The sequence below is a fragment of the Winogradskyella undariae genome (assembly GCF_013285155.1).
GTDB classification, from domain to species: Bacteria; Bacteroidota; Bacteroidia; order Flavobacteriales; family Flavobacteriaceae; genus Winogradskyella; species Winogradskyella undariae.
On record NZ_JABTEL010000004.1, the window covers coordinates 346,028 to 403,698 of the forward strand.

The following is a 57,671-nucleotide window of genomic DNA, read 5'->3' on the forward strand; positions in this document are numbered from 1 at the left end:
TTAGCATCATTTGCCATTTCAATAGCTGGTAAAATTGCACCTAAGATGTTTCCTAAATGTGGTGTTCCTGTACTTTGTACTCCTGTTAAAATTCTTGCCATAACATAACCTGCGGGTGCAGATGTTTCATTAAATTAAACTTAAATTAAAAATAATAAGCAAAGGTAAATTTTTTAGCACAACTATAAGAAGTGATTTAATTTAATTAACTAGTTTTGGTGCCATGGCAATTATAAAATATCCGTTTTGGCTTTTGTATCGTGTTTGGTTCTATATTTTAGTAGCTATTCCGATTATTGTATTATTTCCTTTACTTATCATTTCGATATTAAGAGAGCAGTGGTATCCTTATTTTTTTAGGCTAGCACGTATTTGGTCTAAGTTTATTTTAATAGGAATGGGGTTTGGGTATAGCATTAAAAAAGCAGAAGTTCCTGACCGAAATAAGAGTTACATGTTTGTAGCCAACCATACTTCTATGGCAGATATTATGATGATGTTTGTGGCTGTAAAAAATCCTTTTGTATTTGTAGGTAAGCAAGAATTATCTAAAATTCCACTATTTGGATTCTTTTATAAACGAACCTGTATTTTGGTAGATAGAGGAAGTGCTAAAAGTAGACAAGCTGTTTTTTTAAGAGCGCAAAGACGTTTAAAGCAAGGTTTGAGTATTTGTATTTTTCCTGAAGGTGGTGTACCTGATGAAGATATTTTGTTAGATGAATTTAAAGATGGTGCTTTTAGATTAGCAATTAATCATCAAATCCCTATTGTGCCAATTACATTTTATGATAATAAGAAGCGTTTTTCTTATACTTTTTTTAGTGGAAGCCCAGGTAGAATGCGCGCTAAGATTCATAAGTTTTTACCAACTGAAGGATTAACAATAGCAGACACAAAACCATTAAATAAAGAAGCTAGAACTTTAATTTTAGACGAGTTAACTACTAATTTAATTAAAAAAACGAACTAAGAACTGTATTTTTAATACTCTAAAATTTGTAGTTTAGCCTAGTGTAAACCCCAATAAAGAAAGGTCTAAAATCATCTGATGTATTGTTAAACGTGTTTAATTGATACTTGAAAGTAGGTTCAAGATTTATATACCATTGTTTAGAAAGGCTGTAATCCATTCCTAAACCAAAATTGGCGCTAAAACTTGTTTCATTAATATTATTGGCTTCACCGATTTGTTCTGAGACGCCATTGATATCCGCATAGATTTCATTTTCACTTAAAAAGAAAGTGCTAAAGCCTCCAATGATATTAATCCCAAATTTGCGATCTAATAATTTATATTCCAATTCTAAAGGCACTTCTATAAAACCAAAACGTTGATCTATTTCGCTTTTGCTTACATTTTTCAATAATTCAGGAGCAGAAGACCTATTCATCATTTCAGAGCTCATTAGCGATACGTTTTGTGTGTTTTCGCTAAAAGTAATATTACTAAATGAGCCATTTAATCCTCTAGCGGCTGTTTCTGCACCGGTAAAAGCAAAAACATCTGTAGTGGTTTGGTTTAGATTAACACGGTTAATACCTGTTCTAATTTTTATTTTATTAGAAATAGCATAACTTCCTGTAATACCGTAACTCATATTAATATCAGAGTTTTTGGCGTTTTTATTGAATTGATTATCTATTGAAGAACCTTCGCTTAGTGAATTAAAATAAACAGGTGCTACATTTGGAGAAATGCTCCATCTGTTTTGTGTCTCTTCTTTGTCCTCTTCAATTATTGTTTCATTATTTTCTGCAATCGCATTTTCAATTGTAGCCTTTTCGGTCTCTTCAATTAATAAATTTTCAGATTCAGTAAGTTCTGTTTTAGCTTCTTTTTTAGCTAATGTTTCAGTATTTACTTTTTTAGATAAAGTATTTTCTACAACCGCTGTTTTATTGTTTTTTATAGTCTTGTTAATTATAGATTTTCTTTCTGTTTCAGAAGTTATTTGAGTGTCTTCTATAGTTGTATCTGATGATTTTGTTTTGCTAGCAACTTCAGAGTTCTGATTTGAATTATTAACTATTCTTGATTCTTTAAGCTTTTGAGAAGCTTTATTTATCCCTTTATCTATGTTGTTAGCAATGGCATCATTTTTTTGTTTTGATTGCTTAGCTGTTGTTATTTTGTTAGAAGAATAAGCTTCTTCAATAGTTTCGTTGTTTAAATCTTTTGAATTAGAATTTTGTTCTGAATTAAAATCAGAGTCAGCAACTTGATTGTTTTCTTTTTTTGTTGTCTTAGGTGAATTTAAAATCTTATTTGCAGCATCTTCAGTCTTATTTAAAGATTCAGTGTTTGTATTCTTATCAATATTTACATAAGGTAATTCTTGAGGCTTATTTTCTTCAGAATTAAAAACAGAAACTCCAACAGTAAATAATAAAGCAATAGTAGCAGCTATACCGCCAAGTTGCCACCAAAGCGCAACAACTCTACGTTTTTTCTTTTTGTTAGGAAGACTTTCGTTGATACGATCCCAAATAGCATCGTTAGGCTTAACTTCGAAATCCTTGAATTTTTCCTGAAAAAGTCTATCTATGTTTTTCTTGTCTTCCATTATTTAAACACTCTGCGAGTTTTGAGTCGCGTTATAAGCTTCAATTTTTGTTTTTAATATCATTTTTGCACGTGATAAATTAGATTTAGACGTTCCTACTGAAATTTCAATCAATTCACTAATCTCTACATGCGAATAACCATCCAGTACATATAAGTTAAAAACCAATCGGTATCTGTTAGGTAATTCTTGAATAATTTTGAGTAAAAAATCAATATTAACATCCGTATCGTTGAGGTCTACAGAAACGTCTTCAATGTTTTCTTCATTAATGATATCGTAAACACCAACATCTTTTCTGTAACGTTGCAAAGCCGTGTTAATAGCAATACGTTTTAACCAACCTTCAAAAGAACCTTTGTTATTATACTGCTCTATTTTATGAAATACTGTTATAAAGGTATCGTGCAGATTGTCTTCGGCCTCGGCATAGTTTTTTGAGTACTTAAGACAAAGCGAAAATAATTTACTTGCAAATTGCTTGTATAATTGGCTTTGAGCTTGAGCATCGTTGTTCTTACAATTTTTTATGAGTTGTTCTAAACTCAAATTGTTTGGGGATTAATTAATAATTAGTTTTTTTATTGAACTTTAAGCTTCTGGTCTTTCGTCTATAATAGGTACTTCTACTAAGAGAAACTGGTCAACACCTTCTTCATCTTTTCCTTGGTAAAATTTAAAAAGATATGTTTCATTACTTGTAACATAAAAGTTAAGGCTTACGGTTTCAGATTCTGGTGTTTCATCACAATTATCTTCTTGGTAAACATTGTTTTCTATCGCAACGATTCTTTCATTACCATCAATTGCATAATAAAAATCACGGAAGAAATAGCAAGAGTTAGGTTTTGTATAGGTCATGAAAATTTCATAAGTTTCCCCGTAAACAAAATATTCAGGAATATCTACACTTTCTATAGGCATAAAATTTACGTAAAATAAATCTGAATTATCATCGTCAATGCTACATGAGGTTAATGTTGTAATAAAAACAAGAATTAGTAAAGCGTATTTTTTCATATTAAAACATAGTCAATTATTATAGTAGATGTAAAAATGACAAAATGGTTGCGTTTTAAACCAAAAAAAATCCTGAAAGATTAATTTCAGGATTTTTAATTTCAATTATTTTGCTTCGTTTATCAGAGCTCTAACCTTCTCTTCTAGTTCGTCCATCAAATCCGGATTATCTTTAATGATCATTTTAACAGCATCACGTCCTTGTCCTAATTTGGTATCACCATAACTAAACCATGATCCACTTTTCTTAACAATTTCGTGCTCTACAGCAAGGTCTAAAACTTCTCCTACTTTAGAGATGCCTTGTCCATACATAATATCAAATTCAGCGAGTCTAAATGGTGGAGCAACTTTGTTTTTAACGACTTTAACACGGGTTTTATTACCCATTACATTACTATCGCTATCTTTAATTTGTGTAGATCTTCTAATATCCAAACGTACAGAAGCGTAGAATTTTAAAGCGTTACCACCTGTTGTAGTTTCTGGGTTACCGAACATTACTCCAATTTTTTCACGTAATTGGTTAATGAAAATCACAGTACAGTTTGTTTTACTAATAGAAGCTGTTAATTTTCTAAGTGCTTGAGACATTAAACGTGCATGTAAGCCCATTTTAGAATCTCCCATTTCACCTTCAATTTCACTCTTTGGTGTTAAGGCAGCAACAGAATCGACAACAACAATATCAATAGCACCCGATCTAATTAAGTTATCAGCAATTTCTAATGCTTGCTCACCGTTATCTGGTTGAGAGATGATTAAATTATCAATATCTATTCCTAATTTTTCAGCATAAGTTCTATCAAAAGCATGCTCCGCATCAATAAACGCAGCAATACCTCCTGCTTTTTGTGCTTCTGCAATAGCATGAAGTGTTAAGGTTGTTTTACCTGAAGATTCTGGTCCATATATTTCTATAACACGACCTCTAGGATAACCGCCAACGCCTAATGCAATATCTAATCCTAATGAGCCAGAAGAGATAGCTTCAACATCTACCACAGCTTGATCGCTCATTTTCATTACTGTTCCTTTTCCGTAAGCTTTATCTAACTTGTCTAAAGTTAACTTTAAAGCTTTTAATTTTGCGTCTTTTTCACTACTCATATCTTCTTTTTTCTTAGAATTCTTCATTAAATTATTATTCAAAAATAACACTTATTTTAATTAAAACATTTCTCGTTTTCAAATTACTACAAATGAAAGTGATGATTTTTAGTTTTTAAAATTGATTGGTCTCATTCGATGTTTATAAGGTATAAAAAAACCAGAACAAATAAATGCTCTGGCTTAATATATTAAATCGGTATTTCTATTTTAGAATAATCCAATATATGATGCATCAGTTGTTCCTGTTTGTAACGTTGCTCCAGTTGTAAAACCATCTGCACTTGTAGAACTAGGATCAAAAATGTAAACTTTACCTTCACCACCTAAAGATGCTAAAGCCATGTATAATTTACCATCAATTAGGCTTGCCCACTGGTATTGACGTAGCCATAAATCTAATGGTACATTCATTGTAGTTGCTGTTTTGTTATATATATCAATACGTACAACATCCCAGTTAGAGCTAGCACTATCTCCTAAGTCTGTATTTAAAACAGGTACATAGCCAATTCCGTTACCTACATAAAACCAACCTGTGTTTGCTTCTGCATTATGACCTAAAAGTGATTTAATATCAAACTTACCATAAGCTTCATCGTAAGTACCGTTGCTTATTTTCATCATTGATACATCTCCAGAAGTTACTAATTGGTAAGTGTCTCCATTTTCATCCTTATGAGCAACAGGTGTTCTATAGCCGTTAGTAGAACCTTGTGCTAATGTAGAAGTGATTGTTGTTTCATTCTCTAAAGAAGGATAATCTACAACCAAAGTTTCAACGTTATCATAAACCATAGTGCCATTTTCACCAGTTAATGCATCGTAAAAACGTTTAGCAACACCATAATATAATTTTCCGTTGGTAATAACGGGAGCATCAATTCTAAACGTATGGATACCTTCCCCAGATTCATCTAGGTTATAAGGAAACTCAAATGAAGTATTCTCTAAAACACTCATTGTGCTTAAATCTACACGCGCTAAAGTAACAGTAGCAGTGGTTTTTATATAAGGAGAAGTTTCGTCTGTTGGATCTTCATAGATATTTTCAGTCGTTACGTTATGTAACATGGCGTAGTTGTCGTCAATTTTTGTCCAACGTGGGTACGCAGTTCCCATTACGGCTTGGACATCTGTTGTTAAAAGTAAATTATAGGTTTGTCCACTGATGTAATCATATTTAGCGATGTCTCCACCACCATAATTTAAGTTGTATACCGTTTCTCCATCATCAGAAGTGTATAATCTTGCTGTACGTGTCGATGGAATTTCTTGACCGTAACCACTAAATGTAAATGTTTTATCAGGGTTATTAAGGTCTTCAACTGTTACTCCTTGTGTATAAGTTTCAGATTCCCCCGTTGGGCTAGACCCAATTACCAAGTGGTATGGTCTATAAGCAGAATCATTTGTCGATGTTGTTGAAGGTGAGTCATCTTCACTACACGAAAAAGTTGATAAAACTAATGCCGATATACAGGCGATACTTAAAATTGATCTAAAATTGAAATTCATAATATTTGAAATTATTATTTATAAAATTGAAAAAGTTAGTTTCCCGTAAAATCCTCTACCAGGCTTTTGAAGGGCGTAATTATCGAATAATTGTTTGTTTAATATGTTTTTTACATCAAAACTTAAAGAGACTTTGTTTTTAGGAAATGTATAAGCAAAACCAGCATCAAAAGAAACTTGGCCGGGAATTACAATTTTTCCAGAACCACCAAGAACACTACTACCTCTAAAAAATTCATGTACATACAATACATTAGTATAAGTCGATAACGTAGATCCTTTTTGAATAAAATTCTTGGTATTGAATTTTAAATTGTAATTCATTGTAAAGTAAGGCGTATTGGCAAGTCGCTCGTAACTTGGTGTTATAGGGTTTCCATTAACATCATAGGTTACATTGTAATCTCTGGCATTAAAAAATGATGTGTTAGCACTAAAGAAAAGTGCTTCGTTGTAATTATAATTTAAGGTAAAGTCGAATCCTTCAGTATAGATTTTTCCAATATTTGAGTTCTCAAAAAATTCTTCATTACTTCCTGTTGGAAATGACATAATTAAATCTTCGGTGTCTCTAATAAATATATTTGAAGTAATTCCGAAAGTGTGTTTCTTTAGTTGAATATTATCATAGGTGAAACCTAAATTATAATTGTTACTATGTTCTGGTTTTAAATTTACAGAGGCATTTAAATTTGAAGCTACATTACCAAAAACTTCGTCAGATTCAGGTAAGCGAATGGCTTTTTCTGCTGAACCAAATACCGTAATTTTAGGTGTGATTGAATAAGAAATAGAGCCTCCAAATCCAAAGTCATTAGAAGTGATATTGTTTTCGTCAATTATAATAGTCGATCCTGAGGTGTTAGAACTTCTTGTTCGTAACTTCGAAGTTCTATCCATGTAATAAGATTTTCCAAAAACGGAAGTTCTTAGTTTTTCATCAAAGGCTTTGTTTTCTAATGAAACCGTTAAGATGGATTTTAAATATTTACGTTCTTCTTTCAATGCATTTTCAGCAGCAGGAAGCATTGGGTCGTCAGAATCTCTAGTAAATGTATTTAGTAAGTGATTTAATTGAATAGTATTATTCTCGTTGATATGATAGGCTAGATTAGTACGAGTGTTTACCGTTTCATCTATGTCTTTTTGAAGTGTTGGGTCTCCTGCTTCAGCGCCGCTAGACCAAACATCTGGGTCATTAAAATAACTTGTTGGGTAACCTAACCAACTGTATTGTGTAGCAATGGTATCTATAGTTTTTCTGTTTAGGCGTGAGTAAGACACAAATGCACTTACATCTAAATTTTTCGCAATATTTTCTTTTGCAAAATCTAAGCTGTACATATTGGTGCTTTGCTCTGTGTGCCTATTTCCATAAACAATCTCCATGGTTGCACCAGTTTGTATTTGTTGATCCATATTAGAAAGTAAAACTCCAGCCAAAAGTTTATCTGCCCATTCAACATTTGTAAATCCAAATTCAGCTTTTCCTCCTTGCGACCTATATCTGTCATGAAAACGTTTGGCGTGTATATAAACATCCGGTGTTCCTGCAGACAGTGCTACGGCAACTTGATTCCCCCAAACTTCATAATCGTTATCGGCATAGTTAACAAAAGCAGAACCTCTAGCGGTAAACCCATTTTTGTTATTTCTGTAACCTCCATTAACGTCCGTTCTGTAAGTTCCAAACGATCCCGTAGAAATAGATGCTTTTAATTCATTTTTAGTAATATCATTTAATACAACATTTATAGCGCCACCCATAGCATCATCTGATAAATGTGGTGGTACAACGCCTTTGTAAACTTCAATACGTTTAATTAAAGAGGGAGGGATACTATTTAATGAAAATGAGGGTCCAAAATTTCGAATAGGTACACCGTCAATGAAAATTTTAACCGAATTACCAGTCATTCCATTTAAATTATAATGGGCATGAGATCCTAAACCACCAGATTGACGAACCCTAACCCCTGCAGATTGATCTAGCATTTCATTAACCTGTATAGATTGTATTGCAGCTTCTTTAGTTTCAATAACATTTACAGCAAAACCTTTTTCTTCAATTTTTTGCTGTACGGTTTTAGATTTTACAAATACTTCATCAAGTGCTGAAATCTCTAGAATAACATTAACTTCTTTGTTTTTTGAATCTAATTTTACAGAAACTATTTTAGGAAGATCGTTTAGTGAATAAAATGTAATGGTGTAATCTCCGTAAGGGATGTCTTTAAAATTGAATGAACCATTTACGTTAGAATTTGTTTCTTTTTCTACCTGATCACCTTTTAGGGCTATAAATATAGCTACTGCTGGTTCGTTAGAATTGTATTTCACTTTTCCGTAAAAATTCCCATTTTGACTAAAAGCTGTAAGGCTAGAAATCAGGACTAAGTAAAAAGAAAATATTTTGATTCTAAACACGTATAAATTTTTCACAAAAATATCCTTATTTATATTTATTCCAAATAAAAATAGCCTTTTTTTTAAAATATCTTTTAGTTGCAAATATCTTATGATTGCTAGGTTTTTACTTTTAAATTCCTGTTTTATTTTACTGTTGTTTTTTATTAATAAGGTTATAGGTCTTCAATTGTATTTGGTGTAGAAAATGAAAATCAATTTCTATACGCAACCCTTCAGTGATTTTTACATCTACTAAGTGAAAAAGGAAAATAATTGCTATGATTAAATTTAAAGAGTCGATTGGTTTTCGGCTTTTTAAATTTTTAAGTAATGTATTTGGTGTTTCAGTTGCTGTTAAATCCTCTGTGACTGTTAAACCGATGTAGATTAATTTTTAAGTTAGTAAGTTAATCAAGCACTATGAGATATTCTTAGTGCTTTTTTTGTGCTTCAGTATTTCGTTTTCGTTAAAAATGATACCTTTGCGGCTAATTATTCTTTAACCTTAAAAATTAGTATAGCATGCAACTGTACAATAACTTAAGTGCTAAAGAAAGAGCTGAACTTATTGAACAAGCGGGAAAAGAACGCTTAACAATCTCTTTCTACAAGTACGCCAAAATTAATAATACCGAAATTTTTAGAAATCACTTATTTCTTGCTTGGGATCAATTAGAGGTCTTGGGTAGAATCTATGTGGCTACAGAAGGTATTAATGCCCAACTTTCTGTACCTGCAGAAAATTTTGAAGCTTTCAAAAATCATTTAGATACCATTACATTTTTAGAAAACGTAAGATTAAATATCGCTGTAGAGCACGATAATTTTGCCTTTTTAAAGTTGAAAGTCAAAGTCCGTAAAAAAATAGTCGCAGATGGTTTAAACGATACGTCTTTCGATGTTACCAACAAGGGGGTTCACGTCAATGCTGAGAAGTTTAATGAACTTATTGAAGATCCAAACACTGTTTTGGTAGATATGCGTAATCATTATGAAAGCGAAATAGGTCATTTTAAAAATGCAGTAACTCCAGATGTCGATACTTTTAGAGAATCTTTAGATTTAATTGAAGAAGATTTAAGAGAGCACAAAGAAGACAAGAAGTTAGTAATGTATTGTACAGGCGGAATTAGATGCGAAAAAGCCAGTGCATACTACAAACATAAAGGCTTTAAAAATGTATTTCAGCTTGAAGGTGGAATCATTAATTACGTAAGACAAATTGAAGCACAGGGTTTAGAAAATAAATTCTTAGGTAAGAATTTCGTTTTCGATGAACGCAGATCAGAGCGTATTAGCGACGATGTCATTGCTCATTGTCATCAATGTGGTGAGCCAGCAGATTTACATACCAATTGCGCTAATGAAGCTTGTCATTTATTATTTATTCAGTGCGATTCTTGTAAAGAAAAAATGGAAAACTGTTGTTCTACAAACTGTATGGAAATAAACAGATTACCATTCGAAGAACAAAAAGCATTACGAAAAGGGCAAGGAAATAGTAACGATATTTTCAAAAAAGGCCGTGCCGATCACTTACCGTATAAAAAAGATTTAAGAAATATTTTTGAAACCTTAAAAACAGATAAAATATAAGTTGTTATGCAGAAAATAGAATTAATGGCACCTGCCGGTAATTTTGAATCCATGCAGGCAGCTTTAGATAATGGCGCAAATTCAATATATTTTGGAGTAGAGCAACTTAATATGAGAGCGAGAGCTTCAGTTAATTTTACTCTAGATGATTTACAAGAAATTGTAAAACGTTGTGAAGCCAAAAATGTTAGAACCTACCTTACTTTAAATACTATAATTTACGATCACGATTTATCGATTGTAAAAACCTTGATTAAAAAAGCAAAAGAAGCTAATATAACTGCTGTTATTGCTATGGATCAAGCAGTGATTGCTGTGGCAAGAGAGCACGGTATGGAAGTACATATTTCTACTCAAATTAATATCACTAATATTGAAACCGTAAAATTCTACGCGCTTTTTGCTGATACAATGGTGTTGAGTAGAGAGCTGAGTTTGCGTCAAGTAAAACATATTACAGAGCAAATTGAAAAGGAGCAAATAAAAGGACCTTCAGGACGATTAATAGAAATTGAAATTTTTGGTCACGGTGCACTTTGTATGGCTGTTTCTGGGAAGTGTTATATGAGTTTACATTCTAGTAATTCTTCAGCAAATAGAGGAGCTTGTAAACAAAATTGCAGAAAAAAATATACGGTTATTGATCAGGAAACTGGTTTTGAAATGGAACTAGATAATGAGTACATTATGTCGCCTAAAGATTTGTGTACTATTGATTTTTTAGATGAAATTGCAGATGCTGGAGTAAAGGTTTTAAAAATTGAAGGACGAGGTAGAGCACCAGAATACGTAGCGAATGTTATTAAGTGTTATCGTGATGCTATTGATAGCGTTAAAAATGATACCTATAATAAGGAAAAGGTGATTTTGTGGATGCAAGATCTGGAAAAAGTCTATAATCGTGGTTTTTGGAGTGGTTATTATTTAGGTCAAAAATTAGGAGAATGGAGTAAAGGATCAGGAAGTCATGCTACACAAAAGAAAGTGTATATTGGTAAAGGTGTTCATTTTTATCCTAAAGCTAAAGTTGGAGAATTTAAAATCGAAGCTTATGATCTGTCTATTGGTGATAAGATCTTAATTACAGGTCCTACAACAGGAGCAAAAGAGTTTCAGTTAAAAGATATGTTAGTTAATGATAAAAAATTAAATAAAGGAACCAAAGGAGACTCGATTACGATACCACTTGAATTCAGAATTAGACCTTCAGATAAATTGTACAAAATTGTTGAAAATAAAGTTGAAGCTTAATGGTCGTTATAACTTTACAACGCAATAAATGTATTGGCTGTAATTACTGTGTGGAAATGGCACCAAATCAGTTTCAGATGTCTAAAAAAGACGGAAAAACAGTTTTGCTAAACACAAAAGAAAAGAAAGGTTTTTATACTCTAAAATCAAATGATTATGAGATTTTAGAGGCTTGTGAAAATGCATCAAAAGCGTGTCCTGTAAATATCATTTCTGTTAAGATTAAATGATAGTAAACACGCTGTTTTAAAAGGTTTCTAAGTTATCGTGAAGTTGCAATAATAAATCAGATTTTAGCTAACTCAGGAAATAATCTTATCTTTACTCATTAATTATTTACGAATCCTCTATTTAGACATGTATTGTCTAGATTTAATATATAAATTTTATGGCTTGTAACAGTTGCTCAACTGGTAATGATGGCCAACCAAAAGGATGCAAAAACAATGGGACTTGTGGCACAGATAGCTGCAATAAACTTACTGTTTTTGATTGGTTAGCTAACATGTCGCTTCCTAACGGACAACAACCTTTTATAGGTGTTGAGGTACGTTTTAAAAACGGCAGAAAACAATATTATAAAAATACAGAAAACCTCACTTTAAGTATTGGGGATATTGTGGCAACACAAGCAAAAACGGGTCACGATATCGGAATGGTTACGCTTACCGGAGAATTGGTAAGCGTACAAATGAAGCGTAAGAAAGTTAGACTTGATGATGCAGAAAATGTTCTGAAAATATACCGAAAAGCATCACAAAAAGATATTGATATTTGGTCTGAAGCTAGAGATAGAGAAGAACCAATGAAGGTTAAGGCACGTCAGTTTGCTATTGATTTAAATCTGAAAATGAAAATTTCGGATATCGAATTTCAAGGAGATGCCAGTAAAGCTACATTTTATTATACCGCAGAAGAACGCGTAGATTTTAGAGAACTAATTAAAGTTTTTGCACGTGAGTTTAGAACACGTATAGAAATGAAACAAGTTGGCTTTAGACAAGAAGCAGCAAGACTTGGTGGTATTGGTTCTTGTGGTAGAGAGTTGTGTTGTTCTACTTGGTTAACCGATTTTAGATCGGTAAGTACATCAGCAGCGCGTTACCAACAATTATCGCTTAATCCTTTAAAACTTGCAGGACAATGTGGTAAGCTTAAATGTTGTCTTAATTACGAGTTAGATGCTTACTTAGACGCCTTAAAAGCATTTCCAAAGTCCGATGTAAAATTGTACACCGAAAAAGGGAATGCTGTTTGCCAAAAAACCGATATTTTTAAAGGTTTAATGTGGTATGCTTATGAGGGAGAATGGATGAACTGGCATATTATTACTACAGAACAGGCCAATGAAATTATTGAGAAAAATAAGAAAAGGGAAAAGGTAGCTAGTTTAGAAATGTATGCTGTAGAGCAGATACAAGATCCTAAAACCGAATTTGAAAATGTTGTTGGTCAAGATAGTTTAACACGTTTCGATAATCCAAAACCGAATAAGAAACGTAAAACCAATAAGAATAACAGAAATAATACCAATAATACCAAAAACAAACCTAGAAATAGAAACCGTAATCAAAATATTAATGCAAAGCCAAAGCAAAATTCAAAGCCAAATGCTAAGAACAATTAAGGCATTATTTTTTGGAATTATAAGTTGTTTTTTTGTGGTGAGTTGTGATTCTAATGCAGTCTTTGATACTTACAAATCAGTACCTAAAGAATGGCACAAAGATTCTATTGCTTCATTTAATTTTAAAGCACCAGACACTTTAAAGAATTATAATTTATATGTTAATTTAAGAAATACAGATGCTTATAAGTTTAGTAATTTATTTCTTATTGTAGAATTAGATTATCCTAACGGCAAGGTTGTTACAGATACTTTAGAGTATAAAATGGCAGCTCCTAATGGGGAACTTTTAGGAACGGGATTTTCAGATTTAAAAGAAAATAAATTGTGGTTTAGAGGTTATAAAGAGCCGTTTAAATTTAACGAAGAAGGAGAATACATTGTTAATATTCAGCATGCCATGAGAAAAAATGGAGATGTTAATGGTGTAGAGTTTTTAAAAGGAATTACAGATATTGGTTTTAGAGTAGAAAAAGCTCAAAAAGAGTAAATATGGCAAAAAAGAAAGTAGTAAAATCTAAGTCAGAAACATTAGATTTTTCAAAATATGTACGTTGGTTTTGGATATTATTTTTAGCTGGTATCTCAGCTATTGTGTTATTGTTTTTATTCGCGTCTTGGGGATTTTTAGGTGAAATGCCCGATTATACAAGATTAGAAAATCCGGAAACTAATTTAGCTTCAGAAATTATTTCTTCAAATGATGAAACATTAGGGAAGTTTTATTTTGACGATAACAGAACTCCAATTGGTTTTAAAGATTTACCTCAAAATTTGGTCGATGCATTGGTTGCAACAGAAGATATCCGATTTTATGAACACTCTGGTATTGATGGTAGAGGAACTTTGAGAGCTATTTATAAATTAGGCGCTGGTGGTGGAGCAAGTACCGTTTCTCAACAATTAGCAAAAAACTTATTTACAAAACAGGTTTCTTCAAATATTATTGAGCGTCTTTCTCAAAAAGTAAGAGAGTGGGTTATTGCTATCCGTTTAGAACGTCAATATACTAAGGAGGAAATAATAGCGATGTATTTTAATATTGTTGATTTTAACAACAATGCAGATGGTATTCGTAGTGCTTCTAGAATATATTTTGGAAAAGAACCAAGAGATTTAGATACTAAAGAATCTAGTATGATTGTTGGGATGTTAAAAAACCCTTCGTTATACAATCCTAGACCTCACAAAAATCCTGTTGGTGTTAGAAATAGACGTAATGTTGTTTTGGCTCAAATGGCTAAATATGATTATATCACAGAAGAAGTAAAAGACTCTCTTCAAAAAACAGAATTAGATTTAAACTATTCACCAGAATCTCACCGTGAAGGTATTGCGACTTATTTTAGAGAATACCTTAGGGGTTTCATGAAAGATTGGGCAAAGGATGATCAGAATAGAAAACCAGATGGTAGTAAATATAGTTTATATACTGATGGTCTTAAAATTTACACAACAATAGATTCTCGCATGCAGAAATATGCAGAAACGGCGGTTGAACAACACATGTCTAGATTACAAGCAGAGTTTGATAATCAAAATACACCAGACCGTAATAAAACAGCGCCATTTTTAGATCTTTCAAAATCTGAAGTTACTAAGCTAATGAATGACGGTATGAAGCGTGGAGAACGTTGGAGAATACTTAAAAAGCAAGGAAAGTCTGAGAAAGAGATCCGTGCTTCATTTGAGGTACCAACAGAAATGAGAGTTTTTAAATGGGTGAATGGTAAAGCAGGTGAAATAGATACTATAATGAAGCCTAAAGATTCTATGCGTTATTATAAATCATTTTTACGTACAGGGATGATGTCAATGGATCCACAAACAGGTCATGTTAAAGCTTGGGTTGGTGGTATAGATTACAGAAATTTTCAATACGATATGGTAAAACAAGGGAAGCGTCAGGTAGGATCTACCTTTAAACCTTTTGTTTACGCTACTGCTATTGATCAATTACAATTATCGCCTTGCGACTATTTTCCAAGAACACAAATTACTATTGCTGCTAATAAGTTTGGAAATCCAGAACCTTGGACAACTAAAAATTCTGATGGTAATTATTCAGGTGAGCAAACGCTTAAAGATGCTTTGGCAAGTTCTACAAATACAGTTACGGCAAGGTTAATGAATGAAATAGGACCTCAACCTGTTGTAGAAATGGCTAAGAAATTAGGTATTGAACAAGATATTGTACCTGTGCCCGCAATTGCTTTAGGAACAGCAGATATTAGTGTTTACGAAATGGTTGCTGCATATTCTACCTTTGCTAATAAAGGAGTTTATAACAAGCCTGTTATGGTAACACGTATTGAAGATAAAAATGGAACTATCTTATATCAAGTTGCACCAGAAAGTAGAGATGTATTAAGTGAAGAAGTTGCTTATGTAACTGTTAATCTTATGGAAGGGGTTACAAAAGCAGGTTCTGGTGGACGTTTAAGAACTAAAGGAGTAGAAAAGTATAATAAAATGTATCAAGAAGTGATGACGGGTTATCCTTATGATCTTCAGAATCCAATAGCTGGTAAAACAGGAACAACACAAAACCAAAGTGACGGTTGGTTTATGGGTATGGTGCCCAATTTAGTAACTGGTGTTTGGGTTGGTGCAGAAGATAGAGCAGCGCATTTTAGAACAATTACTTATGGTCAAGGTGCTTCTATGGCATTACCAATTTGGGGGCTTTATATGAAAGCTTGTTACGCAGATGAAACTTTAGATGTATCTACAAGTAATTTTGAAAAGCCTTCTAATTTAACAATCAATATAGATTGTGAAGCTAAAGATGAAGGTGATCTTGTTGGCGATGATAATCCTGAAGATAATGTTGATTTCGATTTTTAAAAAATCTCAACTTAGGTATTCCATTTTATGATTTTATATTATTAATTTGATACTAGTTTTTGTATTTTTCAAATGCAAAAACTAGTACCTATGATTAATAAAAAAGTAGATAATATTTCTCAGGCACTTAAGGGTGTTACTGATAATATGACCTTTATGTTTGGTGGTTTTGGCTTATCTGGAATTCCTGAAAATGCCATTGCTCAGCTCGTAAAACTAAATATTAAGGGGTTAACCTGTATTTCTAATAATGCAGGGGTTGATGACTTTGGTCTAGGTCTGTTACTACAGCAAAAGCAGGTCAAAAAAATGATTTCATCTTATGTTGGAGAGAATGATGAATTTGAACGTCAAATGCTTTCTGGTGAATTAGATGTCGAATTAATTCCGCAAGGCACACTAGCCGAACGTTGCAGAGCAGCTCAATCTGGGTTTCCTGCGATATATACACCCGCAGGTTACGGAACAGAAGTAGCCGAAGGAAAAGAAACTAGAGAATTTGATGGGAAAATGTATGTCTTAGAACATGCTTTTAAAGCCGACTTTGCTTTTATTAAAGCTTGGAAAGGTGATGCCGCAGGGAACTTAATTTTTAAAGGAACTGCTCGAAATTTTAACCCAAACATGTGCGGTGCTGCTAAAGTAACCGTTGTTGAGGTTGAAGAATTAGTTCCGGTTGGAACATTAGATCCTAATCAAATACACATTCCCGGAATATTTGTTCAACGTATCTTTCAAGGTGAAACTTATGAAAAACGAATTGAGCAACTTACAGTAAGACAACGAGGTTAAAGATTGTCAATCCTATTTATTAGGATAGGAATCTCCAAATAGAGTTATAATATTAATTAAATAGATTTCTGCCTCGGCAGAAATGACAGAAGATATGTTAGACAAAAACGGAATCGCAAAGCGCATTGCACAGGAAGTTAAGGATGGTTATTATGTTAACTTAGGTATAGGTATTCCAACCTTGGTAGCTAATTTTGTGAGAGAAGATATTGAAGTCGAATTTCAAAGTGAAAATGGAGTCTTGGGTATGGGGCCATTTCCTTTTGAAGGCGAAGAAGATGCAGATGTTATTAATGCAGGCAAACAAACAATAACTACTTTGCCAGGAGCATCATTTTTTGATTCAGCAACAAGTTTTGGTATGATTAGAGGTCAACACGTAGATTTAACGATACTTGGTGCTATGGAAGTTTCTGAAAAAGGTGATATCGCTAATTGGAAAATACCAGGAAAGATGGTAAAAGGAATGGGAGGTGCTATGGATTTAGTAGCAAGTGCAGAAAATATTATTGTTGCAATGATGCATACCAACAGAGCAGGTGAGTCTAAATTATTAAAAAATTGCTCTTTACCTTTAACAGGTGTTGGTTGTGTAAAGAAAATTGTAACAAATATGGCGGTGATAGAAGTTACTCCAAAAGGATTTCAGCTTTTAGAACGTGCGCCAGGAGTTTCTGTCGAGGCTATTATTTCTGCTACGGAAGGTGAATTAATTATTGAAGCTGAAATACCGGAAATGAATGTGTGAAAAATAAATTTTATTTGTAAGAGCTGCTAATTTTAGCTGCTTTTTTTTGAAGGTAAAATCTTTTAAATGTTAAATTAAAATGTATTTCAGCGATTTATTAAGTGTTTAAGCGGTTAATGTTAAAATATATTAGATATTGCTGTATCTAATAAAAGAAATATATTAGAAAACGTAAGTTACCATAAACTTAATTTCCTTTTTGCCCCAAACCTATATTGAAATATTGATTATGAAAACTAAATCAAGCTTACCAAACCCTACTTTAACTGAAAATCATGAATTTTCAGTATTAGAAAGCACTTTAGAGTTTATCTCTGATGTTTTTAAATTAACAAAAAGAGTATTCATGCTATAATCCTTTAGGAATAGCATGAATCAGCTTTTTTGTATACTCTTTTTTAGGGGAAGCATATATTGTATCTGCATCTCCAATTTCTTCAATTTTTCCTTTATTCATTACTAATAACTGATCTGCCATATATTTTACAACGGCCAAGTCGTGTGAAATAAATATATAAGTGAAGCCAAATTGCTCCTTTAAGTCATTTAATAGATTTAAAACTTGTGCTTGTACTGAAATATCTAAAGCCGAAACAGACTCATCACATACAATAAGCTGAGGTTCTAAAGCAATAGTCCTTGCTATACCTACACGCTGACGCTGACCTCCTGAAAATTCATGTGGATAGCGGTCAAAAGCAGAAGCATCTAAGCCTACTTTTTCTAAAATTTCAATAACCTTTTCTTTTCGTTCTTTATTTGAAGATCCTATATTATGAACCGTCATGGGTTCTAAAATAGCATTACCAACAGTTAATCTTGGATTGAGCGAAGCAAATGGATCTTGAAATATAATCTGAATATCTTTTCGTAACGTTCGCATATCCGAAGTATTCAAATTTGTAATGTCTTTCCCTTTATATAATATTTGTCCAGAAGTCGCTTTGTCTAACTGTAAAATAGCATTTCCTAAAGTCGATTTTCCGCAACCAGATTCACCAACCAAGCCTATCGTTTCTCCTGGGTAAACTTTAAAGCTTACACCATCTACGGCATTAAAAGGTTTGTCTTTCGTAAACCATCCCGTTTTGGATAGGTATGTTTTTTCAACATCAATAACTTCTAATAAAGGGTTTTGAGCATATAATTTGTTGTGGTTTTCAATTCTGTTTTCATCAGAAATAATGGTTTTACTTACGCTGTTATTCATAAAGTCATAGATTGTCGGTAATTGTTTTAATCTAAAATCTGTTGATGGTCTAGCGCCAATTAACGCCTTGGTATAATTGTCTTTTGGATGATTAAATATGGTTTCGGTTGTGCCTTGTTCTACAATTTCACCTTTATACATCACTAAAACACGGTCTGCTAATTCCGAAACTAAAGACAAATCATGAGAGATAAACAGAACGCTCATTTTTGTTTCAATTTGAATCGTTTTAAGCAACTCTAAAATCTCTTTTTGTACAGTAACATCTAAAGCTGTGGTTGGTTCGTCTGCAATCAGTAATTTAGGTTTGCAAGCAATAGCCATGGCAATCATAACACGCTGTTTTTGTCCTCCGGAGATTTCATGAGGATACGCTTTATAAATTCGGTCGGGATTAGGTAGCTTTACTTTATCAAAAAGATTTAGAACTTCGGATTTAATTTCTGAATTAGATAATTTAAAATGTTGTTTTAAGATTTCTTCAACTTGTTTACCACAGCGCATAGAAGGATTCAAAGAACTCATAGGTTCCTGAAAAATCATGGCAATTTCTCTTCCTCTTATAGCTTGAAATTCTTTATCAGATAGATCCACCAAGTTTTTATCTTCAAATTGAATGGTTCCAGATGTAATTTTCGAAATCTGTTTAGGTAATAATCCCATTAAGGCTAGTGAAGAAATAGATTTACCAGATCCAGATTCGCCTACAACGGCTACAATTTCATTTTTATTGATATGAAATGAGCTATTTTTTATAATTTTATTTTCAATTCTATCCTTATAAAAGGAAATATTTAAACCTTCAACTTGAAGTAATTTTTGATCTGCCATAAGAGAGATTTGAATCTAGAAAACTAGATTACACATGTTTTATTTCATTATCTTGAAGCAATTTGTCGCCTCTTAATCTTAAAAATATTTGTGCGACTGCAATTGTATCTTTTTCGCAATAAACAACAATTCTATTTATTTCTTTCGTTTTGTAATAGACGTGATAAACTTCACTACCATCAATATCATCTTTAGGTGAAGGAATGCCTAATACATTAGTTAATAATTTTAATGACGTATAGGTTTTAAAATCACCAAATTTCCATAATTCTAAAGTATCTAAATGAGGTACTTCCCAAGGTTTCTTTCCAAATAAATTTAGTTTTTCTGGCAATTCTATATGGTGAATAATCATGCGTCTTGCTATGTATGGAAAATCGAATTCCTTACCATTATGAGCACACAGTAAATACTTATCAGAATTAAAATGTGTGTTTAGTAAGTTTTTAAAATCATTTAAAATTTTTATTTCATCACCGTAAAAGGAAGTCACTCTAAAACTTCGAATTTCTTCTTCTATGTTAAAGTAGCCAACCGAAATACATACAATTTTACCAAATTCAGCCCAAATGCCTGCTCGGTCATAAAACTCTTCTGCTGAAAATTCTTCTTTTCGCTGGTAACGCGACTTGGCATTCCAAAGGTCCTGTTTTGCATTATCTAAATCTGAAAAATTTTCTGTTTCAGGAACGGTTTCTATATCTAAAAATAGAATGTTTTCTAAGTTGAGTTTGCTAATCATGTATTGTGTATTTGGCAAACCCAACAGGTTTTAAAAACTGAAAGGTTTAGCGTTTTACTTTTCCATCATGGAATAAGCTTCGTCTATAAAGGTATAAAAATCAGGTGAATGTGCATTACCTTGTGCTTTTGCAACCGTATGTCCTAGTCTGATTACCATAACGTTATCTTCAGGAATTACAATTACATACTGCCCTAAGTGACCACGCATGTAAAAAATGTTTTTATTTTTATGTTTAGCAATCCACCAACCATAGCCATACATTGGACCGTTTTTAAAACGCGGGTGTACCGATTTTGAAACAAATGTAGAATCTAAAATTTGTTTGCCATTCCATTTTCCATGGTCTTTAAATAGTTTTCCGTAACGCGCAAAATCTTTTGCATTACTAGCAATACAGCAATAAGCTTTTACTAAATCGTGATCTTCACTATCTACTTGCCAAAGTGTTTCGTTTTCCGCACCTAAAGGTTTCCAAAAGCTTTCTTCAAAATACTTATATAATTTTTTACCGGTTGCTTTTTCAATAACCATAGCTAACATTTGAGTGTCTCCACTTGCATATTTGTAGCTTTTTCCAGGATCTGTTGCCATTTTTAAGCCATTCATAACTTTAGATAAGTCATCATCAAAGTAGGCACGTGTGGTAATAGAAAAAGGAGAATAGTAGGCTTCATCCCAATTTGTACCAGAGCTCATGCTAGATAAATCACCAACCGTCATTTTTGCCGCTTTTCCATCACAAAATGCAGGAAGGAAATCGCAAACAGGTTGGTCTAAACTTTTAATATATCCATCTTGAATCGCTTTTTGCATCAATCCAGAAACGTAACTTTTAGCCATAGAAAAACTATTCGATTTAGAATTTTCATTAAATTCATCGTAATAATTCTCAAACCAAATGCTATCATTTTTAATAATAACATAGGCAATGGTACCTGAAGATTCGTTTAGCTTTGTAAGCTCTTCTGTTTCTGAGGCGCTGTTATAATCTTTATGATTTGGCCAAGGTTCAGGTGTTCCTATATTAATGGCTTGGTTATCAAATTGTTTGTAGTCTTCTAAATATGCTGTTTTGTGGCCATTCATATATATGGTTCGTACAGCTTTTAATAAATAATCGGTATCCGTTATGTAAAGTGCAGCAATAACAACTGCCAATAGAATAACAATGAATTTAAGTGCGTTTTTTAGAAACTTCATTTGTGGTAAGTGTTAATTAGTTGCTTGACGTTTTTTTAATTTGTCTTTATAAAATTGTTTGTCAGCGATATATAGTGTTTTATTAAATGTAGCAATTATATTTTGGTTATCATCTACAAGACTCATTGTTTTAAGAATGTCAGTTTCTTTATTTTTTGATATTGAGTCTTTTATGTTTTTAACTTCTTGTTCAGAAAATATAAATTCACCATAAATTGTTGTTCTTGCAGGTCTTTTATAACGTGCTTCTACTGCTTTATCCCAAACAACGTAATCACTACCAAGGATCTGAATTAACTGTATCATGTAGATTGGGTCTGTAGCAGCAAGCATACTGCCTCCAAATAAGGAACCGGCATAATTCCGGTTTTTCCAATTAAGTTTGAGTCTTATTTTTACGTAGTGTAGATCGTCACTTACTTCAATAAGTTTAGCAGTTGTCCGTCTATACATAGGCGACCAATTAAAACCGTATTTATAGATTGTTGAGGTTTTAAAAAAACGTTTTAAAAATTCGGTAGCAACTTTGTACATCAATTAAAATAAGGTTTGTTGTTTGTTTTCGCTCTCGTGATTAAGTAACCATTGTTTTCGGTGTAAACCACCAGCATAACCGGTAAGACTTCCGTTGCTTCCAATAACGCGATGACATGGAACAATAATCCAAAGTGGGTTTTTACCATTAGCATTAGCAACAGCTCTAATGGCTTTTGGGTCGCCTAATTGCTTAGATAATTGAAGGTAAGATATGGTTTTACCTAAAGGAATATCTACTAAAAGTTTCCATACTTTTTTCTGAAATTCTGTACCCTCAGGATTTAGATTTAAGTTGAATGTTTTTAGAGTACCTTCAAAATAATCTTGAAGTTGATTAGCACAATCCTCAAGTTCATGAGGAATTATATCTGTGATTTGTTCTTCAGTATTTAGTATGCTAACTTGAGTAATACCATTTTCATCTCCAATAATTTTTGCGTAACCTAAAGGAGAATTAATGATGCACGAAACCATTTTCTATTCGTTTTCTGGTGTTTTTTCCTCTTCAATAATACCTAGTTTCTTCGCTCTAGCTTCCCAGCTTTTTCTAGCTAAAGATTGTAAGTCTGAAACGTTATCACTTTCATCCATGATTTCTAGACCTAGAAGAGTTTCTATAACATCTTCCATAGTTACAATTCCACTAACAGAACCATATTCATCGACCACTAAAGCCATATGATTTCTGCTTTCTACTAACTTTTCAAATAGTTTAGGAATAGGTAGATTTCGTTCAATAACAATAATATTTCGTTTAAGATCAGATAATTTTTTAGATCCATTATCTAAGGCCATTTCTTTAAAAACTTCATCTTTTAAAACTAAGTTTTGAATGTTGTCTGCATCTCCTGAATATATAGGGATTCTACTAAATCGTAGATTCATATTTTCTTTAAAAAACTCCTTTACAGTCATGTTTTCATCCACAGTTTTCATTACTGTTCTAGGTGTCATTACATCCTTGGCAAAAACTTCTTTAAAGGTGAGTAGGTTTTTTATAATCTTACTTTCATTTTCTTCAAAAACCCCTTCTTCATGTGCAATATCTGCCATTGCAGCAAAACTTTCTCTGTTTAAAACACTTCCGTGTCCTTTTCCGCCAATGAGTTTTGTGGTTAACTGAAGCACCCATAAAATACCGGTGTATTTAAGAGGGAATATTAAAATATTAAGAGCTTTAGATGTAAAGTTGGCTAACTGTTTCCAGTATGTTGCCCCTATTGTTTTTGGAATAATTTCTGAAGCAACTAAAATTAGAATAGTCATTACGGTAGATACAATGGCTACCATTAAATCTTCAGTAATAGTAATACCTAAAATGGTTCTTTCTGTAGTGCCATACATTTCGGCATAAGCTACTTTAGCTTGTACACCAACTAAGATAGCACCAACCGTGTGGGCAATAGTGTTTAATGTAAGAATAGCAATTAAAGGACGGTCAACATCTTTTTTTAATTCTTCTAGTTCCGTAGCATAAACTTTGCCTTCTTTCTTTTTAAGATTTATAAATGTAGGTGTTAAACTTAAGAGTACAGCTTCTAGAATAGAACATATAAAAGAAAAGAATATAGATATGACAGCGTAAAAAATAAGTAAGCCCATTAATAAATAAGTGTTTTAGTTAGGGCTAAGTTACAAAATGAATGTTGAATTGTAGATTTATTTTATCGACCTTAAAAATATTGGCTTTACTTATTAATTTGTTAATCTTTCACCTTGGTGTAACAGGAAAAAAATACTTCTAGGACTGTAAACAAAAAAGATTAGTCATAAATTTAATTATTGACTAATCCTTTTATATAAATTAGGTTTTTTTAATTGAGATAGTCTAAATTATTTGACATCTAAAAATACGCCAGCACTAAATGAAGGGTTTGCTGCAATAATTTTTCCACTTAAAAGAGAAGAATAGTTGAACGAGACACCTAGTTTTTTGTTGATGTAATAAGCAACTTCTGCGCCTAAACCAACATATTCGATATTATTTGCAAATATGCTACCTTGAGAATTTTGTGCATTTAAACTTCCGTTATGTAAGGATTGTATTGTGTTTAGTCTTCCTATTAGCCAAAATTTATTTTGAATTAATTGAGTTCCTAATTCTAATCCTGTGGTTAGTTGATCAGAAAAATCATTGGTTCTATTATTAAACCCTAAATATACTTTACTGTAAAAGGATTGGTTATATATATTAAAGGATTTACCTAAGTTAAGCTGTACTAGTTGGTTAAATTCTCCATCACCAGTCTGAAAACTTCCATCAGATCCACCTTCACTTTTTCCTGTAGGCAAGCCAAATTTTAAAGAGGCAGATAAAGCCCAAGAGTTTTTATTAAATAGGCTATAGTTGACACCTAAGTCGATATCTCCAATAGAATTTACGGCTTCACCTTCAGTTAAAACTTGTCCGGTTGTTCTTGAAATAGCATCATTTTGAGTTGTTCTGGAGAAAAAAGGAATATAGGCTACTAAATCTAATTTTTTAGTAAGTCCATATTGTCCATAAAAGTTGAAATTAAAATTTGTTCTGGTGGCGTTAGGATCTTTATCTCCGGTATCTGTATAATGTTCGTCAGATTCTAAATACCAGGCTGAAACTTTATAATATCCTTTGCCTTTATCTTTAGTCCATTGTGCAAAAGAATGTTGAAAGCTTAAGATGATAATTAAAGTTGGGATTATTTTTTTTAAAGTCATTGTCATAATTTAAATATGTAATTAATCTAATATTTCGCCTGTACCTACTTTTACACCAAAAGGTTGGCACCAGTAAAGTAAATAGGTGTAATCGTTAATGTTAGTGTTGGGAATTGTGTATGTGTGAGCGCCATTAAAAACACTAACAGGTCCAACACTATAGGCACCAGAAATTGAGTTAGGATTATTAGTTAAGTACAAGTAAAGTCCAGGTAGGCTAGTTGTAGCTTGGTAGTCGCTATTTACAGAAAGCAGTAGGTTGTCAGAGTTTTCTTGTTCTGCGAGTGTAAAACCACCCGTAAGTAAATAACTACTAGTCGTTACAATGGTACCCGATTTTACAACGGGTTCTATAATTACCACAGTTCCATTTTCTGTAATGGTTATAGAAAAACTTTCTTCTAAAAAAATATCATTTTCTAATACAGAAGCAGATATTGTGGTGGTTCCTTCAGAAATAGCAGTTAGAAACCCAGAAGTGTCAACGGTTGCAATGTTTAAATTAGAACTGCTCCAAGTTACTATTGTTTCTTCTTCAATTCCTATATTATTAAAATATGCAGTGTTTAGCTGATAAGTTTCAGGAACGGGTAATGAGTTAATAGGGTTTAGAATTCTGAGCTCAGGTTCAATAAAGTCATTAACAATATCTTCTCCGATACAACTTGTTTGTAATAGTAATAATGAAACAAGTAAAAACGTGTACTTTTTAATCATAGATAGTAAATTTATAAAGTAGTTGTCTTTAATAATTTAAAACCCTTACACTATAATGTTAAAAAATTAAGAATTCACTATTAGGGGGCGTTGGAAATAGATCATAAAAAAAACACTCTTATATTTTATACAAGAGTGTTTTTTTACGATTCAAAATTATTAATTATAGCAACTTTTAATCTATTTCGATATACTTTTTTTGCTCAGTTAAATGAATGAATTGTCCATTTTTATATTTAAATTCCCCTTTGTAAGCATATATTGAATCAACCTGACAGCAAAATGAAAAATCGGTGGCATAACTATACGAGAGTGTTTTCGATTTTTTGTTGTAAGTTAAATAGTGCTTTGTCTCAATAAAACTTTCTTGAGATAACGATAGTTTTCCGCTAGGATTGTAAATACTGTCGTTTAGAATTTCATTGTACTTTGGATAATTATAATCGATTTGGTGATAGTTTATCTCATTATCTTTAAAAGAAATTAAAGTGGCAGATTTTGTTTTCTCAGAGTAAACAGATGCAGGTCTACCAAAACTTTTTTCCTTTATTAGGTATTTTCCATCAGGCATTAGGTAAATATGTTCTAGATCTTTAAACTCTAATTTCTCGATGATTTGTCCATTTTCTAGCACAATTTGGGAAACCCAATAAGGATTACAATACGCACCACAAGATTCTCCCCGACCAACAAATATTTTAAACAAGTTATCAGGAGAAGTATATACACTGGCAACTAAGATGCTTCTGTCACCATCAAAATGATTAGTTAATAAAGATTTTATTTTTGAATTTGATAAGTTGGAATTTTCAGTTTCTAAAGTAGAGAAGGCTGTTTTTCTCCAAAAAAGAAGTAAATCCAAAGAGTCTTTATGAGACATTATATAGTTTGAATGAATTTCTTCTAAGGGATAGTCTGTAAATTCACCTTTTTTAATTTCCAGAGAGTCTTTGATTGTTTCTGTTAAATCTAATTTTTGATTCTCTTCATAATTATTTGAGGGGATTTCAGAAACCGATATATCCTTAATTTTAGATTGTTGTTGGTCTTTGCAGCCAAAAACCAATGCTAAGAGTATAAATGCTATCTGTATTTTACAATTGTAATACATAGGTTATCTAACTTTCTAATATAATACTAGTATTAGGAACTCCGTATTGAGAAATACGTTCTAAAAAAGTAATTAAAGCCTTGTTGTCTTTGAAATAGCCTAAAATACATAAGCTATCTTCACCTGTAATGCGGTCGCAGCGTTCTACTTCGTTTATGTATTTGATTTGGTTGTATGCTGTTCTTATAGTACTAGATTGATGAATTTTTAAATTGATATAAGCCCTAACTGTAACGCCTAATTTATCATGATTAAGCTTTAAAGAATACCCTAAAATAAATCCTTTTTTCTCTAGTTGTTTTACGCGTTTACCAATTGCTGGAGCTGATAATTCTACAGCTTTTCCTATAGTAGCAAATGATTCACGTGCATTTTCACGAAGCATTTTTACAATTTTTTGGTCAATAGCGTCCATTTTCTGTTTCGAAATTAATTTGTTTGTTATTCAAAATATTCGAAACCAAATGTAGGAAAATTTTTGCATTTATTTTTAAGATAAACAAGCAGTTTGTTTGAAATTATGGTTCAGTTTAAAAATCTTCTGGATGATTATCTAAATCTAGATACTATTGTTTTTTGAAATAGAATGAAACAAGAATCCGTTGCGATGTAATAATAAACATAAGATAGATTGACCTTTTGCTAGGTGATAGAGTGATCTTATAAGAAACGTCCTTAGCAAATTTTGATAAGGACGTTTCTCTAAAAATAAATAATAAAATTGTTTTTTAATTTTCTGTTTCTCGTTTAGCAGCTTGCTCGGCACGTTCTAATTCTTGCTGTGCTTTTTCTAGTTCTCTTTTGGCTTTTTCAAGATTTTGCTTAGCTTCTTCTGTGTTTTTAGCTTCTTCTTTATCAGTATCTGTGCCAGAAATATAATTTTTCAAGTCTTTTCCGAGTTCAATTATTTTATTTTGAAACGAATGTGAAACTTTATTTTTATTTACGAAAATTTTAATATTTCCTTTATTTAATTTGCATTCGAAAGTCTTATTATTATCTTTTTCGATAGTCCATAGGTATGTTTTACCGCTAATATGTAGATTATCTCTTCCTAATTGTTTTAATACTAAAGCTTTTATTCCTTCATTTTTTGAATTGTCATATCGTGCTCTAAATTTATAGGCGTCGTCAGAATTTGAAACAGAAATAGAGCTACTATGTTGTACATCATTATTTTCTTCTATAGAAATAGACTGTGAGATATTAGATGATGAAACACTCATTGTTGTTGGAGGTGTTGGTGGATTGGGTGCTGTTTGCGATTGGCCTTGTATAGCCGAAAATAAAGTAGCAACGACAAGGAATCCGATTTTTTTGTTTAAGATTTTCATGATTTTTTGATTTGATTTTGAAACATTCATAACTGTTCGTTTTTATTGATGATTCAAAATTAGAAGAGAAATATCCTAAAAAAAAGAAAATGAGAAGCGTTAACCTAGCGTTAACCAACAGTTGAATTTTTTGTTAATTGACTTTAAATTCTAAACCAATATTGCGAGTGCTTTTAATTAAAATAGAAGAATCGTGTTTAAAATATTTTCGTAACCGACTAATAAAAACGTCCATGCTTCTCCCTGAGAAAAAATCGTCATTTTCCCAAACGGCTTTTAAAATAGCTTCGCGCTTTAGAAGTTGGTTTTTATGTTGAAAAAGAAAAAGAATTAGTTCAGCTTCTTTTTGAGTGAGTTGTTTTTTGAAGTCTTTACAGGTTAACTCTAGTCGCTGCGTGTCTAGAGAGTAATTACCAATAGTTACAACACTAGAGGTTTTAATTTGATTGGAATGATTTTGAGTTCGTTTTAAAATATTATTTAAACGTAATACCAATTCATCGGCTTCAAATGGTTTAATAATGTAGTCGTCTGCACCTAGTTTTAATCCTTTAATTTTATCATCTTTCAGTTTTCTTGCGGTTAAAAATATGAAAGGAGTTTCAGGATTAATGGCAATGATTTGTTTAGCTAATGAAAATCCATCAAGTTTTGGCATCATCACATCAAAAACACAGATATTAAAGGTTTCAGTTTTAAAAAGATCTAAAGCCTCTTGTCCGTCTTTAGCCCAAGTGATGGTATAACCAGAAAGTTCTAAATATTGCTTTAAAATGTTCCCAAAATCTAAATCGTCTTCTGCTAAGAGGATGTGTTTCATAACTATTAATTTATGGGAAGTGTTATAACAAAAGTTGTTTTTATATCTTTTTCGCTCTTCACTGTAATAGTGCCGTGGTGTGCTTTTACTATTTGGTTAGAATAATACAAGCCTAAACCTAAACCTTTTACATTATGAAGTGCCTTGTCTTCTACGCGGTAGAATTTATCAAAAAGATGTTTGTGGTTTTCTTCAGAAATGCCAATACCGTGATCTGTAATGCTAATTTTTAAATCGGAATCAATTTCTGCATTAAAAGTAATAACGCAGTTGTCGTTTGAGTATTTTACGGCATTTTCAAGAATATTTAAGAGTGCTGTTGTGATATAAAATTTATCAATTTTAATAACTTTATTTTTTGCTAAAAACACACGATTCAATGTCACATTTTTCGTGTATGGGATTAGTGAAAAATCATCTAAAACGGTATTTAAATAGGCTTCAATTTCTACGGGCTTTTTAATAAGTTTAATTTCTTTGTATCCCAAACTGTTACTAAGTACTTGATCAATTAGTTTTTGAAGTCTTTTATTTTGGCGTTCAATAGTATTTATAGTAGCATCAAAATGTTGGCTATCTTTTTTTACTAGAGGGTTTTTAAGCATTTCGCTAGCTAAGCTTAAGGTAGTTAAAGGTGTTTTTAATTCGTGAGTAATATTATTAACAAAATCCGTTTTTATATCTGCAATTTTCTTTTGTGTGATAAGATTTTTTATAGAATAGTAAAGTAGTCCAAAAACAAAACAAAATATAAGAAGCGATAGCATTAAAAGACCGATCATTTGTTTAAAAACTTCGGTTTTCCAGCCGTCTATATCCATTACATCTTCGGTATGAAACATAAGATATAATGAGGTATTTACAGCTTTTCCGTCAATTTCTCGTGTGTCTAAATGATCTGTTTCCCAGAGTGTATTGCTTATATATAATTCGTTTTTTACAGGGATACTATCTCCTAATATTATGGCTTTAGGCATTTTTTTATAATCATAAATGGTATCATTACTTATGGAGTCCATCAGGATAATATGCTTAACGCTTTTATGATATTTTATGCCATACGGTATATTGTTTTTAAGTAATTCTTTTTGATAACCTTGTTTAAACAGTTCGTTTATAGAGTCAATAACGCGTTGTAGGTTATTGATAACATCTGTTTTTGTAGCTGTTTTAACTTTGTAATCAGTAAGGGTTGTTAACAAATCTTCTTGCCAGATGTTTGAGAGAGAATCTAGTGTAGGTGAGAAATCGTCAATACGAGAAATAGAACGTCTAGTATCGTTTATAAAAGCTTCTTTTTTTAATTTGTAAGTGTTATTAATTAAATAGCCTTGAATAAGAGACAAGGCTAATAATCCTAAAATAGATGCGCTTATTAAAATATTTATCTTTTTGTTCACAAGATTATGATGTATTCACAAATGTAAGCTGTAGATTTTAATAAGCGCAAAAACAGAACCCGTTAACCTTGCATTAACTTAAATTATAAATATCGTGGTTAGCAGTTCTTAGTTTAATTGTAGGCTATTGTTTAACCATTAATAAGCTTTACAACATCCTTTGCAAAATAACTTGCAATAATATCACCACCAGCGCGCTTAATTGCAGTCACTTGTTCCATCATCACAGCATCATGATCTAACCATCCTTTTTCAGCTGCAGCTTTTAACATGGCATATTCACCAGAAACTTGATAAACAGCAACAGGCACATTCACTGCATTTTTAATTTCACGGACAATATCTAGATAGCATAATCCTGGTTTTACCATTACAATATCTGCACCTTCTTCAATATCTATAAGGGTTTCACGAACGGCTTCTAATCTATTGCCGTAATCCATTTGATATGTTTTTTTGTCTTTTGGCACATCTACCAAATCAACTGGGGCAGAATCGAGAGCATCTCGAAAAGGACCATAAAACGCCGAAGCATATTTTGCGGTATAAGCCATAATCCCAGTGTTTTTAAAACCTTCCTGCTCTAGTAACTGACGAATTCTTAAAGTTCTTCCGTCATTCATATCGCTAGGTGCAATAAAATCAGAACCTGCTACGGCATGGCTTAATGCCATTTCTGCTAAGACTTTAGAAGATTCATCATTTAATATAATACCTTTTTCTACAATACCATCGTGGCCGTAAACAGAATAAGGATCTAAAGCTACATCTGTCATTACTAACATGCCTGGACATGCATCTTTTACTGCTTTTATAGTGCGTTGCATTAATCCGTTAGGATTTATAGCTTCTGTACCTTTGTTATCTTTTAATTTGTCGTCTACTTTAACAAATAGTAAAACAGATTTTAAACCTAAAGACCATAGTTCTTTTACTTCATTTTGAAGTGTGTCTAAACTAAACCTAAAGTAATTTGGCATTGAAGGAATTTCATCCTTAACACCTTTTCCTTCCACCACAAAAAGTGGTACTAAAAAATCGTTTGGTGTGATGTAAGTTTCTCTAACTAAACTTCTAATAGCTTCGCTAGTTCTCAGTCTTCTATTTCTTTGTATTGGAAACATGATTATGTTTTTTATAGACCAGTTTGGTTTTAAAAACCAGACAGGTTTTTAGTTTAAGTTTTATGATTACTTTTAATGCCTACAAAGTTACTCATTATAACCCATTTTATATTGCTAGAAAGCTTAAGACTTTTACAATTTATTTATCCTTGGCGAAGCTATCAGGCAGAACTTTTAAAAGATTTTAATGGTCATATAGCAGATCACCATTTTCATGTTATTGCACCTCCCGGTTCTGGAAAAACCATCTTAGGATTAGAGATAATTAGGAGGCTTGGAAAGAAAACTTTAGTCTTAGCGCCAACATTGACTATTAGGAACCAATGGGAAAACAGATTGCAGTCTTTTTTTACGAAAACTGCTAATTTTGAAGCTTTTTCTTTCGATTTAAAAGCGCCTAGCGACATTACTTTCTCTACCTACCAGTCCCTTCATGCCTTTTATAAGACATTTGAGGATAAAGAAGACTATTATAAATTTTTTAAAAAACATCAGATTGAAACCATTGTTTTAGACGAAGCACACCATTTAAAAAATGCGTGGTGGACTTGTTTAATGGATTTAAAAAAGAATTCTGATTTCTATATTGTGGCACTTACGGCTACGCCTCCATATGATAGTAGTAGGGCAGAGGTTTCTAAATATTTTACTCTTTGTGGTGAAGTTGATGATGAAATTGCGGTTCCAGATTTGGTTCGTGAACGCGATTTAAGTCCGCATCAAGATTTTGTGTATTTTTCAAAACCTGAAGATTTAGAGATCAATTTTATTGTAGATTACCGAAGAGATATTGCTAATTTTAAAGATGAATTATTAAAGGATGAAGATTTTATTTCCTTTTTAACACATCACCGTTTTTATAAAAACCCAAATTGGCACCTAGAAGAACTCTATACTAACACCGAATATTTTTCTTCAATTCTTATTTTTTTATACGCTTGCGGTTTTGGTATTGACCATCAAAAATTAGAAGTTTTAGGGTTTGGTAAACAAGAAATAATTCAGTTTCCTGAACTCGATTTGCATTGGCTTGGTATTTTGTTTAAATATTTGTTAGTTTCTGATAGAGAGCAACTTATTGAGCAGGAAGAATACCTTTTAAAATTAGAAAAAAAATTACGACGACTTCATGTTTTTGAAAAAAAATCGATAGATTTTATAGGTGAACAATTATTGTATAAATCCCTTTCTAACAGTCCTAGTAAACTTAAAAGTATTGTGAGTATTGTTAACGCAGAACGGGTAAGTTTAAAAGCCGATTTACGATGTGTTATTCTTACAGATTACATTCGGAAAGAGTTTTTAAATGTTAAAGATGAAGGTATAAAGGATATTAACAAAATTGGAGTGCTTCCTATTTTTCAATATGTAAGGCATTATTGTCAAAAGCCAGAGGAATTAGCAGTACTTTCTGGAAGCATTGTTATTATACATCAGTCTATTTTAGAGGTGTTTGAAACGATTGAAGCTTTAGATAGTTTTAGCTTTTTGCCATTACAAACAGACGCTTCGTTTTTATTGGTTAGTGCTAAAGGGAAGTCAAATACTTCTATAGTAAGCATCATTACGCAACTTTTTGAAGCCGGATATATTAAAGTCCTCATTGGTACAAAATCTTTATTAGGAGAGGGTTGGGATGCACCTTCTATAAATAGCTTAATTCTGGCTTCTTTTATAGGTTCGTTTGTGTCCTCTAATCAAATGCGTGGTCGAGCGATTCGGAAAGATGCAAATCAACCTAATAAAACCGGAAATATTTGGCATTTGGCTTGTGTAGATCCTACAGTTTTAGATGGCGGAAAAGAAGTAGATACACTAAAACGTCGTTTTGAAGCTTTTGTAGGGGTTACTAATAGTACCATTCCGTTTATTTCAAATGGTTTTGAACGTTTAGATATTCCTGATGAAATTCCCGTAGATGCTATTGAAACTTTAAATATAGCCACTTTAAACCACGCTAAGAAACGTGTTTTAGTTACCGAAAAATGGAATAATGCTATTGGTAAAGGAACAAAGTTAACCAAAGAGATTAAGGTTTTACATTCTGGAAACCGCCCTTTTAAGGCACAAAAGCAAATTTATTATTTTGATGTGCTTCGGTTTTTTGTAGTCGAATTATTTTTTACGGTGCTTCTTTTTTATGTTGAATTTGTTGTGGAAAGTTTCCATCTCATTCTGCAACGTGGTTTTTACTACTTTATTTATACATTTTTAGCAGCCTTTGTTTTTGGGTTTGGTTACAAGTTTTATAAAGCTTTAAAACTGTATATACGGCATGGTTATCTTTATAAAAAGATAGGTAAAATAGGATTAGCAATTCTAGATACATTGCAAGAGCTTGGTTACCTTACGTCTAATAGAGACGCTATTAGTGTAAATTCTTATCTATTAGGAAAAGGAGATGTAGTCTGCAATTTGGTTGGTGCTAATGCTCTTGAAAATTCCTTGTTTGCTAAAGCATTAAGTCAACTTCTAGAACCAATTGAATCTCCTAGATATTTAATTATTAAAACTAACGTATTACGAAAGCGTTTTGACGTAGAGAATTTCTATCCTGTTCCTGAATTATTTGGGGACAAAAAGGAAAATGCTTTGGTGTTTCAAAAGCATTGGAATACTTATTTAGGAAAAACAAAACTCTTATTTACAAGAAGTGTAGAGGGGAGAAAGTTATTGTTAAAAGCAAGATTATATCATGTGTATAATGCTTTTAAGGAAGTTACAAAAGAGGTTGTGGTTTGGAAATAGTTTATTAAGGTGTAGACTCGAATAATAGATCTGTTAGTTTTTTTTGAAACCTGCAAAGTATTAATTTGTTTACTGACTTAAACCTAAATAAAACCACTGCCCATGCTCTTTTACAAAAGCTGATTTTTCATGGATGATATCTACTTTTCCATTTTCAAAGAAATAAGCATTAAAAGTTACAGTACCTTTTGTATCCCTTTCCGACCCTTTGATAGTTTCTAAGACTTCCAATCTTATCCATTGCACCGATTTTGCCCATTTTACAATGGTTTTTTTCTCTTTTATTGGTCGTGTAGATTTATGGTGTGTTGCCATTAAATAATCGCCATCAGCTAAAACAAATGCGCTATATCGAGAACGCATAAGTTGTTCGGCGGTGTCTGTTTTTCCATTGTTTAAATGAAAAATTTCACAGCATTCTTGGTAGATTTTTTTGTTTCCGCAATGGCAATTCATAATTAAGTATATTTAATTCAAACCCAATCTATAGGGTTTTGTAGCACCTTAATTAATTTTTCTTCTTCACTTCCAGATTCTGGATTATGATCATAAACCCATTGCACATGTGGTGGTAAACTCATCAGAATACTTTCTATTCGTCCATTGGTTTTTAATCCAAAGAGTGTGCCTTTATCATGAACTAAATTGAATTCCACATAACGACCACGGCGTATTTCTTGCCAATTTCGCTGAGGTTTGGTATATTCTATATTTTTTCGTTTTTCAACAATGGGTACATAAGCTTCTAAGAAACTATCGCCTACTTCGGTTACAAAATTGTACCAGTTCTGCATGTCCATTTCTTCGGTAGCTTTGCAATAATCAAAGAATAATCCACCAATACCACGGCCTTCATTTCGGTGTGCATTATGGAAATATTCATCGCAACGTGCCTTATATTTTGGGTAAAATTCAGAGTTGTGTTTGTCGCAAGCTGTTTTGCATGTCTGGTGGAAGTGTTTTGCATCTTCTTCAAACAAATAATAAGGTGTTAAATCTTGTCCGCCACCAAACCATTGATCTACGATGTTACCTTCCTTATCATACATTTCAAAATAACGCCAATTCGCATGTACTGTTGGCACAATTGGATTTGTTGGATGCAAGACCAAACTTAATCCGCAGGCAAAAAAATCAGCATCTTCCACGCCAAAATACTTCTGCATACTGTCTGGTAATTTACCATGAACACCAGAAATATTAACACCTCCTTTTTCAAAAACAGCACCATTTTCTATAACACGTGTTCTTCCACCGCCACCTTCTGGACGTTCCCAAATATCTTCTTGAAATTTAACTTTACCATCGACTTCTTCTAATTTAGAGGTGATGGTATCTTGTAATTGGTGGATGTATTTGAAGAATTTATCTTTCATTGAATTTGTTAAGTTTTTAGAATTGAAAGTTTTTAAAACATAATAGGTCTTAAATGGACTACGCTTTCAGTTTCTCTAAGTTAGAAAGCTTTTTATTTAAAAGGTTTTCTTCCTTTAAAAGATTTACTGTTTTTAAAGATGCAGCCGTAACACTTAAAGGTAAAACGATAATAACACCAATAAATGGAATGAATAAAAATAGCATGAAAATAATACCATTACCTATGGCTACACCACGATACTTTCTTACAAATCGTAGACTTTCTTTATATTTAAAATGGCGCTCTAAAGTATAATCCATGTTACCAAAGCCGGCATAATAAGCCTGTACTAAAAACAAAATAACTGTAGCAGCAATACTTCCTATTAAAGGAATGAAGTTCAATAATAAAATGGGTATGGTTACAAGTAGTTCTTTTCCTAAATTTCTAACATTGATGCGTATACCTCTCCATAATTGCTCTTGGAAAGAGGTTTTTCTATGATTATGTCTGTCAACTCCCGTTATGTGCTCTTCAATTTTTTCAGAAACTGGACTCATAAAAGGCGCAGACAATGCCATAATGATGTGTTTGTATAGAATTAATCCTATAGCCACAATCATAATAGCACCTATAAAGGTGGAGATGGTTGTAAAGGTTTCTTTGCCCCATTCCCAAGTCCAGGCTTTAGCTATAAAGCGCCCCATATTATCAGAAAGGCCATAAGACATCAATCCGATAATAGTGGCGGTAATAATGCTAATAAGCACAGGAATTGCAAAATATTTCCAAAGTTTTAATTTTGAAATTAAAGCGAAAGATCCTGAATAGGCTTTTATACCTTTTAATATGTTATTGATCATATTATTGTTTTTAATTAACTCTACTTAAAAGACGTTAAAACGTATGATAAGTTACAATAATTGAAGATTTACTTATTCTGCTTTATATTCTTTAACAGCATCTATAAATGCTTTGGCGTTTTCTAAAGGAATGTTTGGTAAAATACCGTGTCCTAAATTAACGATGTATTTATCTTTTCCGAAATCGTTAATCATTTGTGTGACCATCTTTTTAATTTCAGCTGGTGGCGAAAATAAACGTGTTGGATCAAAATTACCTTGTAAAGTAATATTTCCACCTGTTAAGTAACGTGCGTTTTTAGGAGAACATGTCCAATCTACTCCTAAAGCAGAAGCACCAGATTTTGCCATAGTATCTAAAGCAAACCAACATCCTTTTCCAAAAGCAATTACCGGAGCATCGTCTTTTAAAGCGTCAATGATTTGTTGCATATATTGCCAAGAAAATTCTTGATAATCTACTGGAGATAACATACCTCCCCAAGAATCGAATACTTGTACAGCATTACAACCCGCTTTTACTTTTTCTTTAAGATAAGCAATGGTTGTGTCTGTTATTTTTTGTAGTAAACCGTGAGCAGCTATAGGATTCGTAAAACAAAACTCTTTGGCTTTATCAAAGTTTTTAGAACCTTGTCCTTGCACACAATAACAAAGAATAGTCCATGGCGAACCAGCAAAACCAATTAAAGGAATCTCATCATTAAGTTTCTCTTTAGTCGCTTTTACAGCTTCATAAACATAGTTTAGAGCTACTTTTACATCAGGAACAATAACATTATCGACATCTTTTTGAGAACGAATAGGGTTTGGTAAATAAGGACCAAAATTTGGTTTCATTTCTACCTCAATATTCATAGCTTGTGGAATTACTAAAATATCTGAAAATAAAATAGCAGCATCCATACCATAACGACGAATAGGTTGTACGGTAATTTCACTTGCTAATTCAGGTGTTTGGCAGCGTGTAAAAAAATCATACTTCGCTTTAATTTCCATGAACTCTGGTAAATAACGTCCTGCTTGACGCATCATCCATACTGGTGGACGTTCTACTGTTTCCCCTTTTAATGCTCTTAAAAATAAATCGTTCTTAATCATGTTATATATTTTTATTTCTCAAATCGTATTCTTCTTGTCCTGCGCAATAATTCTCTATGTCTTTGTTGTTTCCGTAAACGACTAAAGTATCATGTTCTTGTACTACGGTTTCTGAATTGATTCGACCTATACTTTCTTTAATTATATGTTTTTTACCTATTATATTATGAATTTCTTTTTCACGAATAATGGTAATTAATGTCAGTTTAAACTTGTTTGTTGTATCAAGTTCTTTTAAAGATTTATTGAAGAAATCTTTTTTAGCTTTTACTTCAGAAATGGTGAAATTATTATCTAATTGATAGTTTTCTAAAGTAGATTTAAAGTTAATTTGTTGAGTTAATCGTCTTGCGGAATCTTGTTCTGGGTGAACAATACTATTCACTCCCATCGCTTCTAAAACGGTATCGTGAATAGGAGATATGGCACGGCTAATAATCTTTACATCGCTTAGTTTTTTAAGGATAGCTGTTGTAATTATGGCAGCACCTTCATTTTCACCAATAGCAACGACCACTTTATCTGCGTCTTTTAATGGTACAGCATCATAAGCTAATTCGTTTGTAGAGTCCATACAGATGGTGTGAGAAACTAAATCTTTTAACAAATTTATTTTCTCCATATCTCTGTCTATGGCAATGACTTCATTACCTGTTTCTGTAAGACTTAATGCGAGTGCATTTCCAAAATTTCCGAGTCCGATAACGATTACTTTCATCTTTATAAAAATTTATATGCTTTGTAAAATAACCTTAGTTAATTAAAATATTCTCTTTAGGATACTCGTAAAACTGATGGTTTATTTGTTTTAATAAACCAATCATTAAGTTGAGCATTCCTATACGACCAATAAACATGATTAAAATGATAACATATTTACTAGCCTCACTTAAAGTTGGTGTAAAATTTAAACTTAAGCCAACGGTGCTAAAGGCAGAAAAACATTCAAAAACAATATTTAATATAGGTGTGTTTTTAGGTTCAAATACCAACAATGCCATTATTGCTAAGCCAATAACTATAAGTGAAATACTTAAAATAGCAAACGCTCTTGAGGTGGATTGTGATGATATTCTTTTTCCAAAAATCTCAATACGTGTTTTACCTCTTGCAACGGTGAAAATATTTAGTGTTGCTAATGCAAATGTACTTGTTTTTATACCACCACCTGTAGATGCTGGTGATGCTCCAATCCACATTAAAAATATCACAAACAACAATGATGGAACAGTCATTTGGCTATAATCAATAACATTAAAACCGGCTGTTCTTGGACTTACCGAGTTAAAGGCTGCGTTTGTTAATTTACCTATTAAAGTTGTGTGCTCTAACATAGTGTTGTTGTATTCTGAAATAAAGAATACAACCCAACCTAAAAATAATAATATTACTGTAGTGTATATAACGATCTTTGTGTTTAGTGTAATGATGCTTATTCGTTTATGTACACCTTCAGGATCAAATAATTCTAAGAAGAAGATTTTAATTTTCTTATAGTAGTTGAAAATAATATTATGACCTAATCCACCAAAAATAACAAGCATCATAATTATCCATTGAAAACTATAGTTAAAACGGATGCTTTTTTCAAATAATCCGGATGGTAAAATGGAAAATCCAGCGTTACAAAAAGCAGATATAGAGTGAAAAACTGAGAAGAAAATTCTATCTTTAATAACGGTGTTATCTATAACTGAAGAATAAATAAATATGGCTCCAATCATTTCTAAAGACATTGTGAAAATTACCACATTTAGTGCCGCACGAAAAACATCTTTAAGGCCATCTTGAGCAATAAAATCTCGCGTATTTAAACCTTCTTTAAAGGATGAACTTCCTCTAAAAAAGAAGGCGAAAAAAGAGGTGAATGTTAAAATACCTAAACCGCCTAATTGTATTAGAACTAGGATAATAGATTGTCCTACAATAGTAAAGTCTTTACTGGTATCTAATACCGCTAGGCCTGTTACACAAACAGAGCTTGTGGCTGTAAATAAAGCATTTGTAAAGCTTATACCATTTGTAGTTGCACTTGGTAGCATTAATAAAAAAGCACCTAAGATGGCTAGTATAAAAAAGCTTCCTACAAATACGATGGCAGGATTAAAATACTTTTCATAAATGTAACGTACAAAAACTAGCAGTCTAAGTAAGAAGTATAAAACAAGACCTAATTCTAATATTGGCTTTATTTTTTGTAAAATATAATGATAATCGTTATGTCTATGCGTAATTGCTAAAAAACCAGAAGCTAATAGTAATATTGAGATGATAACAATATTAACAAGTGCAACTCTTTGGTTTTTTTTATACTTATAAGCATAAAGTTTAACAGCATTAAAAATGATTAATAAGACTGATAAAGCAATTAAACCAAAGACATGTGGTGATGTAAAATTATCAGTATGATCATAACCAAAATCAAAGACAATAAAGAACAATACAATAATATCGAAAAAACGATAAATGTAATTGAGGACAGATTGTCTTTCTAGCTTTGACATTTAAATCACTATGGTTTATTTTAAAACACCTATTTTTAAAATAGGTGTAAATTTACTATTAACTATAGTATTCATTAACTAATTCTACAACACTTTCTACTAAAGGAACTTTTGCTACGCGTACTTCTTTAAAGTGCTTTTTAGCTTCTATAGCTGTTGTTTCTCCAATACAAAAGGCAATTCCTTTTGCTTCGTTTAATTGTAAGAAACTTTGAACTGTAGATGGGCTGTAAAACATAACGCCATCTAAATCTTCTTCAATTTTTTTAGCGTCTAGTTTTGTTTCGTAAGCCTCAACTTCGTTAACTTTAATGTTGTTTTCAGATAGGATATCTGAAATCGTATCTAACCTTAAGTTACTACAAAAATAAGTTACTTCTGTACCATCCATAAATTCAGCCATATGTTCAGCTAAATTTTTAGCATAAGATTCATGGTGCTTTACTTTGCCTATGCGTTTTTCTACCAAGCGTTTAGTACGTCTACCAACACAATATATGTTTTTGAATTGTAATTCTATAGCAGAGAAGTTAGTTAGTAAGGCTTCTACAGCATTCTGGCTTGTGATAATGACATTTTCAATCTCGTTACGAACGATATTTTTATTTAATCGGTTAGGATTCGTTTTAATATCATCGTTACTTACAGCAACAACATCTTCGTGAAACTTAGCAACCTGATCTTTTGTTAATTTCTTAGTTGAATAAATATTAGTGACTTTATCACCTTGACCTAATTCGTCTATCAAAATTTTCCCTCCTTTACCAATAACATAATCAGCACAGAATTCTGCTAAATTATGATGACTACCAAGAGGGACAACTTTAGAAACTTCGATCTTTTTAGAACCATCTGTACTTAAAAGAATAGCTTTAAAATTAACCTCTTCGTCTTTAATGTAAGCTAAAGCTCCGATTGGTGCAGAACAACCGCCTTCAAGACGATTTAAAAACTCGCGCTCAATTGATGTGCTTATTTCTGTTTCTTCGTGATTAATTTCGGCACAAATAGCACGTGTTTCTTCATCTGCTTCTAATGCTGTAATCATAACTGCTCCTTGTGCTGGTGCAGGAATCATCCAATGTAGATTAATAGCGTCTTCAGGTGTAAGATTTAAACGTCCTAAACCAGCCCCTGCAAAAATAGCAGCATCCCAATCTTCGTTCTCGTCTAATTTTTCTAATCGTGAATTTACATTACCACGTAAACCAACTATTGTATGCGTTGGGTAGCGGTTTAACCATTGTGCACGGCGTCTTAAACTTCCTGTAGCAATAATGGCGTCTTTAGCAGATAAAAACTCTTCGTTATCTTTAAAAACTAAGGTGTCATTAACATTTCCACGTTTTAAAACAGCAGCTTGTATAATACCTTTTGGTAAAACAGTTGGTACGTCCTTTAATGAGTGAACTGCAATATCAATGGCGCCTTTCAGCATAGCAACATCTAAAGTCTTAGTAAAAACTCCAGTAATTCCCATTTCGTATAAGGGTTTATCTAGAACTAAGTCTCCGGTAGATTTTATAGGTACAAGTACGGTTTTGTGACCCAATCTTTCAAGTTGAGATTGAACGGTTTTTGCTTGCCACATAGCGAGCTGGCTGTCGCGTGTGCCAATGCGAATAATTTTAGACATTATCTGTAGTTTCTAACTGGAATATTTTTTTGATGAGCTCTATGCTTTCATCAGAAGAATCACTATCTTCTCTTAAGTGGTGTGCAAATTGATTGGTGATTTTTTGAATAATATTATTACTAATCAATTCGGCCTGATCTTCATTAAAATCAGCTATTTTTTTGCGTTGGTTGTTAAGTTCAGAATTTTTATAATCTGTCAACTTATGTTTTATAGCCTGAATGGTAGGTACAAACTTTAAGGTGTCTAACCAAGCATTAAATTCGGCTGTAATTTCTACAATTATACCTTCAGCGTCAGGAATAAATGCTTTACGTTTTTCTAAAGTGTCATCCGTAATTTTAGCTAAATCATCTAAATGTACAAGCGTAATATTAGAATGTTCTCTAATATCTTCATTCACATTTTTTGGAATAGATAAATCTAAAACTAATAAAGGTTTTGTAGTTGAAATTAAATCTTTATAAACCGTTGGGCTGTGAGCACCTGTTGCAACAATGGCAATATCTGAAGCGTTTAATTCTTCGGCTAAATTATCGTAATCTTTAACCACAAGATTAAATTTACCTGCTACTTCTTCTGCTTTACCTTTGGTTCTATTAATTAAGGTGATGTGAGGATTTTTAGTGTGTTTTACTAAATTTTCACATGTATTTCTACCTATTTTACCTGTTCCGAAGAGTAGAATATTCTTTTTCGAAATATTTTCTACGTTGTTCATTATATATTGAACAGAGGCAAAAGATACAGATGTTGCACCTGAAGATAATAGTGTTTCGTTTTTAATACGTTTACTTGCTCTAATTACCGAATTTACTAAACGCTCGGTAAATGAATTAAGTAAGTTGAATTTTTTAGAAGCTCTTGCACCAGCTTTAAGTTGAAAGATAATTTCAAAATCACCTAAAATCTGACTATCTAAACCAGAACCTACACGAAACATGTGGTTAATGGCTTCTTTATTTTTATGTACGTAAGCGACTTCTTGAAACTCTTCTACAGTTCCTTTAGTGTTTTCACATAATAAATGAATCAGCTGAAATGGATGTTCTGCAAAACCATAAATTTCTGTACGATTACAGGTTGAAATTACCAATAGACTCTCTATACCATTCTCTTTGGCTTGGGTCAATACGTTTTCTTTAGCGGTATCGCTAAGACTAAAATGACCACGCACTTCCGCATCAGCTTTTTTATAGCTGAGACCTATCGCGTAAAAATATTTGCTTTTATGTTGCATTTGTGACGTTCGCTCGTTTACCTGACTTTGGAAAGTAACGGCGCAAATGTAATTTCGATATTTTTAAAAAAACAACGCTAGGAGAACTTTAAGTATCGCTTGTGGTTTTTTAGCCTCGTTTTTAACGAAAACATGATAAAAATCATACTTTTGCATGTAATCAAGAGCTTTCGAGCTTCTTGTTTAGAATAGATCTAAATAATGGAGAAATGAATTCAGAAAAAAAGGACTTAAAAAGTATCGCTAAAGGTACTTTTGAAGAAACATATCTAGAAGAAGGCTTTTTTGTTTTAACGCATAAAAATGAAAATGATACTGTAGAAATTCTTGAACGGAAGATAGATAGCAGCTATATTCAGTTTCATTTTTGTAATAAAGGAACTGCTGCTTTTGTGTTTAACCAAGGGCGTTATACTTTAAATATTGATGAAGAAACGTCTTTATTACTTTATAATCCTGAGCGCGATTTACCTATTCATTTAGAATTACAACCGCATTCTTGGTTGGTGTCTTTAGTGATTTCTATTAAGAAGTTTCATGGTTTATTTTCTGAAGATACCAATTACGTTACTTTTTTAATGGATGATAATAAGGATAAAAAGTATTATAAGGATGGAAAAATTTCTCCATCAATGGCTGTGGTTTTAAATCAGTTAATTAGTTTTAATCTTAATAATTCTATTAAATCATTGTATTTTAAAGGTAAAGCTTACGAGTTGTTGAGTCTATTTTTTAATAGAAGTGAAGATGCTGATATTGAACAATGTCCGTTTTTAGTAGATGAGGTTAATGTCGCTAAACTGAAAAAGGCAAAAGATATTATTATTGCTAATATGTCAGAACCGCCAAGTTTGCAAGAATTAGCAGATGAAATAGATCTGAGCTTAAAAAAATTAAAAGAAGGGTTTAAACAGATTTATGGCGACTCGGTTTTTAGTTTTCTATTCGATTATAAAATGGAAGTGGCACGTAAACTTTTAGAATCTGGTGATTATAATGTTAACGAAGTTGGGTTACGAGTGGGTTACAGCACCGGAAGCCATTTTATTGCGGCTTTTAAGAAGAAATTTGGGACGACGCCTAAGAAGTATATAACGGCTTCTAGTTAGGTTTTAGAACCTATATTCTAGTTTTAATAGCACATGTCTTGGTAGTAACCTATATTCGGTGGAAGAAGAGCCAATATCGCTTATTGAGAATGTTCTGTAGGTTTTAGTGTTGAATAGGTTTTTACCGGTTAAACCCAAAGATAGTTTACTTTTTAGGAGTTGATATCTGGCATTAAAATCTAAGAAATAATACGTGTTATCCGTTGTTTGTATATTTCCAAAATAATAACGCTCAGATTGTAACTGTAAATCAAATTTGTCATTAAAAATAAAGGTTAAGTCTAAAAAACTTTCATTGTTAGTATAAGCGTTATTAATTGTAGTTTCTATTTCGTTTGTTGTCCATTTTGTACCTATATGGTAGTTGAAGACACCTTTAAAACCTGAACGTAATTCTATGCCGTAATTATAATTAGTAGAGGTTATGGTTCTTAGGTCTGAATTATTTACAATGTTTTTAAATTCGCTTTTAGAGTAGCCTAAATCTAGTTTTAAATTAGAAGATATAAACTTAAAATAATAATCGAGTTTAGAATTTATACTTATAAACGCTCGGTCTTTTATTAGTATTTGTCGCGATTGGGTAAAATTTTGTTCAATATTTGTATTCGTAGAAAAGAAATCGTGATTTTTACTGTACAAAATAAATGTATTTGCAAAAAAGCGATCGCTCCAATTACCCAATTGATAATTAAACGACATACTAGAGGCATCTAATTGATTAAAACTACTAGTGCCAGTAGAAAACGATCTGAAACCAGTAAGCACAAAGTTATTATATACATCTAAAATTGTTGCATTTGTAGTATTATAAGAATAAGATGAAATGATTTTATTTTTATCATTTATTTTCCAATCCAGTCCTATGCTTGGGTTAATAAAGAAAGGGTTTTGGCTCTCTGAGCTATTGCTGAATTCTAATTGATTAAAAAGCTGATGTATGTTTAATTTTCCTGTGAGTCCAAAATCGCCTATTTTATAACGGTATTTGCTTTTTACATACAGATCATTAACAGTATAGGTGGTGTTGTTTTGGTAATTTATGGGGTGTTCTAAAGTAGTTTCATTTTCTAAGATTGAAAACTCAGTATTTAATTTGTCTTTTCGATATTCATTACCAAATTGAAGTTCTAATAAGTTCCCATTAGGTTTTCTATCTAATAAATGTGCGCTTACACCTGCAAATTGCATTTGGTTAGTGCTTTGTTGTTTTACGTTGTTTGCATTGGTTGCATCTGGAAATAAATCTTGATAAAAAAATTGGTTGATACTATAATTTTGTGGTGATTTTTCTTGAGTAAAGCGACCTGTAAGTAAAAAGACTTTTTTATCTGTAAATTTATTGGTGTAATTGATTTTTTGATCAAATAATGTATTTTGATGCTTTAGATTCTCTATTGTAGAATTCCCATTAAATATCAAATTAGAACCATCATTATAATTGCCACTATTAAACTTTGTGGTGGCTTCTAACATTTTGGTTTTAGATATGTTGTAAGTTAAATCTAGCTTGCCAAATGCAATTCTTTTTTTACTTCTTAGTTTGTAATCTTCGGTATTGGTAAAGTTGGTGTTGTTTGCATTGACATTATCAATTTTATTTCTGTAAAAATCGGTTTCATCCCAATTAAAAAAGCCTAATGTTTTTATTTTTAGTTTCTCAGTAGGATTAAATATAGCATTTAATGAAACCAGTTCTGCATTATTAAAATTGGTTCTGCTACGTTTAAAATTTAAGCTACCAGCAGATAAATTCAATAAACTACTAACGTATTGGTTGTCTCCGATACTTGATGGTTCATTAGAACGAAAAGGTCTAATAAGGTTTTGAATATCTCCTGTGGTATCATAACCAACACTGTTGCCATTGGCTAAAAAAAAGTATTTATTTTTTTTACCAAAATTCATAAGGTTGCCCTTTAGTTGGTAGAAACCATCATTACCAATACCTAATTCTGCATTACCAAACCAAATACGTTTAGCATCTTCTTTTAGCTTCAAATTTAAAGCTATTTTATTGCTTTCTTCAATGTCTTTTAGTAACCGATTGTTTGAGTAGCGTTTTAATACCTCAACCTCTTCTATAGGATAGGCAGGCATATTTTTTGACAATATTTTATAGCCTTTCTCAAAAAGATCGTCTCCATCAATCATAAGTTTCTCAATTTCTTGATTGCCTACTTTAACTGTGCCGTTACTATCTATATTTAATCCTGGAATTTTTTTTAATAGGTCTTCTACCGTTTGTTCTGTGCCATTAGTAAAGAATCTAGTTTTAAAAAGGATGGTGTCTTTAAGGATAGAAATAGGTTTTTCTGCATGGATAATTACTTCTTTTAAATCTATGGGTTGCTCTTCTAAAACGATATCTAAGTTAAGATGGCTTTGATTTTTTAAAATAGTAATGGAAATGATTTTGGTTTTATAGCCAAGGGAGGAAAACGAAAGCTTAAAATGACCGTATTGGTTAGTGGTTAATTTATAGTTTCCATTTTGATCTAAAAATGTATATCCAATAGTTGAAGAGCTAAGAGAATCTTTTAGAATGATACTTGCTGAAGGAATTGAATTTCCATTTTTTTTTTAACAAATCCTGAAATAATTGTTTGGGAATAAATGAGACCATTAAAAAATAAAAAAATTAATAGAATTAGTTCTTTTTCTCTTCCCATTCAAATTTAATTTCGAAACCTGTTCTTGGAACTTTTGTTTGAGTTACTTGTACTCCTTTTGGGAGTTTGCTTGCCATTCTTTTAAACTGTGTATTATTGTTAAATTTTCTGTCAGCGTATTGTTTTATTGTTAAAGTTTCTTTTCCTTTTAAAACAGGCTGCAAGTCTAAAGCAGTTTCTTCAGTTTGTTTGATTGAATTTACTTGCCAATGGTAACGTTTAGTTGTGTCATATATTTCCATAATCAGCCCTGGTAAACCACTAAATTTCCAAGGTCCGTAAGGCAAAGGATACTCTTCCGAATACCATGCAATATAATTTCTACCTCTAAAGTATAAAGTTGCTTTTTTTAAAAGGTACTTATCAAGCATTTTTTCTTCATCATGAATTTCCCATTTCAATTGTGGGATATTTTCTTCTACTATGAATTGTTCAGAAAATAAATTTATTCTTGATATAAGGGTATCTTTATTGAAATCTTGGTAAAAAACTTTTTTCTTTCCTGCGGAAAATAAATCATATTCCGTGTTTTCCTCGTCACTTTGTTTTATGCTAGATTCTGTATTTTTCCCGTACATGAACATGGACTTTTTTCTCGAGCTATCTAAATATAAAATGCCTTTTTGTGTGGTTGGTCTTTCGGTATTAAAGGAGATTGTATATTCTATTTCAACATCATAATTAATATTCTGTGCATAGGTAATATGAGTAATGATATAAAAAAGTATAATTGAATAAGAAATTATTTTCATGTAATTTTAACGATTAAGGTTTGTTAATCAGTCGCTTTAATCATTGAAAAAATGAAAGAAGGTTTTTAAGCAGATTTATGGCGACTCAGTTTTTAGTTTTCTATTCGATTATAAAATGAAAGTGGCACGCAAACTTTTAGAATCTGATGATTATAATGTCAATGAAGTTGGGCTAAGAGTGGGTTACAGCACTGGAAGCTATTCCATTGCGGCTTTTAACAAGAAATTTGTAACTACGTCTAAGAAGTATATAACGGTTTCTAGTTAACTAAAGCATTGTTGTTTTTTGTATTTAAAGACGTATAATGTTTTATTAAATAACTAACACTTCCTATAAAAGGTAAACCTAAAATTATTGCTACCCAAATTAAAAACTTAAAAGTACTCTCGTTTTTTGATGCTAAAACTAAGCTTGTAATAATCATTACGACTAGTAATGTTCCCATAAAAATAATTTGCATTGGTGAAATAAAAAGCATATTTTTTGGTTTAGTTGATTTAAGGTGAAAATACAAATTAAATCTTAGTAATCATAATACCCATCACCACCGATAGCTCTAACACGTTGTCTGTCTTTATATATAGCAAGATTTAAGATTTCAGTATACTGCTCTTTTAACTCTTTTGTTTTGTCTATCATAGTGCCGTAATTTTCAGATTTAGAGTAATAATTCACTACCAATTCATTTGGGTTTTTAGACTTTATAAAAGATATGTAATGTAAAGTTTCTAATTTGCCAGAATACTCATCGTCTTTATCTATTTTAAAGAAATACATCACTGCATCTTTTCCTTTGTCCGTTATAAAATCGCGTTTAAGAATAAATTTAATTGAATCTTTTTCTTTTTCATAATTAGCATCCGATAAGAGTTTAGATTTTGCAAATTGTTGTTGGTTAATTCCAATAGATTTAATTTTATTTAAAAGCTTTTCTTCATCTAACTCTTCTAAAAGTAAATATTGGTTTTCTTCGTTATCTACGAGTATTTCGTTCAGCTTTTCTGGTATGGTTTCTTTTGCTTTAGATAATAATACATAATATTTTACTAAGGCATATGCGTCATCTACATTTAGTAATTTGTCAAAGAAATCTTTTGCCTTACGTTCATTCCTGTAAGGAAAAATTAAGCGTACATAAGTAGATAAATCACTAGAGTAAGTATTGTATCCATAATTATAGTTTCCTAGGTTTCGCTTAATTTCCACTTTAGCGTCATTAATCAACTGATTTTTATATTTTTTATATGTTTTTTGTCTTATTAAACCGCTATCTCTCACTTTGGCTAGTAAAGTATATAAAGGTTGTTTGTACTCTTCTATAGTAGAATATTCTAATATTTTAGGGAATAAAGAAGCTTTAAGTTGTAAAGAGTCTTTACTGTTATAATTGTAAAACATGCTGTTTACGCTTCCTAAGGGTAAATCACGTTCCATAAGTTCTAAAGCAATTTTATAGGATGCTTTATTATTAGAATCTAATAAGCCTTCTAAAATTGAGGTTTGTGTCTGCGGATCGGAATAACTATCGAGATACAGTTGCTTTATAAATTCTAAATTATTCTTTAAGTCGATTGTAATAAGCTGTTCTACGAGGTGAGATTTAATGTCTAGGCGGTCTTTATCAAACTGAAAATCTTTTAATACCGAAATGATGTCTTTACTATTGTGTTTTTTGAATTTTACAAGACCATAAGACTCTAAAACTATACTGTCATTGGCTTTTAAAGCTTCAAAAAACAAATTGGTTTTATCTTTTAAAACACTTTTACCTAATAAGGTGTCTTTTGGTGTGAATGAATCGTAGAATTCTGATACAAATTTTGAAGGACCACTTATAGAATCTATCAAAGTTTTTAATTCATATAGAACGCCTTCTTTCAAAATATTTTTAACTAACACTTGTTTGGCACTCGAAGAATCCGAGTAAGTAAAATTGTGCATGTAAATATCACCAGTTTTTAATGACGAACGATTGCCTATATTAAATGGTTTTTCTGATATATAATAACGCGACTTATAGTTTACTTTATCTTCTAGGTTTTTCCAAAGACTATCTACGTTATAAAACATTTGTAAATCGTGAAACTTAGTTCTATAGATTGCAATTTGTTCATTGGCATTTGTAGAATAAACCGTTTCGTTTATTGTTTGCTCATAATCTTTAAGTTTTGTATTGCCGTTGTAATTATAAGGGTTTGGTAATGGTGCTTTTCCGTTTGTATTTACAGAGAAGTGTAACGATGTATCTTTTACTTTTTTAAAACCTGTATAATCTGTTTTGTTGAATTTAAAAGATTTGAAAAATGCAGTTTTATCAGCAGCATTATTTCCAACGTAACCTAATAAGTAATAGCTACCATCTTTTGCTATGGTTTTAAGATGGAGTTTTTTGCCTGTTAAAGAATCTAAAACAGCATAAGATTCATAATTTTTGTAATCACCAGCTTTAAATCCGCCTTTAGCTTCTGAGAGCTTGTAGTTTTTATATAAAGCATGATGAAAATATTTAGCCTCAAAGCTATCTTCTTCAATATAAGAGAGGTCGTTTAATACCGCTTCTTCCAAAAAATAATAGGCATCATCTTTATAACCTTCAAGTAGTTTTTTTCCATAATTATTCATGTTACTAGAGGTATAATATTCAGGAAAATTAACTTGAAATTTTTTTTCTGGTGATACAAATAATTGTGTGCTATTTGAAGGTGTTTTTAAATCGATAGAATTAAAAACGTCACCTTCATGTTTTAATACAAAATCACTTCGACCTGCAAATTTTATAATGATGATTTCTAAAGGTGTTTCGTAAATATGATATTTCTGAAACTCTCCTTTTTTAGTCTTGTTAACAATGCTTATACCAGGATAAGGATCTGTTAATTCTTCTTTTTTAATAATATCTCCAGGAATGTCCTCGTATAATAAATTATCAATATCCTTTAAGGTGATATTAGATTTTTCGTTTGGTAAATATCTAAAACGGCTAATTCTATTAATGGTTAAATAGGCTCCATTAGTCATATCTGGGTCTAAATAATACTTTTGTCCGCCGTAAGAAAACTCACGTAACTCATCGTAAGTGTTGATGCTTAAAAACCCATCTGGTGTTGTGTGTTTTTTAAGTGTTGGTGCTATAAATAGGCTGTCTAACTTTATTTTTTCTATTTTACTGTAATTAGTTTGCTTAGATGTTAATGCTTTTACAGTGTAACCTCTTTTTCGTAACAGATTAATCATGCCGCGTTCGCCTGGTAAATGAGCAGCTCCAACACCGGCAAAAACCGATTTGGTTGGCATTAGTTTATCTAAAGAAACCACCATATTTTCATTACGGATGTAAAGCATGTTTTCTCTAAAGAATTTTGTGTTTACAGCAGCTCCAATAGAATCTAATAAATCTAAATTGCGATCGCGATAAAGATTTTCTTGAATTAAATAAGGATTTTCTTTAGCGTATAGCTTTTGAATCCACGGTTCTAATTCCTTTTTATTAGCATTGTAAGCTGCTTTTGAGGTCAAGTATCTCGATTCTTCTAAGTCTTCTAAAGCATATATTTCTTTGTTATTTTTCTTTCCCGCTTGAAAAATAAACATGTCTAAATAAGTTTCTTCTTCAAAATTATCTGAAGCATTGCTTTTTCTGTATAAATAGGCATTTATGGCATTGTTATCCATCCTAACAGAACTTCTAATTGTGGTTTCTTCAGGGTGCATTAACTTAAATGCATTGGTGTAGAAATCTTCATTATAATCATTGTAGGCAGCTATTTGATTTAGCATGGTTTCATGATTAAATTCAGGCCAAGTTGTGGGGTCAGATTCTAAAGCAATACAATCACTTTGGTCTAAGGCTTTATAAAACACATCATCGAGTCTAAAAGCTACTTTTTTGCTGACATGCATGGTGCCATAGAGATAAGACGGTTTTTCTAATCCGTTTCCGGTAACCTTCCAAAGTAAACTCTGATATTGTTGTTGTGAGAAAGCAAAAGCGGTAAATAAAACAAGAATTATAGAAGCGGTTTTTTTCATAATATAATTTAAGCGGTACTTGTAAAGATATTTAAATCCTTTTAAGGGTTGGGTAGAATTCGTTAAACTCGATTAAATACCAAGATTAAAACTATTCATTTTTTAATGGATAACTTAAAAGTTAACAAAACATTTAAGATAGTAGAATAAATAAAAGCAATACCAACCATTAGAAATTATTATATTAAGGGTGTATTTTTGTAAGCGAAAAAGAAAACTATGGCAAAAGGAATTTTATTAGTCAATTTGGGTTCACCAGAGAGTCCAAATCCTAAAGATGTTAAGAAATATCTTGGGGAATTTTTAATGGATGAACGTGTTATTGATGTACCACTTTGGGCTAGAACGCTATTAGTAAAAGGTATTATTTTAAATACACGACCAAAAGCATCTGCAGCTGCATACAAGAAAATTTGGTGGGAAGATGGTTCGCCTTTAATTGTGTTGTCTGAACGACTTCAAGAAAAAGTTCAAGAACAAGTAGAATATCCTATTGCATTAGCCATGCGTTATGGTAGTATGACGATTAAAAAAGGCTTACAAGAATTAGTCGATAAAGGTGTTGATGAGGTCTTTTTAGTACCATTATATCCTCAGTTTGCTATGGCAACTACCGAAACTATTTTGGTGTTAGCTGAAGAAATAAGACAAGAACATTTCCCTCAGTTAAAATTTTCAGATTTAAAAGCATTTTATAATAATCCAGAATATATCGAAGTACTTTCTAACAGTATTTCTAGAAGTATTGAAGGAAAAGATATCGATCATTTATTGTTTTCTTATCATGGAGTTCCTGAACGTCATATTAGAAAAAGTGATGTTACAAAATCGCATTGTAAAATTGATGGAAGTTGTTGTGCAACACCATCTAAAGCACATGAGTTTTGTTACAGACACCAATGTAAAGAGGTAACACGTTTGGTTGGGGAACATCTTAAATTGAAAGAGGGAACATACTCTACCAGTTTTCAATCGCGATTAGGTTTTGATCCATGGTTAAGACCTTATACGGACAGAACTATTGAACGTTTTGGAAAAGAAGGCATTAAGAAAATGGCTATTGTAACGCCTGCATTTGTGAGTGATTGTCTTGAAACTTTAGAAGAAATTGCTATGGAAGGTGAAGAGATTTTTCACGAAATGGGAGGGAAAGAATTTTCTACAGTTCCATGTTTAAATGATGATGCCGAATGGGTCAGTCTTTTAGCAAAATGGATTAATGAATGGGCAACTTCTAAATAGTTAAGTGAGTTAATGGCAAAAGTATCGTCAGAAGAATTAGGAAACCAACCAATTGGTCAATTGCTAATTAAGCAAGCTGTGCCTGCATCTATTGGAGTGTTGGTTATGTCTCTAAATGTTGTAGTTGATACTATTTTTGTTGGGCAATGGATTGGTGCCATTGCTATTGCAGCTATAAATATTGTATTACCTGTTTCGTTCTTTATTGCGGCTTTAGGAATGAGTGTTGGTGTTGGTGGAGCATCTATTATTTCTCGCGCACTTGGTGCTTCTAATTACGAGAAAGCTTTAAAAACTTTTGGAAACCAAATTACATTAGTTTTAGTATTAACCACATCTATTGTAGCGCTGGGGTTATTTTTTGCAGATGATATTATTCTGCTCTTTGGTGGTAAAGGCGAAATTTTTGCCCCTGCAAAAGTGTATTATAAAATTGTGCTTTACGGAATTCCTATGTTGGCCTTTTCTATGCTTGGTAATAATGTGATTAGAGCAGAAGGAAAACCAAAATTCGGAATGTATGCCATGATGATTCCATCAATTGGTAATTTACTTTTAGATTATATTTTTATCAATTTGTTGGGTTACGGAATGGCTGGTGCGGCATGGGCAACAACAATTTCTTATAGTTGCTCATTCTTATTTGTTGTTTGGTTTTTTAATTCAAAGCATTCAGAATTAAAAATAAGCTTATCACACTTTGGTCTTGATTTGTCTATTGTAAAAGAAATTGCAGCTTTGGGTTTTGTAACCTTGGCAAGACAAGCTGTTGTTAGCGTTACATACTTGTTTATGAATAATATTCTATTCAATTTAGGTGGTGCAACTTCTGTTACAGCATATGCTATTGTGGGTAGAATGTTAATGTTTGCTTTGTTTCCTGTACTTGGTGTAACTCAAGGTTTTTTACCAATTGCAGGATTTAATTATGGCGCTAAAAATTACGAACGTGTTAGGGAGAGTATTAATATTGCTATAAAATATGCCGCTATTTTAGCCTCTGTAATATTTGTAGTGCTTATGTTGTTTCCTGAGGCAATTACTAGGGTATTTACTTCAGATTTAGATGTTATAAGACAAACACCTTCTGCAATGCGCTGGGTTTTTGCTGCGACACCAATTATAGCATTGCAACTTATTGGTGCTGCTTATTTTCAGGCGATTGGTAAGGCCACACCTGCATTGTTACTTACGTTGTCTCGGCAAGGGTTTTTCTTTATTCCATTGATATTAATTTTACCAAAATTTTATGGTGAAATTGGCGTGTGGATGTCATTTCCTATTGCAGATGTTTTAGCTACAATTGTAACGGGCTATTTTTTAAATCGTGAAATCCGAAAAAATCTAATCAATAAAATAGTTTAAATTAGTGAGCTCATGGAGTATTACCAATATATAAAATCCTTTCATCTTATTTTTGTAATTACATGGTTTGCTGGGTTATTTTATATTCCTAGGTTGTTTGTGTATCAAATTGAAGCATCCGATAAGCCTTCACCCGAAAAAGAAATTTTAGGTAAACAATTAAAACTAATGGCAAAGCGATTGTGGTTTATTATCACTTGGCCTTCAGCAATTTTAGCGACTTTATTTGCTGTCATATTAATGATTTTAATGCCAAGCTGGTTTCAGCAAAGCTGGATGCATGTAAAACTCACGTTTGTATTGCTCTTATTTATTTACCATTATAAAACACATATTTATTTTAAGCAACTTCAAAATGATGAAGTAAAAGTAACTTCTAGTTTTATGCGTATTTGGAACGAAGGTGCAACATTTATACTCTTTGCTGTTGTTTTCTTGGTGATTCTTAAAAGTTCAATTAATTGGATTTTTGGTGTTGTAGGTATTTTTGTTTTGGGTATTTTAATTATGCTCGGGTTTAAGCTGTATAAAAATATGCGTTCTAAAAACCCAGAAGCTTAAAGGTGTCTTTAAAATTTTAATTAATTTGAAAATTAGACGTACTTGCTTTGGATTGATTATTGCTATCTTTAAGACTTGTAACTAAGAATTAAAAGACGCCCATTCATATTGGGTATTTCCATAATGATTAAACGCCTATCCTTAAGAGCCCGAATAGTTTTAAACATGATCCTTTTGGTCTTGTTGGCATCTGGTTTAATTGCAGCAGTAACGATTTATCAATATAGTGAAGAGGCTAAAGATTACCATAAAGAACGTTTAGAGCGAAAGGAAAAAGCCATTAAGCAAAGTATTGATTTTGTTATAAGGGAAACTACTTATCCTGTAACTACAGAAAATATTCCACTAATTTTTAAAGATGAAATATTTGAAATAGATGCCATTCATAATCTACAAATTAAACTATACGATCTCGATGGGCAATTACTAAAAAGTTCTAAACGAACCTTGCAGGTAGATCCAAATGAACGCTGTTTAGATGCTGAAATACTGAATGTTTTATCTAATACTTTAGAGCATCGTTATGTTTTAAAAAACAAAGTTTCGGGTCATACCTTTCAATCTTCGTATAGCTATATTATGGACGAAAAGTTTAAAAACATTGCAATTTTAAACTTACCGTATTTAGAAAATGATGACTTCTTTAATAAAGAGCTTAAGGAGTTTTTGTTTCGTTTAGCTTATGCTTATTTGGTACTTATTCTTGTTGCTATCATTTTTGCTTATTTCATCTCTAAGTTTATTACAAAATCACTTAAAACGATTAGTGATAAAATGAGTGAAACACGACTTGAAAAACGAAATAAGAAAATTGAAATTGAATCTTCTAGTGAAGAAATTGAAACGTTAGTAAATTCATATAATAGTATGATTGATGAGTTAGAGGCAAGTGCTGTTAAATTAGCAACCAATGAGCGAGAGCAAGCTTGGCGAGAAATGGCAAAGCAGGTCGCTCACGAGATTAAAAATCCTTTAACACCGATGCGATTAACCGTTCAGAGTTTTGAACGTAAATTTGATCCACAAGATGAAAATATTCATCAAAAACTTAAAGAATATAGTAATACACTTATTCAGCAAATAGATATTTTGAGCTCTATTGCTTCTGCTTTTTCAAACTTTGCGAAAATGCCTGCGCAAAAAAGTGAAATTCTTAATGTGGCGCTTATTGTTAAGATGGCACTCGATATTTTTAATGAAGATTATATTGAATTTCATTCAGAAAAAGATGAGATTATAGCTAAGTTTGATAGAACACAATTAATTAGAGTTGTGACCAATTTAGTTAAAAATGGGATTCAATCGATTCCTGATAATTCTGAAAATTCAAAAATAGATGTTCGTGTTTTTAGTGATACTAATAATGTAATTATTACTATTGAAGACAATGGTTCTGGTATACCAGACGATACTAAGGCTAAGATTTTTGAACCTAAATTTACTACTAAATCTAGTGGTATGGGACTTGGTTTAGGAATGGTTAAAAACATTGTAGAAACTTATAATGGAAGTATTACCTTTACATCACAACTAGGAAAAGGAACCATTTTTACAGTAACTTTTCCTAAGAATTAACTTTTTTAAAGTTTAAGAAGCTCTTGGTATATTAATCTAAACTTATTTTAGAGTTCTTAAATTAGTAAAGAAATTTAGATAATATAACAACTAGATTCCTTTTTTTTAAGAGGAATAAAAATAAACTTTCTATGAACTACGAAAATATTTTATCAGAACATTCTAACGGAATTACAACCATTACAATTAACAGACCTAAAAAATTAAATGCTTTAAATAGAGCTACCATTCAGGAATTACATGATGCTTTTGAAGCGGCTGATACAGATGGTGATACTAAGGTGATTATTATTACAGGAAGTGGAGAAAAAGCTTTTGTAGCAGGTGCTGATATTAGTGAGTTTGCTGATTTTAATGTTGAAGAAGGAGGTGATTTAGCTGCCCAAGGTCACGAGATTTTATTTGATTTTGTAGCGAATTTAAGTACACCGGTTATTGCTGCCGTAAATGGTTTTGCTCTTGGTGGTGGATTAGAATTAGCTATGGCTTCTCATTTTAGATTGGCAAGTGATAATGCAAAAATGGGATTGCCAGAGGTGTCTCTTGGCGTTATTCCAGGATACGGAGGTACACAACGTTTACCGCAATTAGTAGGTAAGGGGAGAGCTATGGAAATGATTATGACAGCAGGTATGATTGACGCAAATAAAGCTTTAAGCTACGGTTTGGTGAATCATGTTGTGCCTCAAGAAGAATTATTACCTCTTGCTGAAAAGATTGCTAGTAAAATAATGCGCAACTCTTCTGTTGCCATTGCTGAGGCTATTGGTGCAATTAATGCTAATTATGATGATGGAGTTAATGGATTTGAAGTAGAAATTGAAGCTTTCGGTAATTGCTTTGGTACCGAAGATTTTGTGGAAGGTACTACGGCTTTTTTAGAAAAACGTAAAGCAGATTTTCCAGGGAAGTAATAAAATAATAGTCGTATAAAATGTTATCTAACAATACTCTTTTTAGATAACATTTTATATGATAAATATATTGGAGCTACTAATATGAAGCTTGCTACAATAAAAGGGCTCATGATTGCCAATTGTATTTTGTAAAATTTGTACATGTCTTTGTCTATTTATTTTAGGCAAATATATTGTGCGGTTTCATAGCTTATAACATCTATTTTGTCATATTACTAATCTATATTAACCTCTTCTTTATGGGGTGATTAGCAGTATTTTGTTTTGTAAGTAGCAAAACTGTTATAGTAATAATTTTTGTTTATAATATGCTCTATTTTATACTCGTTTTAGAGTATGAAAAACTTCAAATAACAGAAAAAAGTAGGCTTAATTTCCTTTAATAAAGAACCATGAATTGGTATTGATTTTAAAAGCGCTTTAATAATTGAATAACAATTGTAAGATTATAATTGTTAGTGTCTAGTTTACAAAAAAACTCCAAATTGCAATAGTATTTACTAGTGTGTTCAGGCAAATAAAGAATTGTTATTGAAATAATACATCAATGGAAGTTTTTATTGTAGTTGACTAATGGAGTGGGTAGATAAATAAAGGAAATTATGATCTGATATAATTGTCAAGGATTGAGTATTTTTAAAATAAGCAGGTATTAAATATCAATCTTTGTAATCTTAGGCTAAGTAAGATGAAACTTTTTTAAACAAAAAAAAAGTGGGCTCTCTACAACCCACTTTTTGAACTAAATAAACTAATATAAACAACAATCTATATTCTGAAATTCTCGA

General features: G+C 31.8%; 51 protein-coding genes and 2 pseudogenes (2 of these 53 running past the window's edge). 18 read left to right on the forward strand and 35 right to left on the reverse strand.

What is annotated here, in order from left to right; all coding sequences use genetic code 11:
• Positions 1 to 101, reverse strand: the beginning of a protein-coding gene (trpS, locus tag HSX10_RS08075) for a tryptophan--tRNA ligase (protein WP_173587695.1). The gene continues 868 nt to the left of window position 1, outside the view; 101 of the gene's 969 nt are visible here — the first part of the coding sequence; it begins with the start codon at positions 99 to 101; its stop codon lies off the left edge, out of view.
• Positions 102 to 223: 122 nt separating this feature from the next.
• Between trpS and HSX10_RS08080 the strand changes: the two genes are divergently transcribed.
• Entirely contained in the window at positions 224 to 973 is a 750-nt protein-coding gene (locus HSX10_RS08080; RefSeq protein WP_173587696.1) for a lysophospholipid acyltransferase family protein, read from the forward strand.
• Between the two features lie 19 nt (positions 974 to 992).
• Here the strand turns inward: HSX10_RS08080 and HSX10_RS08085 are convergent, their stop codons facing one another.
• From HSX10_RS08085 to HSX10_RS08110, 6 genes are all read right to left on the reverse strand, one after another.
• Positions 993 to 2,567, reverse strand: a complete 1,575-nt coding sequence (locus HSX10_RS08085) for a hypothetical protein (RefSeq protein ID WP_173587697.1) — start codon at positions 2,565 to 2,567, stop codon at positions 993 to 995.
• 3 nt (positions 2,568 to 2,570) lie between these two features.
• On the reverse strand, positions 2,571 to 3,116 hold the full coding sequence (locus tag HSX10_RS08090) for an RNA polymerase sigma factor (protein WP_173587698.1): 546 nt from the start codon (positions 3,114 to 3,116) through the stop codon (positions 2,571 to 2,573).
• A 42-nt stretch (positions 3,117 to 3,158) separates the two neighbouring features.
• Complete coding sequence (locus HSX10_RS08095) at positions 3,159 to 3,587, reverse strand: hypothetical protein (protein WP_173587699.1); 429 nt, start codon at positions 3,585 to 3,587, stop codon at positions 3,159 to 3,161.
• Between the two features lie 105 nt (positions 3,588 to 3,692).
• A complete protein-coding gene (gene recA, locus HSX10_RS08100; protein WP_173587780.1) occupies positions 3,693 to 4,697 on the reverse strand; it encodes a recombinase RecA in 1,005 nt (334 codons plus the stop codon).
• 210 nt (positions 4,698 to 4,907) lie between these two features.
• Entirely contained in the window at positions 4,908 to 6,215 is a 1,308-nt protein-coding gene (locus tag HSX10_RS08105; RefSeq protein WP_173587700.1) for a DUF4374 domain-containing protein, read from the reverse strand.
• Positions 6,216 to 6,233: 18 nt separating this feature from the next.
• Positions 6,234 to 8,657 (reverse strand): TonB-dependent receptor, encoded by a 2,424-nt coding sequence (locus HSX10_RS08110; RefSeq protein WP_173587701.1) that lies wholly within the window; start codon positions 8,655 to 8,657, stop codon positions 6,234 to 6,236.
• Between the two features lie 489 nt (positions 8,658 to 9,146).
• Between HSX10_RS08110 and trhO the strand changes: the two genes are divergently transcribed.
• From trhO to HSX10_RS18825, 9 genes are all read left to right on the forward strand, one after another.
• On the forward strand, positions 9,147 to 10,220 hold the full coding sequence (gene trhO / locus HSX10_RS08115; RefSeq protein ID WP_173587702.1) for an oxygen-dependent tRNA uridine(34) hydroxylase TrhO: 1,074 nt from the start codon (positions 9,147 to 9,149) through the stop codon (positions 10,218 to 10,220).
• 6 nt (positions 10,221 to 10,226) lie between these two features.
• On the forward strand, positions 10,227 to 11,471 hold the full coding sequence (locus tag HSX10_RS08120; RefSeq protein WP_173587703.1) for a peptidase U32 family protein: 1,245 nt from the start codon (positions 10,227 to 10,229) through the stop codon (positions 11,469 to 11,471).
• Positions 11,471 to 11,701 (forward strand): ferredoxin, encoded by a 231-nt coding sequence (locus tag HSX10_RS08125; protein WP_173587704.1) that lies wholly within the window; start codon positions 11,471 to 11,473, stop codon positions 11,699 to 11,701. The genes HSX10_RS08120 and HSX10_RS08125 overlap by 1 nt, the downstream gene beginning before the upstream one ends.
• A 158-nt stretch (positions 11,702 to 11,859) precedes the next feature.
• Positions 11,860 to 13,098, forward strand: a complete 1,239-nt coding sequence (locus HSX10_RS08130) for a PSP1 domain-containing protein (RefSeq protein WP_173587705.1) — start codon at positions 11,860 to 11,862, stop codon at positions 13,096 to 13,098.
• Entirely contained in the window at positions 13,082 to 13,588 is a 507-nt protein-coding gene (locus tag HSX10_RS08135) for a gliding motility lipoprotein GldH (RefSeq protein WP_173587706.1), read from the forward strand. The genes HSX10_RS08130 and HSX10_RS08135 overlap by 17 nt, the downstream gene beginning before the upstream one ends.
• A 2-nt stretch (positions 13,589 to 13,590) precedes the next feature.
• Positions 13,591 to 15,945: a penicillin-binding protein 1A gene (locus HSX10_RS08140; RefSeq protein WP_173587707.1), complete on the forward strand. Its 2,355-nt coding sequence runs from the start codon at positions 13,591 to 13,593 to the stop codon at positions 15,943 to 15,945.
• 90 nt (positions 15,946 to 16,035) lie between these two features.
• Positions 16,036 to 16,737 carry a CoA transferase subunit A gene (locus HSX10_RS08145; RefSeq protein WP_173587708.1) on the forward strand — a complete coding sequence of 234 codons (702 nt, stop codon included), beginning with the start codon at positions 16,036 to 16,038 and terminating at the stop codon, positions 16,735 to 16,737.
• A 94-nt stretch (positions 16,738 to 16,831) separates the two neighbouring features.
• Positions 16,832 to 17,485 (forward strand): 3-oxoacid CoA-transferase subunit B, encoded by a 654-nt coding sequence (locus tag HSX10_RS08150; protein WP_173587781.1) that lies wholly within the window; start codon positions 16,832 to 16,834, stop codon positions 17,483 to 17,485.
• Between the two features lie 229 nt (positions 17,486 to 17,714).
• Positions 17,715 to 17,840 carry a hypothetical protein gene (locus HSX10_RS18825; protein ID WP_256928796.1) on the forward strand — a complete coding sequence of 42 codons (126 nt, stop codon included), beginning with the start codon at positions 17,715 to 17,717 and terminating at the stop codon, positions 17,838 to 17,840.
• On the opposite strand, the gene HSX10_RS08155 is transcribed toward HSX10_RS18825, so the two are convergent.
• The 14 genes from HSX10_RS08155 to hemB form a co-directional block, all read right to left on the reverse strand.
• Positions 17,835 to 19,526 carry an ABC transporter ATP-binding protein gene (locus tag HSX10_RS08155; RefSeq protein ID WP_173587709.1) on the reverse strand — a complete coding sequence of 564 codons (1,692 nt, stop codon included), beginning with the start codon at positions 19,524 to 19,526 and terminating at the stop codon, positions 17,835 to 17,837. The genes HSX10_RS18825 and HSX10_RS08155 overlap by 6 nt on opposite strands.
• Before the next feature lie 28 nt (positions 19,527 to 19,554).
• A complete protein-coding gene (locus HSX10_RS08160) occupies positions 19,555 to 20,268 on the reverse strand; it encodes a 3'-5' exonuclease (protein WP_173587782.1) in 714 nt (237 codons plus the stop codon).
• 54 nt (positions 20,269 to 20,322) lie between these two features.
• Positions 20,323 to 21,471 carry a serine hydrolase domain-containing protein gene (locus HSX10_RS08165; RefSeq protein WP_173587710.1) on the reverse strand — a complete coding sequence of 383 codons (1,149 nt, stop codon included), beginning with the start codon at positions 21,469 to 21,471 and terminating at the stop codon, positions 20,323 to 20,325.
• Between the two features lie 12 nt (positions 21,472 to 21,483).
• A complete protein-coding gene (locus HSX10_RS08170; protein ID WP_173587783.1) occupies positions 21,484 to 22,005 on the reverse strand; it encodes a PaaI family thioesterase in 522 nt (173 codons plus the stop codon).
• 3 nt (positions 22,006 to 22,008) lie between these two features.
• On the reverse strand, positions 22,009 to 22,482 hold the full coding sequence (locus tag HSX10_RS08175) for a methylated-DNA--[protein]-cysteine S-methyltransferase (protein ID WP_173587711.1): 474 nt from the start codon (positions 22,480 to 22,482) through the stop codon (positions 22,009 to 22,011).
• 3 nt (positions 22,483 to 22,485) lie between these two features.
• Complete coding sequence (locus HSX10_RS08180; protein ID WP_173587712.1) at positions 22,486 to 23,610, reverse strand: CNNM domain-containing protein; 1,125 nt, start codon at positions 23,608 to 23,610, stop codon at positions 22,486 to 22,488.
• A gap of 231 nt (positions 23,611 to 23,841) precedes the next feature.
• The gene (locus HSX10_RS08185) at positions 23,842 to 24,705 is read right to left on the reverse strand and encodes a hypothetical protein (protein WP_173587713.1); all 864 of its coding nucleotides are present in this window, start codon (positions 24,703 to 24,705) and stop codon (positions 23,842 to 23,844) included.
• A 21-nt stretch (positions 24,706 to 24,726) separates the two neighbouring features.
• Positions 24,727 to 25,422 carry an Ig-like domain-containing protein gene (locus tag HSX10_RS08190; RefSeq protein ID WP_173587714.1) on the reverse strand — a complete coding sequence of 232 codons (696 nt, stop codon included), beginning with the start codon at positions 25,420 to 25,422 and terminating at the stop codon, positions 24,727 to 24,729.
• 175 nt (positions 25,423 to 25,597) lie between these two features.
• A complete protein-coding gene (locus HSX10_RS08195; RefSeq protein WP_173587715.1) occupies positions 25,598 to 26,533 on the reverse strand; it encodes a hypothetical protein in 936 nt (311 codons plus the stop codon).
• A 7-nt stretch (positions 26,534 to 26,540) separates the two neighbouring features.
• Complete coding sequence (locus tag HSX10_RS08200; protein WP_173587716.1) at positions 26,541 to 26,948, reverse strand: Lrp/AsnC family transcriptional regulator; 408 nt, start codon at positions 26,946 to 26,948, stop codon at positions 26,541 to 26,543.
• A 313-nt stretch (positions 26,949 to 27,261) separates the two neighbouring features.
• Positions 27,262 to 27,867, reverse strand: a complete 606-nt coding sequence (locus HSX10_RS08205) for a hypothetical protein (RefSeq protein ID WP_173587717.1) — start codon at positions 27,865 to 27,867, stop codon at positions 27,262 to 27,264.
• A 133-nt stretch (positions 27,868 to 28,000) separates the two neighbouring features.
• Positions 28,001 to 28,687: a response regulator transcription factor gene (locus HSX10_RS08210; protein WP_173587718.1), complete on the reverse strand. Its 687-nt coding sequence runs from the start codon at positions 28,685 to 28,687 to the stop codon at positions 28,001 to 28,003.
• Positions 28,688 to 28,692: 5 nt separating this feature from the next.
• Complete coding sequence (locus tag HSX10_RS18895; RefSeq protein ID WP_173587719.1) at positions 28,693 to 30,087, reverse strand: sensor histidine kinase; 1,395 nt, start codon at positions 30,085 to 30,087, stop codon at positions 28,693 to 28,695.
• A gap of 131 nt (positions 30,088 to 30,218) precedes the next feature.
• Positions 30,219 to 31,211, reverse strand: coding sequence for a porphobilinogen synthase (gene hemB, locus HSX10_RS08220; protein ID WP_173587720.1), 993 nt, complete (start codon positions 31,209 to 31,211; stop codon positions 30,219 to 30,221).
• Positions 31,212 to 31,322: 111 nt separating this feature from the next.
• Between hemB and HSX10_RS08225 the strand changes: the two genes are divergently transcribed.
• The gene (locus HSX10_RS08225) at positions 31,323 to 33,959 is read left to right on the forward strand and encodes a DEAD/DEAH box helicase family protein (RefSeq protein WP_254453215.1); all 2,637 of its coding nucleotides are present in this window, start codon (positions 31,323 to 31,325) and stop codon (positions 33,957 to 33,959) included.
• Between the two features lie 69 nt (positions 33,960 to 34,028).
• Here HSX10_RS08225 and HSX10_RS08230 read toward each other — a convergent pair whose 3' ends face one another.
• The 8 genes from HSX10_RS08230 to hemA form a co-directional block, all read right to left on the reverse strand.
• Positions 34,029 to 34,415: a YchJ family protein gene (locus tag HSX10_RS08230; protein ID WP_173587722.1), complete on the reverse strand. Its 387-nt coding sequence runs from the start codon at positions 34,413 to 34,415 to the stop codon at positions 34,029 to 34,031.
• A gap of 17 nt (positions 34,416 to 34,432) precedes the next feature.
• Positions 34,433 to 35,335: an oxygen-dependent coproporphyrinogen oxidase gene (gene hemF, locus HSX10_RS08235; RefSeq protein ID WP_173587723.1), complete on the reverse strand. Its 903-nt coding sequence runs from the start codon at positions 35,333 to 35,335 to the stop codon at positions 34,433 to 34,435.
• 58 nt (positions 35,336 to 35,393) lie between these two features.
• A complete protein-coding gene (locus HSX10_RS08240; RefSeq protein ID WP_173587724.1) occupies positions 35,394 to 36,179 on the reverse strand; it encodes an EI24 domain-containing protein in 786 nt (261 codons plus the stop codon).
• A 72-nt stretch (positions 36,180 to 36,251) separates the two neighbouring features.
• Positions 36,252 to 37,280, reverse strand: a complete 1,029-nt coding sequence (hemE, locus tag HSX10_RS08245) for a uroporphyrinogen decarboxylase (protein WP_173587725.1) — start codon at positions 37,278 to 37,280, stop codon at positions 36,252 to 36,254.
• A gap of 1 nt (position 37,281) precedes the next feature.
• Positions 37,282 to 37,998 (reverse strand): potassium channel family protein, encoded by a 717-nt coding sequence (locus HSX10_RS08250; RefSeq protein WP_173587726.1) that lies wholly within the window; start codon positions 37,996 to 37,998, stop codon positions 37,282 to 37,284.
• Between the two features lie 34 nt (positions 37,999 to 38,032).
• Entirely contained in the window at positions 38,033 to 39,784 is a 1,752-nt protein-coding gene (locus tag HSX10_RS08255) for a TrkH family potassium uptake protein (protein ID WP_173587727.1), read from the reverse strand.
• Positions 39,785 to 39,842: 58 nt separating this feature from the next.
• On the reverse strand, positions 39,843 to 41,420 hold the full coding sequence (hemC, locus tag HSX10_RS08260; RefSeq protein WP_173587728.1) for a hydroxymethylbilane synthase: 1,578 nt from the start codon (positions 41,418 to 41,420) through the stop codon (positions 39,843 to 39,845).
• The gene (gene hemA, locus HSX10_RS08265; protein ID WP_173587729.1) at positions 41,413 to 42,660 is read right to left on the reverse strand and encodes a glutamyl-tRNA reductase; all 1,248 of its coding nucleotides are present in this window, start codon (positions 42,658 to 42,660) and stop codon (positions 41,413 to 41,415) included. The genes hemC and hemA overlap by 8 nt, the downstream gene beginning before the upstream one ends.
• A 209-nt stretch (positions 42,661 to 42,869) precedes the next feature.
• Between hemA and HSX10_RS08270 the strand changes: the two genes are divergently transcribed.
• On the forward strand, positions 42,870 to 43,769 hold the full coding sequence (locus HSX10_RS08270; protein WP_173587730.1) for a helix-turn-helix transcriptional regulator: 900 nt from the start codon (positions 42,870 to 42,872) through the stop codon (positions 43,767 to 43,769).
• Positions 43,770 to 43,772: 3 nt separating this feature from the next.
• On the opposite strand, the gene HSX10_RS08275 is transcribed toward HSX10_RS08270, so the two are convergent.
• The 3 genes and pseudogenes from HSX10_RS08275 to HSX10_RS08280 all read right to left on the reverse strand — a co-directional run bounded on the left by HSX10_RS08275 (position 43,773) and on the right by HSX10_RS08280 (position 47,193).
• Positions 43,773 to 45,923, reverse strand: coding sequence for a TonB-dependent receptor (locus HSX10_RS08275; RefSeq protein ID WP_367651261.1), 2,151 nt, complete (start codon positions 45,921 to 45,923; stop codon positions 43,773 to 43,775).
• 228 nt (positions 45,924 to 46,151) lie between these two features.
• Positions 46,152 to 46,334 (reverse strand): annotated as a pseudogene (locus HSX10_RS18900) (carboxypeptidase-like regulatory domain-containing protein); the annotation flags it as partial.
• 85 nt (positions 46,335 to 46,419) lie between these two features.
• Positions 46,420 to 47,193 (reverse strand): GLPGLI family protein, encoded by a 774-nt coding sequence (locus HSX10_RS08280; protein ID WP_173587731.1) that lies wholly within the window; start codon positions 47,191 to 47,193, stop codon positions 46,420 to 46,422.
• A 45-nt stretch (positions 47,194 to 47,238) separates the two neighbouring features.
• Between HSX10_RS08280 and HSX10_RS08285 the strand changes: the two are divergent.
• Positions 47,239 to 47,461, forward strand: a pseudogene (locus tag HSX10_RS08285) (helix-turn-helix domain-containing protein); the annotation flags it as partial.
• Here the strand turns inward: HSX10_RS08285 and HSX10_RS08290 are convergent.
• Positions 47,454 to 47,672, reverse strand: a complete 219-nt coding sequence (locus HSX10_RS08290; RefSeq protein ID WP_173587732.1) for a PLDc N-terminal domain-containing protein — start codon at positions 47,670 to 47,672, stop codon at positions 47,454 to 47,456. The pseudogene HSX10_RS08285 and the gene HSX10_RS08290 sit on opposite strands and share 8 nt — an antisense overlap.
• Before the next feature lie 44 nt (positions 47,673 to 47,716).
• On the reverse strand, positions 47,717 to 51,223 hold the full coding sequence (locus tag HSX10_RS08295; RefSeq protein ID WP_173587733.1) for a TraB/GumN family protein: 3,507 nt from the start codon (positions 51,221 to 51,223) through the stop codon (positions 47,717 to 47,719).
• A 219-nt stretch (positions 51,224 to 51,442) separates the two neighbouring features.
• Here HSX10_RS08295 and hemH point away from each other — a divergent pair, with 219 nt between their 5' ends.
• The 5 genes from hemH to HSX10_RS08320 all read left to right on the forward strand — a co-directional run bounded on the left by hemH (position 51,443) and on the right by HSX10_RS08320 (position 56,880).
• On the forward strand, positions 51,443 to 52,465 hold the full coding sequence (gene hemH, locus HSX10_RS08300; protein ID WP_173587734.1) for a ferrochelatase: 1,023 nt from the start codon (positions 51,443 to 51,445) through the stop codon (positions 52,463 to 52,465).
• Positions 52,466 to 52,477: 12 nt separating this feature from the next.
• Positions 52,478 to 53,830 carry an MATE family efflux transporter gene (locus tag HSX10_RS08305; RefSeq protein ID WP_173587735.1) on the forward strand — a complete coding sequence of 451 codons (1,353 nt, stop codon included), beginning with the start codon at positions 52,478 to 52,480 and terminating at the stop codon, positions 53,828 to 53,830.
• A 12-nt stretch (positions 53,831 to 53,842) separates the two neighbouring features.
• Positions 53,843 to 54,391, forward strand: coding sequence for a CopD family protein (locus HSX10_RS08310; protein ID WP_173587736.1), 549 nt, complete (start codon positions 53,843 to 53,845; stop codon positions 54,389 to 54,391).
• Positions 54,392 to 54,556: 165 nt separating this feature from the next.
• Positions 54,557 to 55,966, forward strand: coding sequence for a sensor histidine kinase (locus tag HSX10_RS08315; RefSeq protein WP_173587784.1), 1,410 nt, complete (start codon positions 54,557 to 54,559; stop codon positions 55,964 to 55,966).
• A gap of 131 nt (positions 55,967 to 56,097) precedes the next feature.
• Positions 56,098 to 56,880, forward strand: coding sequence for an enoyl-CoA hydratase/isomerase family protein (locus HSX10_RS08320; protein ID WP_173587737.1), 783 nt, complete (start codon positions 56,098 to 56,100; stop codon positions 56,878 to 56,880).
• A 771-nt stretch (positions 56,881 to 57,651) separates the two neighbouring features.
• Here the strand turns inward: HSX10_RS08320 and HSX10_RS08325 are convergent.
• On the reverse strand, positions 57,652 to 57,671 hold the end of the coding sequence (locus tag HSX10_RS08325; RefSeq protein WP_173587738.1) for a T9SS type A sorting domain-containing protein. 538 nt of this gene lie beyond the right edge of the window; 20 of the gene's 558 nt are visible here — the last part of the coding sequence; its start codon lies beyond the right edge, outside the window — the gene reads right to left on this strand; the stop codon is at positions 57,652 to 57,654.

Excerpts from the sequence above, each read along its gene's own strand:
- HSX10_RS08080 (WP_173587696.1), top strand. The coding sequence starts at position 224 with ATGGCAATTATAAAATATCCGTTTTGGCTTTTGTATCGTGTTTGGTTC.
- HSX10_RS08085 (WP_173587697.1), bottom strand. The coding sequence starts at position 2,567 with ATGGAAGACAAGAAAAACATAGATAGACTTTTTCAGGAAAAATTCAAG.
- HSX10_RS08095 (WP_173587699.1), bottom strand. The coding sequence starts at position 3,587 with ATGAAAAAATACGCTTTACTAATTCTTGTTTTTATTACAACATTAACC.
- recA (WP_173587780.1), bottom strand. The coding sequence starts at position 4,697 with ATGAGTAGTGAAAAAGACGCAAAATTAAAAGCTTTAAAGTTAACTTTA.
- HSX10_RS08105 (WP_173587700.1), bottom strand. The coding sequence starts at position 6,215 with ATGAATTTCAATTTTAGATCAATTTTAAGTATCGCCTGTATATCGGCA.
- trhO (WP_173587702.1), top strand. The coding sequence starts at position 9,147 with ATGCAACTGTACAATAACTTAAGTGCTAAAGAAAGAGCTGAACTTATT.
- HSX10_RS08120 (WP_173587703.1), top strand. The coding sequence starts at position 10,227 with ATGCAGAAAATAGAATTAATGGCACCTGCCGGTAATTTTGAATCCATG.
- HSX10_RS08125 (WP_173587704.1), top strand. The coding sequence starts at position 11,471 with ATGGTCGTTATAACTTTACAACGCAATAAATGTATTGGCTGTAATTAC.
- HSX10_RS08130 (WP_173587705.1), top strand. The coding sequence starts at position 11,860 with ATGGCTTGTAACAGTTGCTCAACTGGTAATGATGGCCAACCAAAAGGA.
- HSX10_RS08135 (WP_173587706.1), top strand. The coding sequence starts at position 13,082 with ATGCTAAGAACAATTAAGGCATTATTTTTTGGAATTATAAGTTGTTTT.
- HSX10_RS08140 (WP_173587707.1), top strand. The coding sequence starts at position 13,591 with ATGGCAAAAAAGAAAGTAGTAAAATCTAAGTCAGAAACATTAGATTTT.
- HSX10_RS08145 (WP_173587708.1), top strand. The coding sequence starts at position 16,036 with ATGATTAATAAAAAAGTAGATAATATTTCTCAGGCACTTAAGGGTGTT.
- HSX10_RS08150 (WP_173587781.1), top strand. The coding sequence starts at position 16,832 with ATGTTAGACAAAAACGGAATCGCAAAGCGCATTGCACAGGAAGTTAAG.
- HSX10_RS18825 (WP_256928796.1), top strand. The coding sequence starts at position 17,715 with ATGAAAACTAAATCAAGCTTACCAAACCCTACTTTAACTGAAAATCAT.
- HSX10_RS08155 (WP_173587709.1), bottom strand. The coding sequence starts at position 19,526 with ATGGCAGATCAAAAATTACTTCAAGTTGAAGGTTTAAATATTTCCTTT.
- HSX10_RS08160 (WP_173587782.1), bottom strand. The coding sequence starts at position 20,268 with ATGATTAGCAAACTCAACTTAGAAAACATTCTATTTTTAGATATAGAA.
- HSX10_RS08165 (WP_173587710.1), bottom strand. The coding sequence starts at position 21,471 with ATGAAGTTTCTAAAAAACGCACTTAAATTCATTGTTATTCTATTGGCA.
- HSX10_RS08170 (WP_173587783.1), bottom strand. The coding sequence starts at position 22,005 with ATGTACAAAGTTGCTACCGAATTTTTAAAACGTTTTTTTAAAACCTCA.
- HSX10_RS08175 (WP_173587711.1), bottom strand. The coding sequence starts at position 22,482 with ATGGTTTCGTGCATCATTAATTCTCCTTTAGGTTACGCAAAAATTATT.
- HSX10_RS08180 (WP_173587712.1), bottom strand. The coding sequence starts at position 23,610 with ATGGGCTTACTTATTTTTTACGCTGTCATATCTATATTCTTTTCTTTT.
- HSX10_RS08185 (WP_173587713.1), bottom strand. The coding sequence starts at position 24,705 with ATGACTTTAAAAAAAATAATCCCAACTTTAATTATCATCTTAAGCTTT.
- HSX10_RS08190 (WP_173587714.1), bottom strand. The coding sequence starts at position 25,422 with ATGATTAAAAAGTACACGTTTTTACTTGTTTCATTATTACTATTACAA.
- HSX10_RS08195 (WP_173587715.1), bottom strand. The coding sequence starts at position 26,533 with ATGTATTACAATTGTAAAATACAGATAGCATTTATACTCTTAGCATTG.
- HSX10_RS08200 (WP_173587716.1), bottom strand. The coding sequence starts at position 26,948 with ATGGACGCTATTGACCAAAAAATTGTAAAAATGCTTCGTGAAAATGCA.
- HSX10_RS08205 (WP_173587717.1), bottom strand. The coding sequence starts at position 27,867 with ATGAAAATCTTAAACAAAAAAATCGGATTCCTTGTCGTTGCTACTTTA.
- HSX10_RS08210 (WP_173587718.1), bottom strand. The coding sequence starts at position 28,687 with ATGAAACACATCCTCTTAGCAGAAGACGATTTAGATTTTGGGAACATT.
- hemB (WP_173587720.1), bottom strand. The coding sequence starts at position 31,211 with ATGTTTCCAATACAAAGAAATAGAAGACTGAGAACTAGCGAAGCTATT.
- HSX10_RS08230 (WP_173587722.1), bottom strand. The coding sequence starts at position 34,415 with ATGAATTGCCATTGCGGAAACAAAAAAATCTACCAAGAATGCTGTGAA.
- hemF (WP_173587723.1), bottom strand. The coding sequence starts at position 35,335 with ATGAAAGATAAATTCTTCAAATACATCCACCAATTACAAGATACCATC.
- HSX10_RS08240 (WP_173587724.1), bottom strand. The coding sequence starts at position 36,179 with ATGATCAATAACATATTAAAAGGTATAAAAGCCTATTCAGGATCTTTC.
- hemE (WP_173587725.1), bottom strand. The coding sequence starts at position 37,280 with ATGATTAAGAACGATTTATTTTTAAGAGCATTAAAAGGGGAAACAGTA.
- HSX10_RS08250 (WP_173587726.1), bottom strand. The coding sequence starts at position 37,998 with ATGAAAGTAATCGTTATCGGACTCGGAAATTTTGGAAATGCACTCGCA.
- HSX10_RS08255 (WP_173587727.1), bottom strand. The coding sequence starts at position 39,784 with ATGTCAAAGCTAGAAAGACAATCTGTCCTCAATTACATTTATCGTTTT.
- hemC (WP_173587728.1), bottom strand. The coding sequence starts at position 41,420 with ATGTCTAAAATTATTCGCATTGGCACACGCGACAGCCAGCTCGCTATG.
- hemA (WP_173587729.1), bottom strand. The coding sequence starts at position 42,660 with ATGCAACATAAAAGCAAATATTTTTACGCGATAGGTCTCAGCTATAAA.
- HSX10_RS08270 (WP_173587730.1), top strand. The coding sequence starts at position 42,870 with ATGAATTCAGAAAAAAAGGACTTAAAAAGTATCGCTAAAGGTACTTTT.
- HSX10_RS08275 (WP_367651261.1), bottom strand. The coding sequence starts at position 45,923 with ATGATTGATGGAGACGATCTTTTTGAGAAAGGCTATAAAATATTGTCA.
- HSX10_RS08280 (WP_173587731.1), bottom strand. The coding sequence starts at position 47,193 with ATGAAAATAATTTCTTATTCAATTATACTTTTTTATATCATTACTCAT.
- HSX10_RS08290 (WP_173587732.1), bottom strand. The coding sequence starts at position 47,672 with ATGCTTTTTATTTCACCAATGCAAATTATTTTTATGGGAACATTACTA.
- HSX10_RS08295 (WP_173587733.1), bottom strand. The coding sequence starts at position 51,223 with ATGAAAAAAACCGCTTCTATAATTCTTGTTTTATTTACCGCTTTTGCT.
- hemH (WP_173587734.1), top strand. The coding sequence starts at position 51,443 with ATGGCAAAAGGAATTTTATTAGTCAATTTGGGTTCACCAGAGAGTCCA.
- HSX10_RS08305 (WP_173587735.1), top strand. The coding sequence starts at position 52,478 with ATGGCAAAAGTATCGTCAGAAGAATTAGGAAACCAACCAATTGGTCAA.
- HSX10_RS08310 (WP_173587736.1), top strand. The coding sequence starts at position 53,843 with ATGGAGTATTACCAATATATAAAATCCTTTCATCTTATTTTTGTAATT.
- HSX10_RS08315 (WP_173587784.1), top strand. The coding sequence starts at position 54,557 with ATGATCCTTTTGGTCTTGTTGGCATCTGGTTTAATTGCAGCAGTAACG.
- HSX10_RS08320 (WP_173587737.1), top strand. The coding sequence starts at position 56,098 with ATGAACTACGAAAATATTTTATCAGAACATTCTAACGGAATTACAACC.